56 protein-coding genes and 2 pseudogenes (1 of these 58 only partly in view) are annotated in these 54132 nt (G+C 68.8%); 39 read left to right on the top strand and 19 right to left on the bottom strand.

The annotated features are described in order from the left end of the window. The first annotated feature begins 194 nt into the window (after nt 1–194). The 4 genes from EJO66_RS25870 (at nt 195) to EJO66_RS25885 (ending at nt 2436) form a co-directional block, all read left to right on the top strand. A complete protein-coding gene (locus tag EJO66_RS25870; protein ID WP_125966535.1) occupies nt 195–1103 on the top strand; it encodes a beta-1,6-N-acetylglucosaminyltransferase in 909 nt (302 codons plus the stop codon). Nucleotides 1104–1195: 92 nt separating this feature from the next. Next, complete coding sequence (locus tag EJO66_RS25875; RefSeq protein WP_124961043.1) at nt 1196–1435, top strand: hypothetical protein; 240 nt, start codon at nt 1196–1198, stop codon at nt 1433–1435. Nucleotides 1436–1667: 232 nt separating this feature from the next. Further along, complete coding sequence (locus EJO66_RS25880; RefSeq protein WP_125966536.1) at nt 1668–2141, top strand: hypothetical protein; 474 nt, start codon at nt 1668–1670, stop codon at nt 2139–2141. Between the two features lie 34 nt (nt 2142–2175). Continuing rightward, entirely contained in the window at nt 2176–2436 is a 261-nt protein-coding gene (locus tag EJO66_RS25885) for a ribbon-helix-helix domain-containing protein (RefSeq protein ID WP_124961041.1), read from the top strand. 210 nt (nt 2437–2646) lie between these two features. Here the strand turns inward: EJO66_RS25885 and EJO66_RS25895 are convergent, their stop codons facing one another. Next, nucleotides 2647–3534, bottom strand: a complete 888-nt coding sequence (locus tag EJO66_RS25895) for a LysR family transcriptional regulator (RefSeq protein ID WP_125966537.1) — start codon at nt 3532–3534, stop codon at nt 2647–2649. A gap of 73 nt (nt 3535–3607) precedes the next feature. Here EJO66_RS25895 and EJO66_RS25900 point away from each other — a divergent pair, with 73 nt between their 5' ends. The 9 genes from EJO66_RS25900 (at nt 3608) to EJO66_RS25940 (ending at nt 12627) form a co-directional block, all read left to right on the top strand. After that, the gene (locus EJO66_RS25900) at nt 3608–3910 is read left to right on the top strand and encodes a hypothetical protein (RefSeq protein WP_124961039.1); all 303 of its coding nucleotides are present in this window, start codon (nt 3608–3610) and stop codon (nt 3908–3910) included. Nucleotides 3911–3975: 65 nt separating this feature from the next. Further along, on the top strand, nt 3976–5016 hold the full coding sequence (locus tag EJO66_RS25905; protein ID WP_125966538.1) for a MerR family transcriptional regulator: 1041 nt from the start codon (nt 3976–3978) through the stop codon (nt 5014–5016). A gap of 21 nt (nt 5017–5037) precedes the next feature. Next, nucleotides 5038–6465, top strand: a complete 1428-nt coding sequence (locus EJO66_RS25910; protein ID WP_125966539.1) for a carotenoid oxygenase family protein — start codon at nt 5038–5040, stop codon at nt 6463–6465. 98 nt (nt 6466–6563) lie between these two features. Continuing rightward, nucleotides 6564–7307, top strand: coding sequence for an NUDIX hydrolase (locus EJO66_RS25915; RefSeq protein WP_125966540.1), 744 nt, complete (start codon nt 6564–6566; stop codon nt 7305–7307). 70 nt (nt 7308–7377) lie between these two features. Further along, nucleotides 7378–8241 (top strand): cysteine hydrolase family protein, encoded by an 864-nt coding sequence (locus EJO66_RS25920; RefSeq protein ID WP_125966541.1) that lies wholly within the window; start codon nt 7378–7380, stop codon nt 8239–8241. 25 nt (nt 8242–8266) lie between these two features. Further along, nucleotides 8267–9454, top strand: coding sequence for a nicotinate phosphoribosyltransferase (gene pncB, locus EJO66_RS25925; RefSeq protein WP_125966542.1), 1188 nt, complete (start codon nt 8267–8269; stop codon nt 9452–9454). Between the two features lie 5 nt (nt 9455–9459). Beyond that, nucleotides 9460–11160, top strand: coding sequence for an NAD+ synthase (locus EJO66_RS25930; RefSeq protein WP_125966543.1), 1701 nt, complete (start codon nt 9460–9462; stop codon nt 11158–11160). A gap of 10 nt (nt 11161–11170) precedes the next feature. Beyond that, entirely contained in the window at nt 11171–12247 is a 1077-nt protein-coding gene (locus EJO66_RS25935; RefSeq protein WP_125966544.1) for an NUDIX domain-containing protein, read from the top strand. Continuing rightward, on the top strand, nt 12244–12627 hold the full coding sequence (locus EJO66_RS25940; RefSeq protein ID WP_420856703.1) for an ADP-ribosylglycohydrolase family protein: 384 nt from the start codon (nt 12244–12246) through the stop codon (nt 12625–12627). The genes EJO66_RS25935 and EJO66_RS25940 overlap by 4 nt, the downstream gene beginning before the upstream one ends. Here EJO66_RS25940 and EJO66_RS25945 read toward each other — a convergent pair. Next, nucleotides 12601–12846: a hypothetical protein gene (locus tag EJO66_RS25945; protein ID WP_240648783.1), complete on the bottom strand. Its 246-nt coding sequence runs from the start codon at nt 12844–12846 to the stop codon at nt 12601–12603. The genes EJO66_RS25940 and EJO66_RS25945 overlap by 27 nt on opposite strands. A gap of 232 nt (nt 12847–13078) precedes the next feature. Here EJO66_RS25945 and EJO66_RS25950 point away from each other — a divergent pair, with 232 nt between their 5' ends. The 4 genes from EJO66_RS25950 (at nt 13079) to EJO66_RS25965 (ending at nt 16423) form a co-directional block, all read left to right on the top strand. Beyond that, nucleotides 13079–13753: a response regulator gene (locus EJO66_RS25950; protein WP_124961021.1), complete on the top strand. Its 675-nt coding sequence runs from the start codon at nt 13079–13081 to the stop codon at nt 13751–13753. After that, nucleotides 13740–15131: a sensor histidine kinase gene (locus tag EJO66_RS25955; RefSeq protein WP_125966545.1), complete on the top strand. Its 1392-nt coding sequence runs from the start codon at nt 13740–13742 to the stop codon at nt 15129–15131. The genes EJO66_RS25950 and EJO66_RS25955 overlap by 14 nt, the downstream gene beginning before the upstream one ends. Before the next feature lie 151 nt (nt 15132–15282). Continuing rightward, a complete protein-coding gene (locus EJO66_RS25960; protein WP_125966546.1) occupies nt 15283–15978 on the top strand; it encodes a TerC family protein in 696 nt (231 codons plus the stop codon). A gap of 10 nt (nt 15979–15988) precedes the next feature. After that, on the top strand, nt 15989–16423 hold the full coding sequence (locus EJO66_RS25965; protein WP_125966547.1) for a universal stress protein: 435 nt from the start codon (nt 15989–15991) through the stop codon (nt 16421–16423). 39 nt (nt 16424–16462) lie between these two features. Here EJO66_RS25965 and EJO66_RS25970 read toward each other — a convergent pair whose 3' ends face one another. Together EJO66_RS25970 and EJO66_RS25975 are read right to left on the bottom strand one after the other, a co-directional pair. After that, on the bottom strand, nt 16463–16906 hold the full coding sequence (locus EJO66_RS25970; RefSeq protein ID WP_125966607.1) for a low affinity iron permease family protein: 444 nt from the start codon (nt 16904–16906) through the stop codon (nt 16463–16465). Between the two features lie 154 nt (nt 16907–17060). Continuing rightward, nucleotides 17061–19277, bottom strand: a complete 2217-nt coding sequence (locus EJO66_RS25975; protein WP_125966548.1) for a TonB-dependent receptor — start codon at nt 19275–19277, stop codon at nt 17061–17063. Nucleotides 19278–19409: 132 nt separating this feature from the next. Here EJO66_RS25975 and EJO66_RS25980 point away from each other — a divergent pair. From EJO66_RS25980 to EJO66_RS25990, 3 genes and pseudogenes are all read left to right on the top strand, one after another. Then, nucleotides 19410–20409, top strand: a pseudogene (locus EJO66_RS25980) (PDDEXK nuclease domain-containing protein). Nucleotides 20410–20502: 93 nt separating this feature from the next. After that, a complete protein-coding gene (locus EJO66_RS25985; protein ID WP_125966549.1) occupies nt 20503–20718 on the top strand; it encodes a YgaP family membrane protein in 216 nt (71 codons plus the stop codon). Then, a complete protein-coding gene (locus EJO66_RS25990; protein WP_125966550.1) occupies nt 20715–21296 on the top strand; it encodes an RNA polymerase sigma factor in 582 nt (193 codons plus the stop codon). Before EJO66_RS25985 ends, EJO66_RS25990 begins: the two co-directional genes overlap by 4 nt. Before the next feature lie 40 nt (nt 21297–21336). Here EJO66_RS25990 and EJO66_RS25995 read toward each other — a convergent pair whose 3' ends face one another. Further along, nucleotides 21337–21687 (bottom strand): hypothetical protein, encoded by a 351-nt coding sequence (locus EJO66_RS25995; protein WP_124961014.1) that lies wholly within the window; start codon nt 21685–21687, stop codon nt 21337–21339. A gap of 134 nt (nt 21688–21821) precedes the next feature. Between EJO66_RS25995 and EJO66_RS26000 the strand changes: the two genes are divergently transcribed. Continuing rightward, a complete protein-coding gene (locus EJO66_RS26000; protein ID WP_124961013.1) occupies nt 21822–22196 on the top strand; it encodes a YbaN family protein in 375 nt (124 codons plus the stop codon). Nucleotides 22197–22199: 3 nt separating this feature from the next. Here the strand turns inward: EJO66_RS26000 and EJO66_RS26005 are convergent, their stop codons facing one another. From EJO66_RS26005 to EJO66_RS26025, 5 genes are all read right to left on the bottom strand, one after another. Continuing rightward, entirely contained in the window at nt 22200–23222 is a 1023-nt protein-coding gene (locus EJO66_RS26005; RefSeq protein ID WP_124961012.1) for a tyrosine-type recombinase/integrase, read from the bottom strand. 114 nt (nt 23223–23336) lie between these two features. Next, the gene (locus EJO66_RS26010; protein ID WP_125966551.1) at nt 23337–26483 is read right to left on the bottom strand and encodes an efflux RND transporter permease subunit; all 3147 of its coding nucleotides are present in this window, start codon (nt 26481–26483) and stop codon (nt 23337–23339) included. After that, nucleotides 26480–27979, bottom strand: a complete 1500-nt coding sequence (locus EJO66_RS26015) for an efflux RND transporter periplasmic adaptor subunit (RefSeq protein WP_125966552.1) — start codon at nt 27977–27979, stop codon at nt 26480–26482. Before EJO66_RS26015 ends, EJO66_RS26010 begins: the two co-directional genes overlap by 4 nt. Beyond that, nucleotides 27976–29208, bottom strand: coding sequence for a TolC family protein (locus tag EJO66_RS26020; RefSeq protein WP_125966553.1), 1233 nt, complete (start codon nt 29206–29208; stop codon nt 27976–27978). The genes EJO66_RS26015 and EJO66_RS26020 overlap by 4 nt, the downstream gene beginning before the upstream one ends. 76 nt (nt 29209–29284) lie before the next feature. Further along, entirely contained in the window at nt 29285–29644 is a 360-nt protein-coding gene (locus EJO66_RS26025) for a hypothetical protein (RefSeq protein WP_164547913.1), read from the bottom strand. 56 nt (nt 29645–29700) lie between these two features. Here EJO66_RS26025 and EJO66_RS26030 point away from each other — a divergent pair, with 56 nt between their 5' ends. The 9 genes from EJO66_RS26030 (at nt 29701) to EJO66_RS26070 (ending at nt 36947) form a co-directional block, all read left to right on the top strand. Continuing rightward, nucleotides 29701–29997 (top strand): PQQ-dependent sugar dehydrogenase, encoded by a 297-nt coding sequence (locus EJO66_RS26030; protein WP_276311994.1) that lies wholly within the window; start codon nt 29701–29703, stop codon nt 29995–29997. 152 nt (nt 29998–30149) lie between these two features. After that, nucleotides 30150–30437, top strand: coding sequence for a BufA1 family periplasmic bufferin-type metallophore (locus EJO66_RS26035; protein WP_125966555.1), 288 nt, complete (start codon nt 30150–30152; stop codon nt 30435–30437). A 22-nt stretch (nt 30438–30459) separates the two neighbouring features. Continuing rightward, nucleotides 30460–31302, top strand: a complete 843-nt coding sequence (bufB, locus tag EJO66_RS26040; RefSeq protein ID WP_125966556.1) for an MNIO family bufferin maturase — start codon at nt 30460–30462, stop codon at nt 31300–31302. Beyond that, nucleotides 31299–32087, top strand: coding sequence for an HvfC/BufC N-terminal domain-containing protein (locus EJO66_RS26045; protein ID WP_125966557.1), 789 nt, complete (start codon nt 31299–31301; stop codon nt 32085–32087). Before bufB ends, EJO66_RS26045 begins: the two co-directional genes overlap by 4 nt. Next, nucleotides 32084–32569: a DoxX family protein gene (locus tag EJO66_RS26050; RefSeq protein WP_125966558.1), complete on the top strand. Its 486-nt coding sequence runs from the start codon at nt 32084–32086 to the stop codon at nt 32567–32569. Before EJO66_RS26045 ends, EJO66_RS26050 begins: the two co-directional genes overlap by 4 nt. Nucleotides 32570–32638: 69 nt before the next feature. Further along, nucleotides 32639–33445: a helix-turn-helix transcriptional regulator gene (locus EJO66_RS26055; RefSeq protein WP_125966559.1), complete on the top strand. Its 807-nt coding sequence runs from the start codon at nt 32639–32641 to the stop codon at nt 33443–33445. Between the two features lie 88 nt (nt 33446–33533). Next, the gene (locus EJO66_RS26060; RefSeq protein ID WP_125966560.1) at nt 33534–34559 is read left to right on the top strand and encodes an aromatic ring-hydroxylating dioxygenase subunit alpha; all 1026 of its coding nucleotides are present in this window, start codon (nt 33534–33536) and stop codon (nt 34557–34559) included. Nucleotides 34560–34608: 49 nt separating this feature from the next. Then, nucleotides 34609–35586, top strand: a complete 978-nt coding sequence (locus EJO66_RS26065) for a Bug family tripartite tricarboxylate transporter substrate binding protein (RefSeq protein WP_125966561.1) — start codon at nt 34609–34611, stop codon at nt 35584–35586. A 113-nt stretch (nt 35587–35699) separates the two neighbouring features. Then, nucleotides 35700–36947, top strand: a complete 1248-nt coding sequence (locus EJO66_RS26070) for an MFS transporter (RefSeq protein WP_125966562.1) — start codon at nt 35700–35702, stop codon at nt 36945–36947. 85 nt (nt 36948–37032) lie between these two features. Here EJO66_RS26070 and EJO66_RS26075 read toward each other — a convergent pair whose 3' ends face one another. The 5 genes from EJO66_RS26075 to EJO66_RS26095 form a co-directional block, all read right to left on the bottom strand. Next, nucleotides 37033–37629: a hypothetical protein gene (locus EJO66_RS26075; protein WP_125966563.1), complete on the bottom strand. Its 597-nt coding sequence runs from the start codon at nt 37627–37629 to the stop codon at nt 37033–37035. A 25-nt stretch (nt 37630–37654) separates the two neighbouring features. Beyond that, complete coding sequence (locus EJO66_RS26080) at nt 37655–38452, bottom strand: DUF899 domain-containing protein (protein ID WP_125966564.1); 798 nt, start codon at nt 38450–38452, stop codon at nt 37655–37657. A 122-nt stretch (nt 38453–38574) separates the two neighbouring features. Beyond that, nucleotides 38575–39261, bottom strand: a complete 687-nt coding sequence (locus EJO66_RS26085) for a Vgb family protein (protein WP_125966565.1) — start codon at nt 39259–39261, stop codon at nt 38575–38577. Nucleotides 39262–39311: 50 nt separating this feature from the next. After that, the gene (locus EJO66_RS26090) at nt 39312–40532 is read right to left on the bottom strand and encodes a helix-turn-helix domain-containing protein (protein ID WP_125966566.1); all 1221 of its coding nucleotides are present in this window, start codon (nt 40530–40532) and stop codon (nt 39312–39314) included. Between the two features lie 39 nt (nt 40533–40571). Further along, complete coding sequence (locus EJO66_RS26095) at nt 40572–41132, bottom strand: GSU2403 family nucleotidyltransferase fold protein (RefSeq protein WP_125966567.1); 561 nt, start codon at nt 41130–41132, stop codon at nt 40572–40574. A gap of 213 nt (nt 41133–41345) precedes the next feature. Between EJO66_RS26095 and EJO66_RS26100 the strand changes: the two genes are divergently transcribed. From EJO66_RS26100 to EJO66_RS26115, 4 genes are all read left to right on the top strand, one after another. Next, nucleotides 41346–41819, top strand: a complete 474-nt coding sequence (locus EJO66_RS26100) for a (2Fe-2S)-binding protein (protein WP_125966568.1) — start codon at nt 41346–41348, stop codon at nt 41817–41819. 13 nt (nt 41820–41832) lie between these two features. After that, nucleotides 41833–44103, top strand: a complete 2271-nt coding sequence (locus EJO66_RS26105; RefSeq protein WP_125966569.1) for a xanthine dehydrogenase family protein molybdopterin-binding subunit — start codon at nt 41833–41835, stop codon at nt 44101–44103. Beyond that, on the top strand, nt 44100–44444 hold the full coding sequence (locus EJO66_RS26110; RefSeq protein ID WP_125966570.1) for a c-type cytochrome: 345 nt from the start codon (nt 44100–44102) through the stop codon (nt 44442–44444). The genes EJO66_RS26105 and EJO66_RS26110 overlap by 4 nt, the downstream gene beginning before the upstream one ends. Before the next feature lie 62 nt (nt 44445–44506). Then, nucleotides 44507–45388 carry a LysR family transcriptional regulator gene (locus EJO66_RS26115; protein WP_125966571.1) on the top strand — a complete coding sequence of 294 codons (882 nt, stop codon included), beginning with the start codon at nt 44507–44509 and terminating at the stop codon, nt 45386–45388. 371 nt (nt 45389–45759) lie between these two features. Here the strand turns inward: EJO66_RS26115 and EJO66_RS26120 are convergent, their stop codons facing one another. The 3 genes from EJO66_RS26120 to norR form a co-directional block, all read right to left on the bottom strand. After that, nucleotides 45760–46752: a tripartite tricarboxylate transporter substrate binding protein gene (locus EJO66_RS26120; protein ID WP_125966572.1), complete on the bottom strand. Its 993-nt coding sequence runs from the start codon at nt 46750–46752 to the stop codon at nt 45760–45762. Further along, nucleotides 46749–47624 (bottom strand): amidohydrolase family protein, encoded by an 876-nt coding sequence (locus tag EJO66_RS26125; RefSeq protein ID WP_420856704.1) that lies wholly within the window; start codon nt 47622–47624, stop codon nt 46749–46751. The genes EJO66_RS26120 and EJO66_RS26125 overlap by 4 nt, the downstream gene beginning before the upstream one ends. 111 nt (nt 47625–47735) lie before the next feature. Beyond that, nucleotides 47736–49316 carry a nitric oxide reductase transcriptional regulator NorR gene (gene norR / locus EJO66_RS26130; protein WP_125966574.1) on the bottom strand — a complete coding sequence of 527 codons (1581 nt, stop codon included), beginning with the start codon at nt 49314–49316 and terminating at the stop codon, nt 47736–47738. Nucleotides 49317–49455: 139 nt separating this feature from the next. Here norR and hmpA point away from each other — a divergent pair, with 139 nt between their 5' ends. The 3 genes from hmpA to EJO66_RS26145 all read left to right on the top strand — a co-directional run bounded on the left by hmpA (nt 49456) and on the right by EJO66_RS26145 (nt 51524). Beyond that, complete coding sequence (hmpA, locus tag EJO66_RS26135) at nt 49456–50640, top strand: NO-inducible flavohemoprotein (RefSeq protein ID WP_125966575.1); 1185 nt, start codon at nt 49456–49458, stop codon at nt 50638–50640. A gap of 74 nt (nt 50641–50714) precedes the next feature. Then, nucleotides 50715–50996 (top strand): hypothetical protein, encoded by a 282-nt coding sequence (locus tag EJO66_RS26140; RefSeq protein ID WP_125966576.1) that lies wholly within the window; start codon nt 50715–50717, stop codon nt 50994–50996. 156 nt (nt 50997–51152) lie between these two features. Next, nucleotides 51153–51524, top strand: a complete 372-nt coding sequence (locus EJO66_RS26145; protein ID WP_125966577.1) for a response regulator — start codon at nt 51153–51155, stop codon at nt 51522–51524. Nucleotides 51525–51533: 9 nt separating this feature from the next. Here EJO66_RS26145 and EJO66_RS26150 read toward each other — a convergent pair whose 3' ends face one another. Continuing rightward, nucleotides 51534–52901: an NAD-dependent succinate-semialdehyde dehydrogenase gene (locus EJO66_RS26150; RefSeq protein WP_125966578.1), complete on the bottom strand. Its 1368-nt coding sequence runs from the start codon at nt 52899–52901 to the stop codon at nt 51534–51536. Nucleotides 52902–53197: 296 nt separating this feature from the next. Here EJO66_RS26150 and EJO66_RS26155 point away from each other — a divergent pair, with 296 nt between their 5' ends. Together EJO66_RS26155 and EJO66_RS26160 are read left to right on the top strand one after the other, a co-directional pair. Then, a complete protein-coding gene (locus tag EJO66_RS26155) occupies nt 53198–53617 on the top strand; it encodes a CBS domain-containing protein (RefSeq protein WP_124960988.1) in 420 nt (139 codons plus the stop codon). A 106-nt stretch (nt 53618–53723) separates the two neighbouring features. Further along, nucleotides 53724–54132, top strand: a pseudogene (locus EJO66_RS26160) (type 1 glutamine amidotransferase domain-containing protein); it runs 148 nt beyond the window's last position.

Below are 54132 nucleotides of genomic sequence, written 5' to 3' on the forward strand. Positions count from 1 at the left end.
ATCGGGCATGACGCCCGGGGTGGGCGCTGCGGGCGTGCCGCCAGGCCAAGGGCCGGCCCATCTGGGTACCCATCCGATGCGGGAAACGGGGCGCCTGTCGTACGATAGGTTTTGGCCGCTGCGGCCCTGAGAGAACTCTCCAGGGCCATCCGCCAGGTCAGGCAGCAGCCGACGAGACATACTGCCATCGTGACATGAGCCCGGTATTCCTGTTGCTTGTTCATGCGGATCCTCAGCAGGCAAAGCGCTTGCTGCGGCGGCTGGTTCCGGTCGGCCGCTGCATTGTCCATGTCGATGCCAAGGCCGAACTTTCCGCGTTCCGGATCGACGATCCACGCGCAAGTTACGTGAAGGACCGTGTCGACGTGCGCTGGGGCGCCATCTCCCAGGTCGATGCCACCCTGAGGCTCATGCGCACCGCGCTCGCGGAATGCGAGGTGTCGCAGGTGAGCCATTTCATGCTGCTTTCGGGCAACTGCTATCCCTTGCGTCCGCTGGAAGAATTCCGAACCTTCTCGCAGCTGCATGCCGGCTCGAACTTCATCAAGATGATTCCGCTGGCAAGCACGCGCAAGCTGCATGAGCGGGTTCGCCACTTCTGGTTCTACGAGGACCTCCCGGTGGACGGACGGAAATTCACCCTGGCGCGGCTGTCGCGCGGCCTCCTGCAATTCCTCGGCAAGCTCGGGCGCCGGTCGTTCCCGCTCGTTGCGCAGTGGCACTTCGGTTCCCAATGGTGGGCGCTGACCCCTGAAGCGGTGAGCTACCTCGTGTCGTATCCGCATGAAGCGTCCGTGAAGCGATTTCTTCGGTTTTCCAAGGCGCCCGACGAGATCTACTTTCATACGCTGCTCGCAAACTCCCCGCTGCAGCACACCGTGGAGCCCGTCAGCGGAAGCGGCGTCTGGGATGCGGCGAACCTGCACCTGATCGATCCCTCGCTGTCGCGCTGGTTCCACACCTCGGACTACGAGGAGATCGTCGCGTCGGGCAAGTGGTTCGTGCGCAAGGTCGGCAGCGGCATCTCCAGCGATCTGTGCGACAGGCTGGACCGCAACGGCAATCACAACCTGGTCGCGCAAGCGGGCAAAGAGACTGCGTAGGCGTGGGCGCCGCTTTGGCCCGACGATCCTCGTCGGTCCTAAAGGCAGAATACGGGCCGGGAGCGGTCGTACAGCCACAGGAGTTGCAGCGCATGAGGATCGAACCACAATCCACGTTCACCGGGAGAAAGGCCGATGCCTTCGAACTGAAGATCCGATTTGCATGCGGGGCGCTGCTGGGCCTTGTGGTCGGCCTGGGCATGTGCGTCAGGCTGTGGCCGCTGAGCATCTTCGGGGCATGCGTGCTCGTGGCGCTCGCCGTCGCCGCCTGCGGTTTCTGCGCCGCTCGGTTTGGTGACAGGTTCTGGGCCAATCTGCGATGGCTGCAGTAGCTGACCGCATCGCCGGCCACCGCTCAACCAGTGACAGGGACTGCATCTGATGTTCTTTTCTCGCAAACCGAAGCCGCCTTCCTCGAGGCTCATTCAGATTCACGAGTACATCGACCTGCTCCACGGAGGCACCGAGGATCACGCCGCAAGCGACGCGGTCAAGCAAAGCGCCGTGGCGCTTGCGCACAGCCTTCGTGGGCCCCTGCAATTGAAAGCATGGACAGCCCCGGCGTTGGCACAGGTCTTTGCCCGCCGCTCGCAGGCGCACGATGCATTGCTGGTTCATGTGCCCCTCGACATCCGCGATTGCTTCCTGATCGCCATATTCAGGAACGGTGCGCCCACCGCGCAGGAGCATCTTCTTTTCGACATTGGCGCGGAATACCAGGAGCCCATGCTGGATTGCCCCGAGTTCGGCGTGGCGGAGCCGGCGAACGAAGTCAACATCCGTCACTGGATTCCGTTGCTGCAGGGCGAGCCGACCGCGTTCGCGGTCATTGAACGGCGCGGCGGAACCTACATGCAGGTGTTTGCCGACGTCGAGGGCTTTCATCTGGAGCACCAGCTGGTCACCCCTGGGGCGCACTACCGCGGGGCCGAGCCGGTCAGCGCCGAGGAAGCCGTCGGCATCCTGGTGTCGTACGCATGCGAAAAATACGAGTGGGCCTGCAAGCCCTGGGAGCGGCTCGAACTGCCGGCCACGTGATCCGGGAGTTTGCCAAACGCAATGGACTTCTTCCATGAGAACCATGAACGTATCCCTTCCGGAAGCCATGAAGTCGTTCGTGGATGAGCAAGTGGTCGAACGCGGCTACGGCACAAGCAGTGAGTACGTGCGCGATCTCATCCGACGGGACCAGCAGCGGCTGCAGCTGCGCAGTCTGTTGCTCCAAGGAGGCCTCTCGGCGCCCGCCGCCGGGGTAGACGCAGCCTACTTCGACGGTTTGCGTGAGAAGGTGCGCAATGCGGGCAAAAAGGCAGCCAGGGCCGGCGGCAGGTGAAGGCGAAAGCGGTCATCCCGCGAAAGCAGGCCAACCAGGACGTTGAGGACGCCATCGTCTATTGCCCGAGTGAAGGTGCGGGAAGTGCCGCACTCGATTTCGTCGACGAACTAAAAAATGCCTACAGCCACGTCAGCCGCCATCCCGGCACGGGTTCCATGAGCTATGCCCATCCGCATACGCCTGAGCTTTGCAGACGGCGCTCCCGCGCTAACGCTCCAGGAAGAGATCGGCAATGACCGACCTCAGCCACTTGTTGGAAGGGTCCTGCTGATACCGCTCGTGCCAATGCTGCTTGATGGCGAATCCCGGCAGCGTGAAGGGCGGCTTGAACAACTTCACTTCGGCGATTCGCAGCAAGGTCTCGGCCACGCGCTCGGGCACCGTGATCATCAGATCCGTCTGTGCCACCAGTGCGCCGATGCCCAGGAAGTCGGGAAGGTGCAGGCTGATGTTCCGCTGCACGCCAAGCCGGTCGAGTTCGCGCTCGACCAGCTCGTTGCCGGCTCCTGCCGCCGACACCACCACATGCTTCTCTCGCCTGAACATGCCTTGCGTCAGGCGGGAATGAATCCGGGGATGGTCCTTGCGTACGACGCAGACGAAGCGCTGATCGAACAATTTCTGCTGGTAGAAGCCCGCCTCCAGTTCCGGCATGAAGCCCACGGCCAGGTCCGCATCCCCGGATTCCAGCATCTTGGGCGTCCGCGACGAGATGTGCGTGATCTCGACCCGGACCGACGGGGCGACCTCGCTCAGGCGGTTCATGAGCTGGGGCAGCAGCACGAGATGGGTGATGCCGGTCATGCACACGCGAAAGGAGCGCTGCGCCTTCGCCGGATCGAAGATCGCCTGCTGCCGCGTCACGGCGCGCAGCAACTCCAGCGCCTGCCGGACCGGCGCGACCAATGAAGTGGTGTGCGGCGTCGGCTGCATGCCGTCGGATGTGCGGACAAAGAGCGGATCGCCGAAGTGCCGCCGCAGCCGCGCCAATGCGATGCTGATGGACGACTGCGGCATGCCGAGGTTCTCGCCGGCCCGCGAGACGCTGCGCGTCTTGTAGACCTCGTCGAAGATGCTGAGCAGTTTGAGATCCATTATTCAGATTCCTGATTTGGCGTATTTGGCGTATGCCATGTTCTAAATACTGCCACAGACCTAGGATCGCCGGATGACACTGAAACCGCTGATCGTGGCTTGCGCCTTCCTTCCTCTCGCCACGCTCGCGGATGCTTCCTCGGCATCGAGGCAAGCCGATCCCCCGGCCGTGAGCGCCTTCTATCGCCATCCCGAGCACTGCGCCTATATGGCGGGACTTCCCGAGAACGACTCGCCCGAATTCATCAAGCGCTTCGAGGTCGACGTCCAGGCGGCGGTGGAGGCCTTGCGGGTCCGGAATCCATCGCTGCAACTGACGGATGCCCTGTTCCATCTCAAGGCCGGGTGCGACCGGACCTTGGCAAGGATGAAATAGCGACAAAGCGCTTGACCCTCTCGTAGCGGCAGGGTCTAGGATGCCTTCAACTGAAGAGGGAAGGCATGTTCTTGAAGATCGGTGAACTTGCCCGGCGCGCCGGGCTGACAGTGCGCGCATTGCGCCACTATGACGACATCGCACTGCTGGTGCCATCCGAAAGATCGAGTGGCGGATATCGCCTGTACGGCCGGAAAGACGTGGCACGGCTTTATCGCATCCAGGCGCTGCGGCGGCTCGACTTGTCGCTCGCAGACATTCAAGGCCTGCTCGACAACGCGGCCGGCGGGCTTTCGGAAGTCGTGGCCCGGCAGGTGGCGCAGCTCGACCGTGAAATCCTGCAGGCATCGGCGCTGCGCGCCCATCTGCTTGCACTGCAGGGCCAGCTGCAGGCCAGCCAGGAGCCCGGCATCGACGACTGGCTGCTGGCACTCGAGAGCATGGTCGCCGGTGCGAAGTACTTCAGCGACGACGAACAGCGCGCGCTCTCCACGCAACGCAGTGGTTTCGCCGATGCGACGGCGCCCGAGCGCGCAGAGCTGACGACCTGGCTGCACAGCCTGGTCGCAACCGGTGCATCGCCCGAGAGCCCGCAGGCGCAGGCCCTGGCGCAGCGTTGGATCGCACTGCTGCTCGAAGAAGCAGGGGGCGACGAAGGCCTGCTGATGAAAATCTACGCCATGCACTGGAACGAGCCGTCGCTCCATGCGATGACGGGCGTGGACCGCGCCGGCATCCGGTACATCTCGCACGCGATGGCGTTCGCGCGCCTCGAGCGCTATGCGCCCTACTGCAGCGCCGGCGAGATGGCCACGCTGCGCCAGCATTACGTTGCGCAGACGGACGCGTGGCCGCCGCTCATTGCAGAGGTTCGGCAACAGATGTCGGCGGGCGCCCCCGCCGATGGCGCGGCCATGCGCGCGCTGGCGCAGCGCTGGCAGGCGCTGTCGCTGGCCAAGGCCGGCGGCAGTGCGTCGCTGCATGCGAAGCTGCAGCGGGCGTTCCGCCACGACGCGGCTCTGCGGTCCGGCTCGGGCATCGATGAGACGCTGGCAGCCTACGTGGGGCAGGCGATGGCATGCCTGGACGGCACACAGGTCTCCTGAATGAACCCGGAAAGGCACCACATGAACGCACAAGCACAGAAGAGCCCTCATTTCTTTACCGGCAACTACGCGCCGCTGACCGAGGAGCACGACATCGCGGCGCTCGACATCGAAGGCACGCTGCCGCCCGGGCTGTCGGGCAGCCTGTACCGGGTCGGCCCCAGCCCGCAATACGCACCGCGCGACGACAGCTATCACTGGTTCTCCGGCGACGGCATGGTGCATGCCTTCCACATCGGCAAGGGCAGGGTGTCGTACCGCAACCGCTGGGCGCGCACGCCGAAGTGGCAGCTCGAACATGAAGCCGGACGCGCGCTCTTCGGCACCTTCGGCAACCCTGCCACCAGCGACCCGCTGGCGCAGGGCCGCAACGGCGGCACCGCCAACACCAGCATGCTGTGGCACGGCGGCCGCCTGTTCGCCCTCGAAGAGTCGCACCAGCCTTTCGAGCTCGACGCCCTCACGCTGGCGTCCAAGGGGCACCAGAGCTTCGGCGACCGCGTGACCTCGCGCTGCACCGCGCACCCGAAGGTCGACCCCGAGAGCGGCGAACTGCACTTCTTCGCGTACTCGCCCGACGGCCCCTGTTCGCCGACCATGCTCTACGGCGTGATGGACAGGCACTGCGAGGTCGCGCAACTCCAGTCGTTCACGGCGCCGTATGCCAGCATGGTGCACGACTTCATGGTGACGCGCGGACACGTGCTCTTTCCCGTGATGCCGCTGACGCTCAGCGTGGAACGCGCCATGCGCGGCCAGCCGCTGCTGGCATGGGATGCCGCCAGGCGCACCCATGTCGGCGTGATGCGCCGTGGCAGTGCAGTCGACACATTGCGCTGGTTCGACACCGATGCCTGCCATGTGTTCCACGTGATGAATGCCTGGGACGACGGCGACACCATCGTGGCCTACGTGATGCAGTCGGACACCGCGCCCGGACTGCCCGACGCCGAAGGCCGCGCCGGCGATCCCGCAGCCATGGCGGCGCGCCTGTGCCGATGGACCTTCGACATGGCCGGCGAGAGCCGCGGCTTCCAGCGTGAATACCTCGACGATCTGGTGGCGGAGTTTCCGCGCATCGACGAGCGCTACACGGGGCGGCGCAACCGCTGCGGCTTCTACACCTGCCATGCAACGCCGCGGGCGCGGGATGACACGCAGAGCGTGCTCTACGACAGCCTGGCCCGATTCGACTTCGACACCGGCGAGCGCAGCCTGTACACGCTACCGAACGGCGACGTCGTGTCCGAACCGGTGTTCGTGCCGCGCGATGAAGGCTCGGCCGAGGGCGACGGCTGGCTGCTTGCCGTGGTCTGGCGTGAAGATGAAAGGCGCAGCGACCTGCTGGTGCTCGATGCCACGGACCTGCCTGCGGGGCCTGTCGCGGTGGCCCGCTTGCCGCACCGTGTGCCGTTCGGCTTTCACGGGACCTGGCGACCTGGCTTGTAGCGCCTGGCCGGCAGGCGCTGGAAACTTCGCGGCCGCGATCGCTATATTCCTTTCTTCGGAGTTGTTCTGTACAACCCAAACCAAGAGGAACTCGCGCCTTGAAGCCATCCCCCCAAAAGCCGGCCGGCCTGAACTTTCCCAGGCCGCTGGTCACCGTCGACGTGGTCATCTTCACCGTGCTGGAAGATGCGCTGAAGGTCATGCTGGTACGCCGACCGAACGGCCCCGACGATCCCTTTCCGGGCCGCTGGGCGCTTCCTGGAGGATTCATCGACGTCGACAGGGATGCCAGCCTGCTCGACTGCGCGCTGCGCAAGCTGCGCGAGAAGACCGGCGTCGCCGCACCCTATCTCGAACAGCTGGGCAGCTGGGGCGGCGCGCACCGCGATCCGCGCGGCTGGTCGGCCACGCATGCCTTCTTCGCGCTGATGCCGGCCCAGGACCTGGTGCTCGAAAAAGGCGAGAACGCTGCCCAGGTCGAATGGGTGGACGCCGCGGCCGCGGGCCGCAAGCGCCTGGCGTTCGACCATGCCGAGCTCCTGGCGAACGCCATCGCGCGGCTGCGCAGCAAGGTGGAATACACCTCGCTGCCGGCATTTCTCCTGAACGAGCCCTTCACGCTGCCGCAGCTGCAGCACACCTACGAGGTCGTGCTCGGCCGCGCCGTCGACAAGAGTGCCTTCCGCAAGCGGATGCTCGATGGCGCCTTCATGGAGGAAGCCGGCACGGTGGAGGGCGCCTCCGGGCGGCCGGCCATGGGCTACCGGCTGCGCGACCGCTCGCAGGCCGCCCTGTTTCCCCGGACCTTCAGCCCGCGGGATGCCGAGGCGCCGGACGCTTGACTTTTTCTTTCGTGGTTGTACAGTACAACCAACAAGAGTTGTACAGTACAACTAAAAAGAGGACGCCGCCATGAAGCAGAACATCCATCTCCTCGTGATCGATCCGCAGAACGACTTCTGCGACCTGCCGGCCGACTGGCTCGGCACCGATGCCGCCACGCACGCGCCGCTGCAGCCGGCACTGCCGGTGGCCGGTGCCCACGCCGACATGCTGAGGCTGGCCGGCCTCATCCGCGAAGGGGCGGGCGGCATCGCCGGCATCACGGTCACGCTGGATTCGCACCACAGGTTCGACATCGCGCATCCCACGTTCTGGCAGGCGCGCGGCGGCGGCGCCGTGGCGCCCTTCACCGCGATCACGGCGGCGCAGGTTCGCGCCGGCGACTACCGGCCCCGCGACGCCGCGGCCCTGCCGCGCGCGCTGGCCTACCTCGACGAACTCGAGCGCAGGGGCCGCTACACGCTGATGGTGTGGCCGGTGCACTGCGAGATCGGCAGCTGGGGCCACAACGTGCATGCCGCCGTCAAGGCGGCCTACAACGCCTGGGAAGACGCGCAGGCCGGCCTGGTGGAAAAGGTCGCCAAGGGCAGCAATCCCTGGACCGAGCACTACAGCGCCGTCCAGGCCGAGGTGCCGGATGCGGACGATCCCGGCACCGCGCTCAACATGCGGCTGGTCGCGTCGCTCGACCGCGCCGACCTGGTCGTGATTGCCGGCGAAGCCAGCAGCCATTGCGTGAAGGCCACCACCGAGCACATCGCCGCCCACCTGCCGTCGGGCAGGCCCGAAAAGCTGGTGCTGGTCACCGACTGCATGAGCCCGGTGACCGGCTTCGAGGCCCAGCACCGGGCCTTCCTGAACGACATGGCCGCACGCGGCGTGCAGCTTCGCACCAGCGCCGATGTGCTCGCACTGCTGGCGGCCAACGCCTGACGCCAACCGGTCCAAGGAGCACACCATGCAACCGATCATCCAGAGCCTGCTGGACACCGACCTTTACAAGTTCACGATGTGGCAGGCGATGCTGCACAGCCATCCGCAGACGCAGGCCGAGTACAGCTTCGTGTGCCGCAACCAGCCGGCCTATCCGCTGGCCGAGCTGCTGGCGGACGTCAACGCGCAGCTCGACCATCTGTGCTCGCTGCGCTTCGCGCCCGGCGAACTCGCCTACCTGCGCGGCCTGCGCTACATCAAGAGCGACTTCGTCGACTTCCTGCGCATCTTCAGCTTCCAGCGCGAATTCATCACCGCCGCGGCCGACGGCGATGCGCTGCGCATCCGGGCGGTCGGCCCGCAGGTGCACACCATGGCGTTCGAGATCTTCGTGCTCGCGATCGTCAACGAGCTGTACTTCCGCCGCTTCGATGCAGAGGCCGCGCTGGCCGAGGGCCGCCGGCGCCTGCAGGCCAAGATCGAACTGCTGCGCGGTTTTGCGGAAGAGCCGGCGGCGCGGCATCCCTTCGAGTTCTTCGACTTCGGCGTGCGCCGCCGCTTCTCCCGCGACTGGCAGCGCGAAATGGTCGGCACGCTCAAGCGCGAAGTGCCGATGTATTTCAAGGGCACCTCCAACGTGCTGCTGGCCAAGGAGCTGGAGCTGGTGCCCATCGGCACGATGGCGCACGAGTACCTGCAGACCTACCAGGCGCTCGGCGTGCGGCTGCGCGACTTCCAGAACGCCGCGCTGGAGGGCTGGGTGCAGGAATACCGCGGCGACCTGGGCGTGGCACTGACCGACGTGGTCGGCATGGATGCCTTCCTGGCCGATTTCGACCTGTACTTCGCCAAGCTCTTCGACGGCCTTCGCCACGATTCGGGCGATCCGGTCGCCTGGGGCGAAAAGGCGCTGGCGCACTATGCCAGGCTGCGCATCGATGCGCACACCAAGCGGCTGGTGTTCTCCGACGGGCTCGACCTGCCAAAGGCCATCGGGCTGTACCGGACCTTCGCCGATCGCACGCAAACCGGCTTCGGCATCGGCACCCACCTGAGCAACGACGTCGGCCTCACGCCGCTGAACATCGTGATGAAGCTCACAGGCTGCAACGGCCAGCCGGTGGCCAAGCTGTCGGACAGCCCGGGCAAGACGCTGTGCGAAGACCGGACCTTCCTGGCCTACCTGCGTCAGGTCTTCCATATCGAGGGTTGAACGCCATGCTCCGCATCACCATTGCCCAGCTCAATCCCACCATCGGCGACCTGGCCGGCAACGCCGCGCGGATGATCGAGGCCGCGCGCCGGGCCTCGGCCGAGCAGGCCGACCTGGTGGTCTTCTCGGAGCTGTCGCTCAGCGCCTACTACCCGGCCGACCTGCTGGAGGAAGATGGCTTCATGGACCGCGTGGAGGATGCGTTCGGGCAGCTGCTCTCGGCCTCGCGCGAGATGCCGGCACTGCACTGGGCGGTCGGCCTGCCGGCGCGGCGCGAAGGCGCGGGCAAGAAGCTTCGCAACGTGCTGCGCGTCATTTGCGCGGGAGAGGTGCGGCTCGAATATGCCAAGCAGCTGCTGCCGACCTACAACGTCTTCGACGAGCGCCGGCACTTCGAGCCGGGCCCCGACGTGGCGCGCGTGCTGCGCATCCGCAACACGCGCGTGGGATTCCTGATCTGCGAGGACGGCTGGAACGACGAGGGCCAGGACTACCTCGTCAATCCTTTCGACCGCATGCGCGACGCCGCGCCCGACCTCGTGGTGTCGGTCAACGCGAGTCCGTCGAACATCGGCAAGCGCGAGCAGCGGCGCCGCATCTTCGGTGCGGCCAGCCGCCGCAACGGGCTGCCCATCCTCTACGTCAACCAGGTGGGCGGCCACGACCAGCTGGTGTATGACGGGGCCTCGTTCGCCGTCGAGCCGCAGGCCGGCGTGGTGTACGAGGCGCGCCGCTTCGCGGAGGACGTGGGCACCTTGCGCTTCGAGGGCGGCCGCTTTCTCACGCCGGCCGGCGAGGCACCGCCGCCCGTGCCGCCGCAAGGCCTGCCGACGCTGGAGTTCTACCGCCAGCAGATCGTGCTGGGCCTGCGCGACTATGCGCGGCGCTGCGGCTTCCGGCAGGCGGTGGTCGGCTCGTCCGGCGGCATCGATTCGGCGCTGACGCTCGCGCTGGCGGTCGAGGCGCTGGGTGCGCAGAACGTCGTCGCCATCACCATGCCGTCGCGCTTCTCCTCGGCGGGATCGGTGGGCGATTCCGAAACCCTGTGCCGCAAGCTCGGCGTGCCGCTCAAGGCGCATGCCATCGCGGGCATCGTCTCGCAGTTCGAGCAAGGCTTCGAGACGGCCTTCGGCCAAGGCCTCGAGGGCGTGGCACTCGAGAACCTGCAGGCGCGCGTGCGCGGCACGATCCTCATGGGCTACTCCAACAGCTTCGGGCACCTGCTGCTGACCACGGGCAACAAGTCCGAGATCTCGGTCGGCTACTGCACGCTGTATGGCGACACCAACGGCGGCCTGGGCCTGATCGGCGACCTCTACAAGACCGAGGTGTTCGCGCTGTCGCGGCACTTGAACGCACAGGCCGGACGCGAGCTCATCCCGCAGGCCATCCTCGACAAGGAACCCTCCGCCGAGCTTGCGCCGGGGCAGAAGGACGCCGACAGCCTGCCGCCCTATGAAGTGCTCGACGAAGTCCTCAAGCTGCTGATCGAAGGCGAGCGGCTGGGGGCGGAGGAGTACGCGCAGGCGCGCAGCTTCGTCGACCGGCTGCGCGCGACGCCCGAGGGCGAGGCGCTGGTCGAGCGCATCCGCGGCATGGTCGCGCGCAACGAGTACAAGCGGCGCCAGTCGCCGCCCATCGTCCGGGTCAGGCCGCGGGCATTCGGCTCCGGCCGCCAGATGCCGATCGCTGCCCGCTGGAACTGAGGACAACGACATGACAAGCACGAACAAGGCGCCCGATGTCGCCGTCTACATCGGACGCTTCCAGATCTTCCACAATGCCCAGCTGGCGCTGCTGCGCCGCGCGCTGGCGGCCGCGCCCGAGTGCGTGGTGGTGCTCGGATCGGCCTTCCAGGCGCGCACGCCGCGCAATCCCTTCACCTGGCAGGAGCGCGCCGAGATGATCCGCGTCGCGCTGCCGGAAGCGGACCGCCAGCGGCTGGAGTTCCTGCCGGTGCGCGACCATTACAACTCTGCGCAGTGGGTCGCGGCGGTGAAGCAGGGCCTGGCCCGGCTGCACCCCGGCCAGCCGTCGGTGGTGCTGGTGGGGCACCTGAAGGATGCGACCAGCAGCTACCTGCGCGACTTTCCCGGCTGGGCGCTCGACGACGCCGGGCGCCGCGGCGACATCCATGCGAGCGCGCTGCGCGACGCCTATTTCGGGGCGGCCCGTGACGGCTCGCTGGAGCCGGTCCTGGCCGCCCTCGTCGGCCAGGCGCCGGAGAGCACGCTGCAGTTCCTGCGCGCCTGGGCCAGCCTGCCGCCCTATGCGGTGCTGGCACAGGAATGGGAGAGCCTGCGCCGCGAGAAGGCGCTGTGGTCCGGCTCGCCGTACCCGCCGGTCTTCGTCACGGTCGATGCGGTCGTCCAATGCGGGCGCCAGGTGCTGCTGATCCGGCGCGGCCGCTCGCCCGGCAAGGGCCTGTTCGCAGTGCCGGGCGGCTTTCTCGAGCCGCGCGAGACCGTGTGGCAATCGGCCCTGCGCGAACTGGAAGAGGAAACCGGCCTGCGCCTCCTGGACAGCGACATCGAAGCCGCCTTCAAGGCGGTGCAGGTGTTCGACCATCCCGACCGCAGCCAGCGCGGCCGCGTCATCACCCACGCGCACTGGTTCGACCTGGGCCCGCGCCGCCCGCCCGAGCTGACCGCCGGCGACGATGCCTCGGAAGCCCGGTGGGTGTCCATCGATCAACTGGCCGGCATGGAGGACCAGTTCCATGACGACCACTTCCACATCCTCGATTTCTTCTTCGGGTTGACGGCGGATGGCGCGCAAGGCGGCGCCGCATGAACGACCGGGAGCGATACCGCGGCTGCCTGCTCGGGCTCGCCTGCGGCGATGCGGTGGGCACGACCGTCGAGTTCATGCCGCGCGGAACCTTCGAGCCCGTCACGGGCATGGCTGGCGGCGGCCCTTTCAGGCTGCAGCCGGGCGAGTGGACCGACGACACCTCCATGGCGCTGTGCCTGGCGACCAGTCTCGTCTGGCGGCGCGGCTTCGATGCCGTCGACCAGATGAACCGCTACTGCAACTGGCGCAGCGTCGGCCACCTGAGCAGCAACGGCGAATGCTTCGACATCGGCATCACGGTGGCCACGGCGCTGGACCGCTACATTCGGACTCATAATCCGTTGGTCGATGGTTCAAGCCCATCGCGGCCTACCCAATAGATGGCGAAGCCGATCAGCGTAGGGGCCATACTTGTGCGATACGAAGCGCAAATCCAGCGGCTTCTGGCCCGCGCGCTCGATGCTGCGCTCAAGAAACCACGCCAGCTTCTGAATCTCCAGCAGGCTGCACTCCATGCCGAGCACCCAGTAGCGGCGCACCAGTTCGGCGATGAGGGCACGAGCCGGGGTCAGCTTCTCGACGCCGGTACGCTTGGCCACGTTCTGGTACTTCTGGGTCGGCGAACAAAGCCGACAAGAAAGAAAAAGAGTTTGCTACGACATGCGGCGTAAGCCAGGTCGCCAAGCACCGAGTCAGGGGCGACAGTGAGGCGTCCGCAGCCCACTCCGCGCGCAGGTCCTCATGTTGACCGTTCATCCTGAGTGGCACCATCCGTCTCGCCCGGGCATTGCGGTTAGCATATTCGGCTGCATACGGCCGGGGCGAGAATCAATGCGGATACTGCTGGTGGAAGACGACAAGGTGCTGGCCGACGCGCTCTCGCGCGCGCTGGTGCAGTCCGCCCACGCGGTGGACATCGTCTCCACCGGCGAAGAGGCCGACCATGCGCTCGCGCTCGGCATCTACGACCTGGCGATCCTGGACATCGGGCTGCCCAAGCTGAGCGGGCTGGACGTGCTGCGGCGGCTGCGCGCGCGCAAGTCCACCATGCCGGTGCTGATGCTGACCGCCTTCGACACCCTGCAGGACCGCGTGCGCGGACTCGACCTGGGCGCCGACGACTACCTGGCCAAGCCCTTCGACCTGCCGGAGCTCGAAGCACGCGTGCGCGCGCTGCTGCGCCGCAGTACCAACTCCACGCCGTACCTCGAGCACGGCCTGCTGTGCTTCGACACGGTGGGACGGCGCGTGTTCTACGACAAGAAGCCGCTCGACCTGTCGCCGCGCGAGCTCGCCGTGCTGGAGCTGCTGATGATGCGAGAGGGGCGCGTGGTGGGCAAGGAGCAGATGGTCAACCATCTCTACGGATGGGGCGACGAGGTCGGCGACAACGCGATCGAGGTCAACGTCTACCGGCTGCGCAAGAAGCTCGAACCGCTCGGGTGCGAGATCCGCACCGTGCGCGGCATGGGCTACCTGATGGACCGCGGCGATGCGCAAACCTGAGCCCAGGCTGCAGCGCAAGCTGCTGGCCTGGCTGCTCGGTCCGCTCGCGGTGCTGCTGGTGCTGGACACCGGCGCGGCCTACTGGAACTCGCTGCGTTTCTCCAACCTCGCCTACGACCGCGCGCTGTACGAGATCGGGCGCGAGATCGTGCTGCACGTGAAGCTCGAGGGCCTGCAGCCGCGGCTCGACCTGTCCGAGGCCGCGCGCAACATCCTGCTGCTCGACCAGGACGACCTGCTCTTCTACCGCGTGGCCAGCGAGGACGGCAAGGCACTGGGCGGCGATGCGGAAATGCCGCCGCCGCGCGCGGGCGACCCCGCCAGGCCGCGCTTCTACCGCGACACGCTGCGCGGCGAGCCGGTGCGGATGCTGGTGGCCTCGATGCCCATCGGCGGCAACCCCGAGGCGCCGATGGTGCTGGTGCAGGTCGCCGAAACCTTGCACAAGCGCACGCGCCTGGCCTGGGAGATGCTGGCCAACGTGGTGGTGCCGCAGCTGCTGCTGATCGTGATGGCCACGGCGGTGGTCTGGTTCGGCATCTCGCGCGGGCTCGAGCCGCTGCAGCGGCTGCGGCGCGCGGTGTCGGACCGCTCGCACCTGGACCTGAGCCCGATCGACATCCACGACGTGCCCGGCGAGGTGCGGCCGCTGGTGGACGAGGTCAACGAGCTGATGGCGCGGCTCGGGCGCACCTTCGATTTCCAGAACCGCTTCGTGGCCGACGCCGCGCACCAGCTGAAGACACCGGTGAGCGGCCTGAAGGCGCAGATCGAACTGGCACTGCGGGAGAACGATGCCGAGCGCGTGCGCCATTCGCTCGCGCAGCTCTACATCAGCGCCGACCGGCTCTCGCGGCTGGTGCGCCAGCTGCTTTCGCTCGCGCGCAACGAGCCCGGCGCGCTCGACGCCATGCAGCTGCAGCCGCTCGACCTGAATGCCTATGCGCTGGAGGTCAGCATGGACTGGGTGCCGCAGGCCCTCAAGCGCGACATCGACCTGGGCTTCGAAGGCGCCGAGCATCCGCTGGTGATCAACGCCGACCGCGACCGGCTGCGCGAGCTCATCAACAACCTGATCGACAACGCGGTGCGCTACAGCCAGCCGGGCGGCCGCGTGACCGTGCAGGTGGGCCAGAGCGACAACGACCAGTGCCGCCTGGCCATCAGCGACGACGGCCCGAGCGTGCCGGTGGAGGAGCGTGCGCGCATCTTCGAGCGCTTCCACCGCCTGCTCGGCACGCAGGAGGACGGCAGCGGCCTGGGCCTGGCGATCGTCAGCGAGATCGCCACGCTGCACGGCGCGCGCATCACGCTGGAGGAAGACATCGACGGCGTGGGCAACACCTTCAGCGTCTTCTTTCCGCTGCGCAAGGCCTGAGCAGCGCCGCTCGGGCGCCTCTGTAAGCTGGCTGACAGCTGGCGGATATCTGGCTGACAGCCAGCCGGCAGAAAGGTGACAGCGCAGGTCCGTAGCCTCGAACACGCCGGAACCGCCGTGGTTCCGCGTCCACTTCGAGGAGACAACCCCCATGTCGTTTTTGACCAGTCCGGATTTCTGGATTGCCCTGTCGCAGATCATCCTGATCAACATCGTCCTGAGCGGCGACAACGCCGTCGTCATCGCGATGGCCTCGCGCTCGCTGCCGCCCGCGCAGCAGAAGAAGGCGATCCTGTTCGGCAGCATGGGCGCCATCGTGCTGCGCGTGGTGCTGACCTTCTTTGCGGTCTACCTGCTGACGCTGCCGTACCTCAAGCTGGTGGGAGCCGCGCTGCTGTTCTGGATCGGCGTCGGCCTGCTCAAGGGCGACGACGGCGAGGAGAACCTGGAGGGCCATTCGAGCCTGGCCGCGGCCATCAAGACCATCGTGGTCGCCGACCTGGTCATGAGCCTGGACAACGTCGTCGGCGTCGCAGCCGCGGCCAAGGGCAACGTGCCGCTGCTGGTGTTCGGCCTCGTGATCAGCATTCCGCTGATCATCTTCGGCAGCACCCTGATCCTCAAGCTGATGGACCGCTTCCCGATCATCATCACGCTCGGCGCCGGCCTGCTCGGCTGGGTGGCCGGCGAAATGGCGATGTCGGATCCGTCCATTGCCGGATGGGCCGGCAACCATCACACCGTGCACAACGTGGTTCCCGCAATCGGCGCCGTCTCCGTCGTGTTGATCGGCAAGTGGCTGACCAGCCGCCAACAACAGCCGGAACCCGCCAACCAGTCGGCCTGAGGGTGTCGGCGTGAGACGGCGCATTCTGGTCCCCATCGACCCGACCGAGCCGGCCCGCATGCGCTCGGCCATCGAGCAGGTCGTGCGCATCTGCCGGCAGGAGCCGGTGGCTGTGCGGCTCTTGCGGGTGCAACCCGCGGTTTCCGGCCACGTCGCGATGTTCTTCGACCCGCACGAGCTGCGCGAGCTCCAGCACAGCGCGGGCGCCGAGGAGCTGCAGCTTGCGCGGAACCTGCTCGCGCTGGCCGGCGTGTCCTGCACCAGCACCGTGGTGATCGGGCGCAGTGCCGAGAGCATCGTTTCGGCGGCCCGCGATTTCGGCTGCGACCGCATCGTCCTCGGCCGCAGCGAGCCCGGCCTCGCGGGGCGGATCTTCGGCTCGCTCGCGCAGCAGGTGCGCCAGCTGCTCGGCGCGAGCGGCGACCTGCAGGTCATCGGCTCCTGAGGCGCGGCGGCACAGGCGCGGGGCGCCGCCGTCACGACTTCATGCGTTGCTTTCCGTTTGCGCAGCTTCCGGGGTTGCACCCTGGTGGCCGCGGCGCGCGCGCTCGTTGCGCGTCCGGTCGAGCGCCGCATGGCTCCTCCTGGCGGCCGCTTCGCATTTCTCGTGCAGCTCGGCCAGTTCCTTGTCCGTGAGCTTCTCGATGCCCATGAACTCGTCGCCGGCGTTCGATGACCGGATCAGCTCGTCGAGCTTGGTCTGAAGCGCCGCGCCATCGCGGTTTTGCGTGTTCTGGATCAGGAACACCATCAGGAAGGTGACGATGGTGGTGCCGGTGTTGATGGCCAGCTGCCAGTTCTCCGAGAACTGGAAGAAGGGCCCCGACACCGCCCAGGCGATGACCAGCGCGACGCAGATCAGAAATGCAATTGGACTTCCGGCAGCGTGCGCCGTGGCATTGGCGAAGGATGCGAAGAACTTGTCCATGTCGCGCAGGGTGCTGCGTCGGGAATTGCAGGGCGTCATCCATCGTCGATAGAAGGGGTTTGAATTTTTCCCTTGCGCTTGTGAGACGGCGGCGGGTGGTGTGCCCGCCGCGCCCTTCGGCAAGTAGGGCAGGCGCGCAGGCGCCGGCCGGGTCTCAGAAGTCGATGCTGGCCGAGAGGCTCACCGTGCGCGGCGAGCCGACGAACAGGTAGCCGGCCGTCGACGTGCCCCAGTAGTCCTTGTCGAACAGGTTCTCCACGTTCATGCGGAAGGTGACGGGCTTGCCGCCGAGCCGCGTCGCGTAGCGCGCGCCGGCATCGAAGCGGTTCCAGCCCGGGATGTGCAGGGTGTTGGCAGGATCGACGGCGGTCTTGCCGGTGTGGATCATGCGGCCCGTCAGCGTCAGTCCGGGAAGGAACGGCATGTCCCATTCCGCGCCCAGGTTCAGTTGCCAGTCCGGCACGCCGATCGCCTTCTTGCCTTCCAAGGCGCTCGTGGCCGCCTTGGTGATGACGCCGTCCATGTAGGTGACGCCGCCCAGAACGCGCACGCCACGCACCAGCTCGCCGGCCAGGGTGGCTTCGACGCCCCGGTTGCGCTGCTCGCCGAAGACGCCGAAGGTCGAACCCGAGAGGCCGGCGCTGGGCTTGGTCAGCTCGAACAGGCTGACGGCCGCCACCATGCCGCCGTCGAGGTCGAACTTGACGCCGATCTCCTTCTGCTTGGACTTGTACGGCGGCATGACCGCGCCCGGGTTGCTGATCGCAGCGCTGATCGGTGCGACCTCCCCGCGCGACAGGCCCTCGATGTAGCTCGCATAGAGCGAGACGTTGGGCTGGAGCTTGTAGACCACACCGGCCACCGGCGTGGTGGCGCTCTCGTCGTAGTAGGCGCCGCTCGCCTGGCCGGTGGAAAAGTCGTAGTCCTGCCCGGCCACCTGCTGGCGGCGCAGGCCCAGGGTCACGCGCAACCGGTCGTCCATGAACGACAGCGTGTCCGCCAGCGCCAGGCTGGTCAGCTTGGTGTCGAGGTACGGGCGCAGCGGGTTGCCGATGCCGGCCGTGGACGGCGTCGGCAACAGCAATCCGGCATACAGGTTGGAACTGCCGCCCGGGTAGCCCGTGTAGAAGCCCAGCGTCTGTTCCTGCTCGAGGCGCGAGAAGTTCAACGCGACCTCATGCTTCACGGGACCGGTCGAGAACCTGCCGCGCAGGCCCGCGTCCAGCGACTTGCTCTCGACGGACATGCGTTGCCAGCCGCCGAAGAATGAGTAGTTGCCGGCGGTGTCCATGATGACCGGATTGGATGCGACCGCGCCCCAGTTCAGCTTGCGCTGGCCGTAGCTGGCGTAGGCCGTGAGGCTGTCGCTCAGGTCGTACTCGGCCTTGAGCACCGCCGAGCCGTTGCGCCCGTCGGACCAGCCCAGGCCCGGATAGGGATAGCGGTTGTCTGGCGCGCGCGGCACGGCGGCGAGCGTCGGGCCCGCCTGGAATTGGCGCACGACGTTGTCGATGCGCTCCTTCTGCGCCAGCAGGTCCAGCGAAGCGCGCAATGCGCGGCCTCGGTAGTCCAGCGCAACGGCGCCCAGGCTTTCGCGCGTGGACTGTCCCTTGATGGCCGTGTCGCCTTCGCGCTGCATCGCGTTGATGCGCACACCGAACGATCCGTCCGGCCCGAAGCGCCGGCCGATGTCGACATGGCCGCCGAACACCGAGTCGGACGAGGCACTGCCGGTGAAGCGCGTGATCGGCTCGCTTTCCGCGCGCTTGGGCACGAGGTTGACGACGCCGCCCACGCTGCCGCCGGGCGTCATCCCGAACAGGGACGCGGACGGGCCCTTGATGATCTCGACCCGCTCCACCGCCTCCAGCGGCGCGCGCCAGTAGGGCGTCACGCCGAACACGCCGTTCAGCGCAAAGTCGCTGCTCGGGACGCTGAACCCGCGGATCGTGATGTCTTCGTTGAGGTTGGATCGCGCGCTGCCCATGCGCACGGACGGGTCCGCCGACAGGACGTCGGCCACCGAGCGCGCCTGGTCGTTCTCGATCGTCTGGGCGGTATAGCTGGTCACGCTGAAGGGCGTTTCCATGACGGAGGCGTTGCCGAGGATGCCCATGCGTGCGCCGCGGCCCACCTGGCCTCCGCGGATCGCGGGTGGCGGCGCATCGATCGAATCGCTCTGCTCGGTGGCCGTGACCAGCGGCAGCGTCGCTGTTGCGGCCGCAGCAGGCTCGTTCGCCGGCCTTGCATCCGCCGTCTGCGCCAGCGCGGCGCCTGCGCACCACGCCGCGCCGGCCGCGAACGCCGCCTGCGCGGCGACTGCCAACTTCGATTTCACGCCGCGCTGGCGTCCGTACAAATGATCGACCATAAGCATTTTGTCCATTGATGATAATGAGAAGTATTTATATTCGTATCATCAAAGTCAAGATGCTCCCTGAGGATCGAGGGGGAAGGGTTGCGAATGCCTGCAGTTAGGATATGCAGCGCACCACATCAAGCCATGAGCAAAGCCATTCCTCCGCCCGGCAAGGCAAGGGCCGCCGGCCCGTTCGGCGGGTACGCCGATTTCCGGGGGGCATCGTCGAGCTGCGCGATGCCGCGCGGCGGGCCGCCGCGCGCAGCGTCAATGCGTGGATGACGGCGAGCTACCGGGAGATCGGGCGCCGGATCGTCGAGGCCGAGCAAAAGGGCCGGCGGCGCGCGGGCTACGGCGAGCAGCTGATCGAGCGCCTCTCGCTCGACCTGACGAGCCGGTTCGCCAGACAGTGTCTGGCGAATCTCCTGCACTGCCGCCGCCCGATGCGCCATGGCTCGCCGGCGCCGATCCTGCCGACGCTGCCGGAGCATGGCCGTTGGAAGACCTGGCGCGGATGTTCACGCTGCCCTGGTCCGCCTACGTTCGCCTGCTGTCGGTCAAGGACGGCAACGCACGCCGGTTCTATGAAGCCGGGGCGCTGCGCGGCGGATGGAGCGTGCGCCAGCTCGACCGCCAGATCGGCAGCCAGATCTACGAGCGCACCGCGCTCTCGAGGAGCAAGGCCGTGATCCATCGGCTGGAAGACTTCCTGCTCGAACTCGGCGGCGACTTCAGCTTCGTCGGGCGGCAGCGAAGACTGCGCATCGACCAGACCTGGTACCGCGTGGACCTGCTGTTCTTTCACCGGCGCCTGCGCTGCCTCGTCATCATCGACCTGAAGCTTGGCGGGCTGACGCACGCGGACGTGGGGCAGATGCACATGTACTGCAACTACGCCAGGGAGCACTGGACCCTGCCCGACGGGAACCCGCAGGTCGGCCCGATCCTTTGCGCCGACAAGGGCCAGGCGCTGGCGCGCCATGCGCTCGAGGGGCTGCCCAGCAAGATCATGGCCGCGAACTACCGCACCGTGCTGCCGGACGCCGAGCTGCTGCAGAGCGAACTGGAGAAGACGCGGCGCATGCTGGAGACGCGCGGCACCTTCCGCGGCAAGGACCTGGCGGGGGGCACGGCAGGGCCATAGAAAAAAGTCCTGCGGAATTCTTTTTCGGCGCCGAATCCTTTTGGCCCTGAAGCGGCCTCCATGCAGGGGTCAACATTCACCGGAGCCCGCAACATGTTTCATCTCAAACGCAACGTCCCGTCCTGGGAGCGCGCAGTTCGGCTGTGCCTCGGCGTCTTCGCCGCCCTCGGCGCTTTCTACCTTTTGCCGGCCGGGACGCTTCGCATGCTGGGCCTCGCCGTGGCGGGAATGCTCGCGGCCACGGCCATCGTCGGGTTCTGTCCCGCCTGCGCGATGCTCGGCCGGAAGGCCGCGGGCCAGGCCCGATGATCGGCGCGTCCGCTGCGCTGATCGAAGCCGCCTGCGCCGGGGACGAGCGGGCGCTGTCGCAATTGCTGCGCGCCTGCCAGCCCGACCTCAGGCGATTCGCGCGCCGCACCTGTTCGAACAGCGAGGACGCCGAGGATGCGGTGCAGGTGGCGCTGTGGCAGCTGCACCGCAAGATCGGCACGCTCGGCACCGTGGCGGCCTTTGCCACCTGGCTGTTCCGCATCGTCGAGCGCGAGTGCTACCGGATCTTCAGGCGCAGTGCCGCCAAGGCGCCCCTTTCGGCGCCATTGGCAGAGGAGCTGGCTGCGCCGCATATTCCCGCGGACTTGCGCCTCGATCTCACGCGGGCGATTGCCGCGCTGCCGGAGGCCTATCGCGTCGCGCTGATCCTGCGCGATGTCGAGGAACTGACCGCCCCCGAGGTCGCCGCAAGCCTGGGCCTGAGCGTGCAGGCCGTGAAGAGCCGGCTGCATCGCGCCCGCGCGATGGTGCGCGAGAGCCTGATGAGCGGCGGCTACTGGGATCGGGATGGCGAATCCGGATCGGATCCGCGCGAGGTGAGGACCATCGGGCGCTGAGGCCGGCACTGCTGCAAGGCGTTCGGCGCGGGCTTCTTCTTCACTTGTCCGCCACGCCGTCCTTGCGCGTCCGCGCCAGCAGGCTGCGCACCGAGGACTCGAGCTCGCGCAGCTGGAACGCAATGTCGTGCAGCTGCTCGGCAAGGGTGGTGAATCCGGCCGGCTGCGCCATCGTGGCGGCGGCCAGGCGTGCCGGCCTGTGCGAAGCCTCCGGACTCACGGCATGCCTCAATGCGGCGACGCTGGCGGCGGCAGTACCGGCTGCGCAGCGAAGCGCGGCGACGGCTTCGTCGACCTGCACATCGCGCCTTGCCATGGCATCCGCCACGCTGCCGCGCCAATCTTCCAGCGCGCCGGGCTCCTTGCCGAACAGGTTGTCGATCTCCTTCATGCCCCCGATTTTGTCGGAGAACGGGGTTCAGATCACGCATGACCGTCGACGGCTCTCGAACAGGCCTTGGCTTAGGATGCGCTGATGCCTCTTTCGCAACTTCCGGCGGATCGCCCCGAAGGGCGCCTTGCTTCATGAGGCCCGCCGGCCCCGTCGCGAGACTGCTCTGGCGCGTGCTGGCGCTGGTGTGCGTCGCCCTCGGCCTGATCGGCGCCTTTCTTCCTGTCCTGCCGACGGTGCCGTTCCTGCTCGCGGCCGCCTGGGCGGCCGGGCGCGGCTGGCCCGCGCTCGAACACTGGCTGCTCGAGCATCCCCGCTATGGCGAGTACATCCGACAGTGGCGCCAACGCGGAGCGGTGCCCCGCCGCGCGAAGTGGGCCGCAACGGCCATGATGGCGCTGAGCTCGGCCGTGCTGCTGGCCACCGCCGCACCCGTCGCCGTGAAGATCGGCGCGCCGGTGCTCATGGCGGCCGTCGCGATCTGGCTGTGGAGCCGGCCCGAAAGCTGATCGTCAGACGACCTCGGCCGGACCGGTGAGCACGCGCTGGTACTTGCCCATCGCCTCGGGCTCCACGCCGAGCCAGCGCGCCACCTGATCGAGCGTGGCGCCCCTGCGCAACTGGCGCAGCGCAAAGGTGTGGCGCAGCAGGAAGGAGCCGCCGCCGGCGGCCTCGATGCCCGCATCCTGGAGCACCTGCTTGGCGGCAACGTACTGGGCTTCCTTGCTCCAGGGCTTGCCGGTGCGCGTGGCCGGGAACAGGAACTCGCCCGCGATCAGCGTCTCGGCGCGTATCTTGAGCCAGTGCTGCAGCAGCTCGCCGGCCCAGGGAGCGACCGGTGCCTCGCGCGCCGGCGAATTGCCGTTGCCCGGCACCGCGACCTTCCAGGGCCGCTCGCGCCGGCCGGCCATCTGCGATGTCGGCGCATCGAGCCGCAGCAGGCGGACGTCTCCTGGCGTGAGCCCAGCGCCCAGCTGCAGGGCAACGGCCGTGCGGTTGCGCAGCGCCTGCCAGCTCAGCGCGGCCTGGGCATGCCTGTCGCCCGTCGTGCCGGGGCGCGGCCGGGCACTCGAGAGAAAGACGATGAGGTGCCGGGCCTCGGAGACCGAGAGGAATTCCGGCAGCGGATCGGCCCGCGCCGAATCCGCGTAACGAATCTCCGGCTGGGTCGCGATCCAGTCCGCGGCGGCGGTGTTGACCGGGGTGTCGTGGGTCTTTGCGTGGTGGCGCAGCACCCGGTCGATCAGCCGGAGCAGGCGCAGCGCATAGCGCGGCGACAGCGACAGGTCGTCGCTTTTCATGCCGAAGCGCGCCTGCTGGAACGCCGACAGGTCGCCCTTGTCCAGCGAGGCCAGCGTCACCGCGGGCGACTGGCCCAGGCACCAGGCCGTGAAACTGCCCCACATGTCCCGATAGACCGCGATGGAAGAGGGTTGCCGCAAGGCGCCGTTTTCCTGCTGCGCGGCCAGCCAGCTGGCAAACGCCGCCTGATGCGATTCGCCGGAGGGTTCGGAGAAGAGGGGAAGGGATGGCATAGAAAATACACTAACGGCCGGCGGTTGATTTGCGACCGGGCAAGTTGGGTTGCGTAGTGCGGCGGAGGCGGGAGGCGGGAGGCGGGTGGCGTTGGTCCATCGAATCGGTTGCCGTTAGTGTATTTGCTTGTCGGGCTCCGCACCACCCCTTCGCCGGCGCAGCAAATACCACGCAGCCGGAACCACCAGCATGCTCAAGAGTGGCGCCGTGACCATGCCGCCCACCATGGGCGCGGCGATGCGCGTCATCACCTCCGAACCGGTGCCGCTGCCAAGGAGGATGGGCAGCAGGCCCGCCATCACGACGGCCACGGTCATGGCCTTGGGCCGCACGCGCAGCACGGCGCCTTCGCGGATCGCGGCGCGCAGGGTCTGGTCGTTCATCGGTTCTCCGGCCTCGAGGCGCCGCGCCAGCGCGTTCTTCAGGTAGACCAGCATCACCACGCCGAACTCGGCCGCCACGCCGGCCAGCGCAATGAAGCCCACTGCCGTGGCGACGGAGATCGAGTGACCCATGGCCCAGACGAGCCAGAAGCCGCCGACCAGCGAGAACGGCACGGCCGCCATCACCAGCGCCGCATCGCCGAACGACCTGAACAGCAGGTAGAGCAGCACGAAGATGACCGCCAGCGTCGCCGGGACGACCAGCTTCAGCCGCTCGGTTGCGCGCTCCAGGTATTCGAACTGGCCGGACCATGACACGGCGTAGCCGGCCGGCATCTTGACGGCGCGGCCGACGGCCGCCTGCATGTCGGTGACGACGGAGCGCAGGTCGCGGCCGCGCACGTCCACATACACCCAGCCCGACAGCCGCGCGTTCTCGCTGCGCAGCATCGGCGGGCCGTCTTCGATGCGGATCGTTGCGACATCGCCCAGCAGCAGTTGCGCGCCCCTGGCCGTGACGAAGGGCAGCTGCCGCAGGCGCTCGAGCGAGTCGCGGACCTCGCGCGGATAGCGCACGTTGATCGGATAGCGCTCGCGTCCCTGAACGACTTCGCCCACGTTGTCGCCGCCGATGGCCGTGGACACCACGGCCTGCACGTCCGCCACCGAGAGCCCATGGCGCGCCGCCGCGAGCCGGTCGACGTCGACATCGATGTAGCGCCCGCCGGCGAGCCGCTCGGCCAGCGCGGACGACACGCCGGGAACGCCCCTGACCGCCGCCTCGATCTGCGAGGCCAGCGCGTCGATGGTGGCCAGGTCCGTGCCCGCCACCTTGATGCCGACGGGACTCTTGATGCCCGTGGCCAGCATGTCGATGCGGTTGCGGATCGGCGGCACCCAGACGTTGGTGAGGCCCGGCACCTTGACGGCGCGATCCAGTTCCTCGACCAGCCTTCCGGTCGTCATGCCCGCGCGCCATTGCGCCCGGGGCTTGAACTGGATGGTGGTCTCGAACATCTCGAGCGGTGCCGGATCGGTGGCCGTGTCCGCACGGCCGGCCTTGCCGAACACGCGCTCGACCTCGGGCACGGTCTTGATCAGCCGGTCGGTCAGCTGCAGCAGCTGCGACGCCTTCGACACCGAAAGCCCGGGCAGCGCGGACGGCATGTAGAGCAGGTCGCCTTCGTCCAGCGGCGGCATGAACTCGCCGCCGAGCCGCATCATCGGCACCGCGGTGAGGGCCAGCAGCGCAGCAGCCATCGCCAGCGTTCCCTTGGGGAAGCGCAGCACCAGCTCCAGCGCGGGACGGTAGGCCGCCATGAGAAAGCGGTTCACCGGGTTGGCGGCTTCATGCGGAATGCGCCCGCGGATCAGGTAGCCCATGAGCACCGGAATCAGCGTGACCGACAGGCCCGCCGCGGCCGCCATGGCGTAGGTCTTGGTGAAGGCCAGCGGCGAGAACAGCCGGCCCTCCTGCGCCTCGAGCGAGAACACCGGCACGAAGGACAGCGTGATCACCAGCAGCGAGAAGAACAGCGCCGGCCCCACCTCCACGGAGGCATCGACCACCAGCTGCCAGCGCTCGGCCACCGCGGGCTGCCGTCCCTGCGCGGCCTCGAAGGCCTCGATGTGCTTGTGCACGTTCTCCACCATGACGATCGCCCCGTCCACCATCGCACCGATGGCGATCGCGATACCGCCCAGCGACATGATGTTGGCGTTGACCCCCTGCCAGTGCATGACGATGAACGCGGCCAGCACGCCGATGGGCAGCGCCACCACCGCCACCAGCGCCGAGCGCAGGTGGAACAGGAACACCGCACAGACCAGCGCCACCACGACGAACTCCTCGATGAGCTTGGAGCGCAGGTTCGCCACCGCGCGGTCGATCAGCAGCGACCGGTCGTAGGTGGGCACGATCTCCACGCCCGGCGGCAGGCCCGGCTTGAGCGCCTCGAGCTTCGCCTTGACGGCCTCGATGGTCGAACGCGCGTTCTTGCCCGAGCGCATGACGACCACGCCGCCGGCCACTTCGCCTTCGCCGTCCAGTTCGGCGATGCCGCGGCGCATCTCGGGGCCGATCTGCACGGTCGCCACGTCGCGCAGCAGCACCGGCGTGGCGCCCGCCACCGCGAGTGGGATGGTCCGGAAATCGTCCAGCGAGCGCAGGTAGCCGCGCGAGCGCACCATGTACTCCGCCTCGGCGAATTCCACCACCGAGCCGCCGGAGGCCTGGTTGGCCTTCTGCAGGGCCTCCACCACCGCCGGCTGCGTGATGCCCAGCGCGCGCATGCGGTCGGGGTCGAGCACCACCTGGTACTGCCGCACCATGCCGCCGATGCTGGCCACCTCGGCCACGTCGGGCACGGTCTTGAGCTCGAACTTGAGGAACCAGTCGTTGAGCGCGCGCAGCTGCCCGATGTCGCGCATGCCCGTGCGGTCGACCAGCGCGTACTCGTAGATCCAGCCCACGCCCGTCGCGTCGGGGCCGAGCGAGGCACTCGCGCCCTCGGGAAGCCTGGCCTGCACCTGGTTGAGGTACTCCACCACGCGCGAGCGCGCCCAGTACGGATCGGTCTTGTCGTCGAACAGCACATAGACGAACGAGTCGCCGAAGAACGAATAGCCGCGCACGGTCCTGGCGCCGGGCACGCTGAGCATGGTGGTGGTCAGCGGGTAGGTGACCAGGTCCTCGACCACCTGGGGCGCCTTGCCGGGGTAGGGCGTACGGATGATGACCTGCGTGTCCGAGAGATCGGGCAGGGCGTCGAGCGGCATGCGCGCCACCGACCATCCTCCCGCGGCCACCAGGAACAGGGTCGCGATCAGCACCAGGAAGCGGTTGCCGACCGACCAGCGGATCAGGGCGGCGATCATTTCCTGGCGCCCGGTTGCAGCCGCTGGATGGAGACCAGCTCATAGCCCATCGGGCCGCCCTCCCTGAACTCGAAACGCACCGGGTCGCCCGGCTTGATTTCGGGGAATGCGCTGGGCGTGGCCTTGGCAAAGCCCATCGTCATGGCGGGCCACTGGAGCGTCGCGACCGGCCCGTGCGAAATGGTGATGCCGTCGGGCGCCACGCTCTCGACCTTGCCTTCGGCCTGGTGAGTCACCACGGCCGTTGCCGAGGCGCTTGCGGCCGGTGTGGCCGCAGGTGCCGCCATGTTGCCGAGCACCGAGCGCAGCCGCGCTTCCGAGTCGATCAGGAACTGGCCGCTGGCCACCACCTGCTCGCCCTCGGCCAGGCCCGAGACGACCTCGGTGTCGTCGCCCAGGTCCGCGCCCGTCGATACGTCGCGCGGCTCGAAGGCGCCGTCGGCCTTGCGCACGATGACGACGGCGCGCCGGCCGGTGCGGATCACGGCCTCCGAAGTCACCACCAGCCGGCTGCCCGCGGGCCCGGCCACCTGCAGCCGCAGCAGCATGCCGGGCGTGAGCTTCCCCTTCGTGTTGTCGACCTCGAAGCGGACCTTCAGGGTGCGGGTGGCGGTGCTGATCTCGGGCAGGATTTCGTCGAGTGCACCGTCGAACGACTGCGATGCATCGGCCTGCAGAACGGCCTTGGTCTTCTGCCCACGCGCGAGGCGAACCGCCTGCGCCTCCGGAATCTCGGCCACCGCCCAGACCTTCTGCAGGCCAGCGATGCGGAACAGCGTCATGCCGGGCGTCACTGCGACGCCTTCGCGCACGCCCAGCTCGGCCACCACGCCATCGACCGGCGCGGCGAGCACGTAGCGCGCCTGCGCCGTGCCGGTCTCCTCGCTGCGCCGGATGAGTTCAGCGGGAATCGACAGGGCCCGCATGCGGTCGCGCGCCGCCTCGACGAGATCGGACGAAGCGCCCGCGCGCCTGAGCGCGAGCCATTCGTTCTGCGGCCCGAGCCAGTCGGGCGCGAAGATGGTGGCCAGGGCCTGGCCCTTGCGCACGCGCTCCATCGGTGCGCGAACCGACAGGCGCTCGACGTAGCCGGCCACGCGGGTCTGCACCGCGGCGTTGCGCCGTTCGTCGAACTGCACGGACCCGATGGCTTCGAACGACGTCGATGCGTCGGTGCGCCGCACCTTCGCATACCGGATGCCGAGGTTCTGCTGCGCCGCGGGGCTGATCTTCACGCCCGCCTCGCTGGCGGTGGCGCTGTCGGCATACACGGGCACCAGTTGCATGTCCATGAACGGCGACTTGCCGGGCTTGTCGAAGCGCGGGCCGGGCACCATCGGGTCATGCCAGTAGAGGACCTTGCGGCCATCGGGCGTGGCAGCCGCGGCCATCGATGTATCTACAGTCTGGCCCGTCTTGCGGCCCAGGTAGAAGGCGCCGGCGGCGAGCAGCAGGGCGGCCAGCAGCGATACGCCCACGGTGAGTTTTCGGTTCATGGCGCCACCTCGGCAGTGAGCGGCCGGAAGGCCAGTTGGATTCGGGTCCGGGCGAGATCGCGCTGCAGCGCCAGCAGCTTGCGCTGCGCCTCGAGCTCCGCGTGCCGCGCCTCGAACAGCGCGGCGAGGCTCGCCTGGTTGGAGCGGTAGGCCGCCGTCGCCGCGGCCGTCCTCTGGCCGGCAGGAACGACGACGCTGGCGCGATAGCGCTCGATGCGCTGCTGCAGGCGCTCGGCATCGCTCGCGAGTGTGCGGTATTCGGCGCCGGCTGCGCGGGTGGCCTCGGCCAGATCGGCTTCGGCTTTCTCGACCAGCGCCAGCCTGGCGGCGGCGTCGCGGTCCTGCCGTTCGCCAGGCGCCACGGGCAGCGGAATGCTCACGCCCACCGACACCATGTCGGAATAGCCGCTGCGCTGGCCATAGGCGAGCTCCCAGGTCCAGTTGGGCTTGCGGTTGGAGGCGGTGACTGCCGCCGCCTGCCGGGCCACGTCGACGTCGCGCTGCAGCGCGGCCACCGTGGCGTGTCCGGCCACATAGGCCTCTTCAGCGGGCAAGGGAAGCTCGCCGACGGGCATCAGCCCGTCGGGCGGCACACCCACCCAGCGTTCGAGTGCCACGCGCGCGGCGTTCTGCTGCTGACGGATGTCCGCCGCACCGTCCTGCGCGGCGCCTCTTGCACCCGCCATCGCCAGCATCTCCTGGCTGCTGCCGGCGGCCGACGACAGGCGCGCGCGCGAGGCTTCCAGCTCTTCGCGGGCGTGGTGTTCCGCGAGTGCGGCGAGCTTCAGGGTTTCGCCGGCGTAGAAGGCGTCCAGGTACGCGAGCGCGGTCTGCAGGCGGACCTGGGCCGCGGCCACTTGCGCCTGCACCCTTTCGCGGCCGACCGCCGCATCGGCAGCGGCCTGGCGTGCCGCACGCTTGTCGGCGGACAGCCATTCCTGGCTGATGCCGATGCGCTTCATCGTCATCGATTCGCGCGCGGTGTGGAAGCGGTCCGGCCCGGTCGCGGGCAGGTTGTCGATGCCGACGCGCAGCACGGGATCGGGAAGCTGGGCCGCGGCCTGCGCCGCTTGCGTGGCGCTCAGCACGCCGGCGCGGGCAGCGCGTGCAGTCTCGGAGCGCCGTGCAGCCAACTCGAGCGCAGTGTCGAGGGACAGGGGGGCGGCCGTCGCAAGGCACGGCAGCAGCACAACAGCCAAGGCGGTTGCGCGGGAAAAGAAAATGGACATGACAACTCCGCGGACGAACGAGGCAATCGCTGGCGAGCGGACGCGCCGCACCAGCACCGGTCAGTCGACGGAGGGGTCAGACGCGAAGTCTGAGGGTCGCAAGAAAAACGGGATCGGGCGGCGGATGCTGCCGCTCGGGCAGCGCCTGGCGCGGAAGCGGCTCGGCAAGCGCTGCCGGCACCAGCGGCACGGCCAGCACCTGCACGATGGCAGGCAGCGAAGGCGTGGCGGCCTTCACCGGTTCGAACGACAGCGACATGTCGGCGGCATGCTGGTGGCACAGCACGGGCTGGGCGCTGTCCATGCCCTCGCAGGGCTCGCCCGGCGCCATCGCGATCCCGGCCGTCGACGCCGCGTCCGCTGCCCCGGGACAGACGTAGCCTGCCAGCGCCAGCTGCGAGAACAGCAGCGACAGGACCACGAGAAACGCGGTCATGCAACGTCGGGGGAAACGATAGCCGCTCATAGGGCGCCAGTGTATCGCCAGCGACATTGCCGGCAACCCAAAGTGAGTACCGGTTCGACTGGCAATCGAAGCGAGGCATGGAAGCTCCGCTGGCCTTCCGGAAAGCGCCGAAGATCGCACCGAGCAATCTCATTCTCTACACCGGCGATCAGTTTCCCGCATGGAAGGGAAACGTCTTCGTCGGCGCATTGGCCGGCAAGGCCGTATGGCGCTTCGAACTGGCGGGCGAGGACAACACTCCGCGCGTGGTTCGGCACGAAGCCCTGTTCGCCGAACTGGGAGCGCGCATCGTGCGCGTGGCGCGGGCGGACTCGATGCTGTAGTTGGCGGCGTTCTCGATCCTCGTTCGCTCGGCAAAAGAATCTGCCGAATCGGGCAGGGCCCTGTAACCCCCGCCACGCACGCCGCGAACTAGCAATTGACTGCGCATTGGGGCGCGGTTGCAATTTCTCAATCAATCTTTTGGAGTTCATCCATGATCAACCGTTCTTTCGCGATCACCGCTCTTGCACTGGGCGCCCTTGCCGCGGGCTCTGCCATGGCGCAGGACAAACCGATGGCCGACAAGATGGCCGCCATGGAAAAGTGCTACGGCGTCTCGATGGCCGGCAAGAACGACTGCGCCGCCGGCCCCGGCACCACCTGCGCGGGCACCTCCAAGGTCGACTACCAGGGCAACGCCTGGAAGAACGTTCCGGCCGGCACCTGCGCCACCATCAAGACGCCCAAGGGCATGGGTTCGCTGACGCCGATCAAGTCCTGATCGCGGCACTGCGCACGCTGCCATGTCCGACATCCTCGCGGCCGGCCTCGGCCTCAAGCCGGAGCACTACGAGGCCGCGTTCGGCGCGCGTGCCGAGGGCCTGTGGTTCGAGGTGCACCCCGAGAACTACATGGTGGCGGGCGGCCCGCGCATCGGATGGCTCGAAGCAATCCGCGCGCGCCATCCGGTGTCGCTGCATGGCGTCTCGCTTTCGCTCGCAGGGGAGGCGCAGCCCGATGCGGCGCATCTTCAGCGGCTGGCGGCGCTCGTCCGGCGCATCCAGCCCGCGCTGATCTCCGAGCACCTGGCCTGGTCCACATGGAACGGCCAGTACTTTCCGGACCTGCTTCCCTTTCCGCGCAGCACCGGCGCGCTGCAGCGCATCGCCGACAACATCGCGCGCACGCAGGACGCGCTGGGCACGGCGATTGCCATCGAGAACCCGTCCCACTACCTGCACATCGACGGGCATGAATGGGACGAGATCGATTTTCTTGCCGAACTGTCGCGCCGCACCGGCTGCAGGCTGCTGCTCGACATCAACAACGTGTACGTGTCCGCATGCAACCTGGGTTTCTCGGCCGCGCAATGGATCGACCGGTTTCCGCAGGCGCTGGTCGGCGAGATCCATCTCGCGGGCCACAGCGCCGACCCTGCGCTCGGCGGTGCCCTGCTGATCGATTCGCATGATGCGCCCATCGCGCCGGAGGTGTGGCAGCTGTACCGGCGCTTCGTCGATCGCGCCGGTGCCCGGCCCACGCTGATCGAGCGCGACGGCAACGTGCCGGCCTTCGGGGAACTCATGGCCGAGCAGGAACAGGCCGCGGCCGCGCTGCAGCGCGCGGCGCAGGAGGCCGTGGCATGAACGCACCGCCCGATCAGTTCCAGCAGGCCTTTGCGCAGGCGCTGTTCGCTGCGCCGGAGGCTGCGCACCCCGCGGTGCGGGCGCTCGCCATGCAGCCCGCCTTCGCGGTGTACCGCAACACCGTGATGAAGGCCTGCATCGATGCGCTGCAGGCCAACTTCCCGACCGTTGCGCAGCTGGTGGGCGAGGAGTGGTTTCGCGCCGCCGCCGCACTCTATGTGGCGGCCGATCCGCCGAGCGACGGGCGCCTGCTGCACTACGGCGGCGGCTTCCCCGATTTCCTGCGCGGCTTCGAGCCGGCTGCCGAGCTCGTCTACCTGCCCGCCGTGGCGCAGCTCGACACGCTCTGGCGCGAAGCCCATGCCGCGCAGGACGCACCGGCCGCCGACGCCGCATGGATCGCCCGCCGCACGCCGGAACAGATGGCGGCCCTGGCCCTCGCGCCGCACCCGGCGGCCCGCTGGACCTGGTTCGACGAGCAACCGGTCTACAGCATCTGGGAGCGCCATCGCCGGCCGGGCGCGGCTGGCGACGAACTGGCCTGGCGAGGCGAGGGCGCCTTGCTGACGCGGCCCGGCGACACGGTGAACTGGCACGAGATCACCCAGGCCGGCTGCGCCTTCCTCGACGCCTGCGCCAGCGGCGCAAGCCTTGCCGAGGCCGCGGAGTGCGCGCTGGCGGCCGACCCGGCGGCAGACATCTCGGCCATGTTCGCCGCCTTGCTGCGCGCCGGTGCATTCGCCGGCACTTCGGCTTTGCCGGCATCCAACGAAAGAGCACCATGAGCACCACCCCCCAGGCTTCCGCATCGATCGAAGTCGGCAACCGCCGCGGCCTTCGTGCGCACTGGAACGCCGTGGCCGAGCGCCTCACGCGCCTGGTGGCCCACGACGCACTGGCACTGGCCACGCGCGTGGCCGTGGCGGCCATCTTCTTCTATTCGGGCCGCACCAAGGTCGAGGGCTTTCTCACCCTGACCGACAGCGCGTACGAGCTGTTCCGCACCGAATACAGATTGCCGTTCGTGCCGCCCGAGATCGCCGCGCACCTGGCGGCCTACTCGGAGCACCTGTTCCCGCTGCTGCTGGTGCTGGGCCTGTTCACGCGCCTGTCGGCGCTGGCCCTGCTGGGCATGACGCTGGTGATCCAGGTGTTCGTCTACCCCGACGCATGGCCGACGCACCTCTCGTGGGCCGCGCTGCTGCTGTACCTGGCGGGACGCGGCGCGGGCCGCCTGTCGCTCGACCACGCGCTGGGCATTCGCTGACAGGCCAGCTCCCGGCCCGCGGGCTTCCACCCTGTTAAATCGGGCGCGGCTTGCCTATATTGGGCCGCGATGCCTTCCACCTGGTTTCTCGACACGCCGCCTGCGGGCCAGCTGCTGGACGCCGGCGCCGTCGCGCACCTGCTCGATGCAGGCAATGAGCAGGCGCCCGCGCTCCACATGCTCGACTTCATCAACCACGTGGTGCCGGTCGAATACATCTCGCTCGTGGAATACATCGACGGTGTTCCGTCGCAGGTGGAAGGGCATTCGGCCGGCCGGCGCGACAACATCACGGCGGAGTGCTTTTCCCTCTACAAGAAGCGGTTCCGACAGGCCGACGACATGACCCGCCTGGCCGCGCGCATGGGCGGGGAGGCGCTGGGCCAGGCACCCGTCACCGCCTTGCTGTACGACGCGGCGGACATCCCCGACCCGGCATGGCGCGAGCAGATCTTCGTCGGCCGGCAATTGACGGGGCGGCTGAGCTTTCTCTACTCGCCCGTGCCGCGCACGATCTTTGCGATCAACCTGTACCGCAACCGGCAGAACGGCCAGTTTGCGCAGGCGGATGTCGCGCAACTGCTCGGCCTGGCGCCCCTGCTGAAGCGCGCGCACCGCAATGCGCTCTTTGCGCAGCTCGCATCGCCCGATACGCCGTTGCGCGTGGCGGGCATCGAGCGCACGCTGCAGCGCACGGCGCCGCAACTGTCGCCGCGCGAGCGCGAGGTCTGCGCGCGCATCGCCTGCGGGATCGGCGCCGACGGCATCGCCGCGGACCTGGGCATCGCCGCGTCGAGCGTGACGACGCTGCGCAAGCGCGCCTACCTGAAGCTCGCGATCCACGGGCGGCAGCAGCTCGCGCGCTTTATCCACTAGGGGTTCACCCCGAGGGTTTTGTACCCTCCTGCAGGGACAGACGAACGCCGCGCGAATTCCTACATTGCCTGGACTCTTGGAGACAGGCATGTGGGTTCGAAACTGCTGGTACGTCATTGCGTGGGATCACGAAATTTCCGACCACGCGCTGTTCACGCGCACGGTGCTCGACGAGCCGATCCTGGTCTATAGAACCGAAGGCGGCGAGCTGGTTGCGATGCAGGACCGCTGCTGCCACCGGCATGCGCCGCTGTCGCGCGGGCGCAGGGAAGGCGACTGCGTGCGCTGCGGCTACCACGGACTCAAGTTCGCGGCCGATGGCATCTGCGTGGAGGCACCCGGGCTGGCCAGCATTCCCGTGAAGGCGCGCGTGCGGACCTATCCGGTGGTCGCGCACAACAAGTGGATCTTCGTCTGGATGGGCGATCCGTCGCGCGCGGACCGCGCGCTGCTGCCGGACAACTTCTCGTGCGACCACCCCGACTGGCGCTACAAGCCCGGCTATGTCCACTACGACACGCCCTATCTGCTGGTCTGCGACAACCTGCTGGACTTCTCGCACCTGAGCTATGTGCACGAGGGCACGCTGGGCGGGTCGACGGCGATCGCCCAGGCCGTGCCCCGGATCGAGAAGGTGCCGCGCGGCATCCGCGTGACGCGGCACGTGCCCGACGTGCCTCCGTCGGCGTTCTGGAAGTCGTTCCAGAGTTTCGACCGCAACGTCGACCGCTACTTCATCTACGACTTCCTCCTGCCCGGCACCTTGCTGATGAAGTCGGGCGGCGCGCCGGTGGGGCAGGCCGGGGGCGAGCAGCGCGCCAGCGTGCAGCTGCACAGCTGCCAGGCGCTCACGCCCGAGACGGCAACGACCACGCACTACTTCTTCCAGCAATCGCACCGAAGCAGCGTTGCGGACCCCGCGGTCACCGAAACCATCTACCGCGGCCTGGTCACCGCGTTCGAGGAAGACCGCGAAATGATCACCGCGCAGTACCTGAACATCGATCCCGAAGCGCGCATGCTGCCGCTCGCGATGGACGCCGCGCTGGTCCAGTACCGGCGGCTGCTGCAGGAAGAGGTCGAGCGCGAACAGCGCGCCTCGCAGGCCGCCTGACGCCGTGCGCCAAGCGCCCCCCCGTCCAGAACAACTCCAGGAGACCCCGATGCGCCGCCACTTTCTCACCCTCGGCTTCGCCATGCTCGCCGCACTGCCGCTCGCGGGGCTCGCGCAAGGCAACTTCCCGGGCAAGCCGATCCGCATCGTCGTCACGGCCCAGGCCGGCGGCGCCAACGACTTCGTCGCGCGCCTGATCGGCGAGCACGTCGCGAAGGCGCTGGGCCAGCCCTTCGTGGTCGACAACCGTGCCGGCGCGAACGGCGCGGTGGGCCTGGGCGAAGTGGCACGCGCCGCGCCCGACGGCTACACGATCGCCGTCACGCTCGGCGATTCGCTCATCAACAACGTCGCGCTCTACAAGACGCTGCCCTACGACCCGCAGCGCGACTTCGTCTTCCTGACGCAGGTCGTGCGCAGCCCGGCCATCCTGTCGGCCAACCTCGAACTCGGCGTGAAGGACATGGAGAGCTTCCGCAAGCTCGCGGCCCGGCCGGGCCAGCAGCTCAGCTACGGCACCTGGGGACCGGGCGGCCTCGGCCACCTGGCGGGCGAGGCGCTCAACCGCAAGCTCGATGCGCACATGGTGCACGTGCCGCAGCGCGGCGAAGCGCCCGTGATGGCCGACCTGCTGAGCCACACCGTGAGCGTCGGCCTCACGTCGGCGGGCCTGGCGCGCCAGCATGTGCAGGCGGGCAAGGTCGTTCCGCTCGCGATCATGGGGCGCGAGCGCTCGGCCGTGCTGCCGCAGGTGCCCACGATGCGCGAACTGGGCTTCGACGATCCGCTGTTCGAGGCGGCGGTATGGATCGCGTTCGTCGCGCCCGCCAGGACGCCGCCCGCGGTGGTCGAGCGGCTGACGGTGGCGCTGCGCAACGCCGCCGCCATGCCCGAGGTCCAGGCGCGGATGGCGGAGCGCGGGCTGGAGATGCTCAACACCACGCCCGAGCAGTTCAGCGCGAACTACCGGCGCGACTTCGACGTGATCACCCGGCGCATGCGGGAGTTCGGCATCGAGGCGCAGTAGCCGCCGCAGTGCCGGCCGGTTCCGAAGCATGGCTGACCCCTGTGCAAAAAGAGAAATGTCGTTATAGTCAACCAATTGGTTCACTATTTTCAACCTTCTCCGGGAACAAGACGATGAACATCCCTGCCTCCGCGCGTCCGGCCGACGCGCTCGACTCCAACTGGTCCCTCGTGGCCGCCGGCGCGCTGATGACCTGCGTGGCCATCGGCGTGCTGTTTTCGCTGGCCGTTTTCCTGGAGCCCATGAGCGCGGCCAGCGGCTGGTCGCGCGCGGGCATTTCCAGCGCCATGACGCTGGCCTTCCTGAGCATGGGCGTGGCCGGCTTCGGCTGGGGCGCCTTGAGCGACCGCTACGGCCCGCGCGTGGTGGTGCTCGCGGGCACGGTGCTGCTCGGGCTCTCGACGGTGCTGGCCAGCCGCGCATCGACCTTGCTCGAGTTCCAGCTCTTCTACGGCGTGATGATGGGCATTGCCGCCGGCAGCTTCTTCGCGCCGGTGATCGCCACCACCGCGTCATGGTTCGACAGGCACCGCAGCCTGGCCGTGTCGCTGGTGTCGGCGGGCATGGGCGTGGCGCCCATGACCATCTCGCCGCTGGCCGCATGGCTGGTGACGAATCACGACTGGCGCACGGCCCAGCTGATCATCGGCATCGGCGCGTGGATCGTGCTGCTGCCGGCGGTCTGGCTCATTCGCGCGGCCCCGGGCGCCGCTCACGCGGCCGCTGCGGCAGGAGGCGCGGCCCCGGCACCGGACATGAAGGTCGGCCAGGCGCTGCGCTCGCGGGCCTTCCTCGTGCTCGGGATCACGTTCTTCGCCTGCTGCGCGGCGCATTCGGGGCCGATCTTCCACACGGTCAGCTATGCCATCGGCTGCGGCCTGCCGACTTTTGCGGCCGTCACCATCTACAGCATGGAAGGGGCGGCGGGCCTCGGCGGGCGCCTGCTCTTCGGCGTGCTGGCGGACCGGCTGGGCGCCAAGCGGGTGCTCGTGGCCGGCCTGCTGATCCAGGCCTTTGCCGCCGCGAGCTACCTGCTGGTGAACCAGCTCGGCGGCTTCTATGCCGTGGCCATCGTCTTCGGCCTGGCCTATGGCGGCGTGATGCCGCTCTATGCGGTGCTGGCGCGGGACTACTTCGGCCCCCGCATCCTCGGCACGGTGCTGGGCGCGGCGTCGATGCTGTCGAGCCTGGGCATGGCGCTCGGCCCGGTGCTCGGCGGCTGGCTGTTCGACCGCCACGGCAGCTATGCCTGGATGTACATCGGCTCGATGGCCGTGGGGCTCGGCGCCGTGGCCATCGCGCTCACGTTCCCGCGGACCGACGCCGCCGGCAGAGCGCCGCGGCTGCAGCCGGCGGGCTGACTCCGTTTCCAACGGCTGGATCGTCTTGGCTCAACCGCGCGCTCATTTGCTGCGCAATGGCTCGAGTGGCGCGACGGCCGCTGCGTCACGGTCGATGCGCAGCCGCAGGTGACTGCTTCCGCCTGAGGCTTCGGAGCCAACGGGCCCCGGCGTCGAAGCCGCGGCAGGCGCCCACGGCGATCGCACCGGTGACCGCGAGCATGGCCGCGGTGTGAACGCCGACGGCTCCAAGCGCCAGCAGCAGCGAGCCCGAGGCGCTGAACGCCGTCTCCGCCCCATCGCCCATGCACAGCGGGATCAGCGCGGGCACCAGCATCAGGCCGGCGCCGTGCGCGGTGGACACCATGAACGACCAGAGCGCCATCCCCGCATGCCCGGCCGGTGCGCGCGCCGCGCTCGGTGTGCGGCCCCACAGGTGAAGCCCCGCGAAGACCACCACCAGCAGGCCCGCCAGCACCTGCAGCAGCGCGCGGTCGAGCGACAGGCCGAAGGCCACCGCACCGGCCACCAGCGCCACCGAGGCGGCGTGCCCGATCGCGATCGGCAGCAGCGCCCGCAGTGCCTGCCTCCGGTCGCGCGAACGCAGGCCCCAGGCGGCCGCCCACATCCAGCCGCTGGCGGGGTTCAGCCCGTGCAGGGCGCCGACGCCCGCGACCGCGAGCCACGGCCAGAGGCTTGCCATGGTGTGCCTGCCGATCCAGCGCCGTTCAGTCGGACACACGGCAACACGAACCCGCCGCGGCCGCCGGCTGCGCGGCCGGTGCCGGTTCGTAGCGGTCGTGGTGGCGCACCCAGTCCATCGCATGGACGGGGTTGGGCTCGTCGCGGCCCTTGGGCGTGAGGTCCAGCAGGCTGTAGGTGCCCATCATCGCTTCCACGCCGCGCTCGTAGGTCGAGTAGGTGTGGAACACCTCGCCCGCGTCGTTTCTGTAGAACACGCTGATGCCGGGGGCCTCCTGCGCCGGGAAGGACCGCACGCTGTAGTTGTAGTAGACCCCGCCCTGGCCCTCGGCCCACTGCTGCGGCGTGAAGCTCACGTTGAAGTCGTAGTTGAAGTCGCTGCCGTGCGCCGAGACCCACCTGAACTGCCAGCCCATGCGCCGGCGGAAGCGCTCGATCTGGTCCAGCGGCGCGCGCGAGACGACCAGGAGCGTGACGTCGCGGTTCTCCAGGTGCACTTTCATCCCGCCGAGGTGGTCGGACATGTAGGAGCAGCTCGGGCAGCCCTGTTCCCAGTCGGGGCCGAGCATGAAGTGCTGCACCAGCAGCTGCCGGCGGCCTTCGAACAGATCGGCCAGCGCGCGCGGCCCCTCGGGCGTGTCGAAGACGTAGCTTTTCTCGACGCGGGTCCACGGCAGCGCGCGGCGCTCGCGGGCGATCTGGTCGCGCAGGTGCGTGAGTTCCTTTTCGCGCGCCAGCAGCGCCTTGCGCCGGGCCAGCCACCGGTCCTTCGAGACGACAGGGTGGTTCGTCACGGTGTTCTTTTCGGCAATGGCGGTGTTCATGCGTTTCTCCTTGGGCTCGGTGAGCCGATGTGGGTTTCGTCCATGCGCGGCTCCACCCGCCCGGTGGCCGGCGCGCTCGTCGTCGGCCGCAAAGCCGAAAGGGGGTTGTCGCGGTGGGCCGTTCAGGCCCGGGTGGCTCTCGGGCGCCGCACGGCGCGGACCTTGCCGCTGCCGCCGCCACCGCAATAGAAGAGGTCGGCGCCGTCGGACTCGAGCCCGCTCACGTTGGCACCGCGCGGCATCTCCAGCCGCTCGAGCACGGCGCCGCTGTCGGGGTCGACGCGGCGCAGCTCGCTCTCGTCGCCTTCCCAGGTGGCGTGCCACAGCTCGCCGTCGACCCAGGTCACGCCGGTGACGAAGCGGTTGGACTCGATGGTGCGCAGCACCGCACCGCTCACCGGGTCGATCTGAAGGATCTTGCGGTCGCGGTACTGCCCGACCCAGAGGCTGCCCTCGGCCCAGGTCAGGCCCGAGTCGCTGCCGTGGCCGGGCGTGGGAATCGACGCCAGCACCTTGCCGCTGGCCGGATCGATCTTGTCGATGCGCGCCTCGGCAATTTGATAGAAGTAGGTGCCGTCGAAGGCGGTGCCGGCATCGCAGGCGCAGTCGAGGGTGCGCGTGGTCTCGCCGCTCGCGGGATCGAAGGCCACCAGCTGCGCGCCGGTGGCCGCCCAGACGCGCGCGCCGTCGTGGGTCACGCCGGCCACGCTGGTGGCGCCGGCGAAGGGGCCGTACTCGCGCACGATCTCGGCCGGGCGCGGCGCGGCCTCAGGCTTGTACTTCTTGCTGGCTGCAGTGCTGCTGTTCATCGCTGGCTCCTGGTGTGGCGGGCTCCGGGATCGGCGCCTTGGAGACAACTCTATTCAATCGGCAGCGCGGCGGGGAGTAACAAGATCGTCGTGAATCCCGCCAGCGGCGGCGCCAGCCAGCGCTGCGCCCGCGCCCGGCCGATGGCGCGCACCCGCCCCTCGGCCTCGAGTTCGGCCAGCGCGCGCTGCACCGTGCGCTGGCTCGCGTCCAGCGCCAGTGCCAGCGCCGAGGTCGACCACGCCGCCCCGTCGGACAGCAGCGCCACCAGCGAGGCCTGCTCGCCGTCGATGGGCGGCGCGAGCAAGACCACCTCGCGTGCATCGCGCGGCCTGAGCGCAAAGCCGCGTGCCGTGGCCTCGATGCCGGCCTCGGCCGCGACCAGCGCGCGCAGCCGGCCGATCTCGACCCGCAGGCGCGCGCGCAGCGTCTCGTCGGGATGGCGGGTGTTGAACGCATAGGCGATCAGCGCCTCGCGGTCGACGTCGCCGGGCCAGGCCCCGGCGAGCGCACGCGCCAGCGCGAACAGCACCGGCCGGCGCGCCAGCGGCCGCCAGGCGCCGCCGGCGCCCACGCCGCGGCGGCAGGCGTCGACCACCAGCGCGTCCGAGGTCCGCAGCGCCGCGACTTCGTCGAGCCGCAGCGCCTCTTCGCCGCCCGGGAAGAGACGCCGTGCCGCGGGACGGTCGAGCGCCGCCCGCGCCTGCGCCACCTCGGCCGAGAGCGCCGGCACGCGTGCGCGGTCGGCCGCCGCCTGCGCACGGGCGAGCGCCGCGCGCGCCGGGCCGACGTGCAGCGAGCGCAGCGCCAGTTCCATGGCAGTCAGCTCGGCCACCGCCGCAAGCGCCGGCGGCAGGTCGCGCGCATCCAGCGGCGCCAGCGCGGCCCGCGCCGCCTCGAGCCGGCCGAGCAGCAGCAGCTGGCGCGCCGCGATGAGCCGCGCCTGCAGTGCATTGGCACGGTCGGCGTGCGCGTCGAGCGTGGCCGCCGCCGCGGCCAGTGCGCGCGGCGAGCCGCCGAGCTCGCGCATGGCCATGGCCACCTCGGCCTCGGCCACGACGCAGCGCGCGCGCGCCAGTTCCTCGTGGGCGCCAAAGCCGCGCGCGGCACGCCGCAGCAGTTCGCGGGCGCGCGGATGCTCGCCGAGCTGGGCCATCGCGATGCCGCGCAGCGCCAGCGCCGGCGGGTCGTCGCGCAGCGCGACCCGCTTGAGCGCGCCGAGCGCGTCGCCGGCGGCCAGGGCGCGTGCGGAGGCGGCAATCAGGGAATCCATGGCGCGAGGCTACACCGGCCCGCCCATGCGCTGCCCGAATCAAGGGGCAGGTCCAAAAGGCATCGACTGTTGCTGGTGGGGGAGATCGGCCTCTCCCGGTTCCTCATCTACTTTCTCCCACGGTCCGATTCGCGCGTACTGCGGCATGCAGTCCCGGACCAGCGTTGCGACAAGCTCAGCCTGCAACACGTCTTTCGAACGCTTGAGGGGATCGCGGTTCGGATATTTCGCCAGCGCCCGCTTGACGTCCACGAAGTCCAGGGGATGCATCGTGTTCATGAGCGCCATCTCACCGGTCGTGGAGACCACCATCTGGCTGAATCGCGGGGAATTCAGGATCCTCTCGCCCGTGGAGGCCTGCACCGCCCAGATGTCGTCTTCGTCATCGCTCATGCGCAGTGGATGCGGATCACCATCCTTGGCAACACGGCGAATGACATCGACCTCGAATCCGGTCGCGTTGCGCACGGTCTCCTTTTGATCCTCGAGGCGCTCGAAAGACTTGTCGGCCTTGCGAAGAAGACCAAGCAGCGACAGCTCCGATTCCTTCATGCGCGAAAAAAAAGCCAGATGCCTGCGCGTATCAAACAGCAGGTCGATGTCACGAGGACATCTGACATTTCATCATCTTGCGGAGACTTTCACTTTTATGGCGAAAAACCTGGAAGCGAGCCCGTTGCTGCTTGTGTTTATGAAGCCCGGCTTCACAAGGCATGCAATATTCGCCACTGTTTCTTTCTGATGCTTCTTCCTACAGTCGCCTCCAGCGCCGTCCGGCGCCACCCACCCCACGAAGAAGAACGGACCCCCACCATGAGCGCGCTCAACGTCAACGGCCGCGACCACACGGTCGACGCCGATCCCGGCACCCCCATCCTCTGGGCCCTGCGTGACACGCTGGGCATGACCGGCACCAAGTTCGGCTGCGGCGCGGCGCTGTGCGGCGCCTGCACCGTGCACCTGGACGGCCAGCCCATCCGCTCGTGCATCACGCCCATCTCGGCCGCCGAGGGCAAGAAGATCGTCACCATCGAAGCCGCCACCGACGGCAGCGACCCGGTCGGTGCCGCGGTGCACACCGCGTGGGTCAAGCATGACGTGGCGCAGTGCGGCTACTGCCAGAGCGGCCAGATCATGAGCGCCACGGCGTTCCTCAAGTCGCAGCCCCGGGGCAAGCAGCCCACGGCGGCCGAAATCGATGCCGCGATGGCCGGCAACATCTGCCGCTGCGGCACCTACGCCCGCATCCGCGCCGCGGTGGCCGATGCCGCCAAGTCCCTGGCCTGAAGGAGCATCCGCCATGTTGCCCACCCCTATCGATTCCACCGAACTGCCGCGCATCCTGCAGCGCCTGATGGCCGAGGGCCAACAACAACCCGAAGACACCGCCGCGCTGCCGCGCCGCAGCTTCCTGAAGCTGGCCGGCGTGGGCGGCCTCGCGCTCGGCGCCTTTCCCCACATGGCCATGGCGCAGGCCACTGGCAAGCAAGCGGCGGCCAGCGCCCTCACGCCGACGCAGCAGCCCTCGGCCTTCGTGCAGATCGCGCCCAACGGCGAAGTCACCGTGACGCACAACCGCCTCGAATTCGGCCAGGGGGTGCAGACCGGCCTGCCGATGATCCTGGCCGAGGAGCTCGATGCCGACTGGAGCCTGGTGCGCAGCAAGAGCGGCACCAACGACCCCGCCTACCACGACCCGGCCTTCGGCATGCACCTGACCGGCGGCTCCAACTCGATCAAGAACAGCTTCACGCAGTACCGCGAGCTCGGCGCGCGCGCCCGCGCCATGCTGCTGTCGGCCGCCGCGGCGCGCTGGAACGTCGATGTGTCCACGCTGCGCACGCAGTCCGGCACCGTGCTGGGCCCGAACGGCCGCAAACTGGGTTATGGCGAACTGGCCGAAGCCGCCATGGCGCTGCCGGTGCCCGAGAAGGTCACGCTGAAGGACCCCAAGGACTTCAAGCTCATCGGCCGTCCGACCACGCGCCTGGATGCGCGCGCCAAGAGCAGCGGACGGCAGGACTTCGGCATCGACGTCAAGCACGCCGGCCAGCTCACGGCCGTGGTGGCGCATCCGCCGGTGTTCGGCGCGCGCCTGGCTTCGGTGGACGACAGCGCCGCGCGCGCCGTCAAGGGCGTGAAGGCCGTGCTGCGCGTGCCGCTGGACCGCGGCGCCGAGGGCGTGGCCGTGGTGGCCGACGGCTACTGGCCGGCCAAGCTGGGCCGCGACGCGCTCAAGCTGCAGTGGGACACGGCCGCTGCCGAGAAGGTCGACAGCGACAGGCAGCTGGCCCAGTACCGCGAACTGGCCAAACAGCCCGGCGCGCGCAAGTTCGATGCCGACATGGCGCCGCTGGCCAAGGCGCCGCGGCAGCTGGACGCCGAGTTCGTGTTTCCCTACCTCGCCCATGCGCCGATGGAGCCGCTGAACTGCACCGTCAAGCTGTCGGGCGACCGCGCCGAGCTGTGGGTCGGTACCCAGTCCGCGGGGCTCGATGGCGCCGCGGCGGCACGCACGCTCGGCCTCAAGCCCGAGCAGGTGCGCGTGAACGTGCAGATGGCCGGCGGCGGCTTCGGCCGGCGCTTCGTGAGCACCAGCGACGTGATCGTGGAAGCCTGCGAGATCGCCAAGGCCGCGCGCGCCGCCGGGCTGGATGCGCCGGTGCGCCTGCTGTGGAGCCGCGAGGACGACATCAAGGGCGGCTACTACCGCCCCATGCACCTGCACCGCGCGCGCATCGGCTTCGACGAGCGCGGCAAGGTGCTGGCCTGGGACCACGTCATCGTGGGCCAGTCCATCACCGCCGGCTCCGTGTTCGAACCCTTCCAGGTGAAGAACGGCATCGACGCCACGGCCACCGAGGGCATGCGCGATCCGTACCCGCTGCCGATGCGACTGACCGTGCACCATCCCAAGGTCAACGTGCCGGTGCTGTGGTGGCGCAGCGTGGGTTCCACCCACACCGCGTTCGTGATGGAGACGCTGCTCGACGAGATCGCGCGCAGCACGAAGCAGGACCCGGTGGCCTATCGCATGCAGCTCTTCGGCGACAAGCACCCGCGCCACCGCGCCGCGCTGCAGCTCGCCGTCGACCGGAGCGGCTACGGCAAGAAGCAGCTGCCCGCCGGCCGCGCCTGGGGCGTGGCCGTGCACGAATCCTTCGAGTCCGTGGTGGCCTACGTGGTGGAGGCTTCGGTGAAGGACGGCCAGCCGGTGCTGCACCGCGCCACCGCCGGCGTGCACTGCAACCTGGCCGTCAATCCGCGCAGCGTGGAAGCCCAGGTGCAGGGCGCCGCGGTCATGGGCCTGTCGATGTGCCTGCCGGGCGGCGCCATCACGCTGAAGGACGGCGAAGTGCAGCAGGGCAACTTCGGCGACTTCACCGTACCGCGCATCACCGACATGCCCGAATTCGCCGTGCACATCGTGCCGAGCGCGGAGCCGCCCAAGGGCATCGGCGAGCCGGGCCTGCCGCCGCTGGCCCCGGCCTTCGCGAACGCCATCGCGCAACTGATCGGCAAGCCGCTGCGGCAGCTGCCTTTCAACCTCGCGGACGCAAAACCGGCATGACCCGCAACGATCGCAAGCAAGGCCTCGCAGCCTCTCTTGCCCTGGCCTTGGGGCTTTGCACAAGCATGGCCTGGCCGGGCCGCGCGGCGGCCAGCCAGGCACTGGCGCAGAAGCACGCCTGCGTCGCGTGCCACCAGCCCGCGGCCAAGGTGGTGGGCCCGTCGTGGAAGGAGATCGGCGCCCGCTACGGCGACGGAAAGACCAGCGCGGCGCAGCTGGCTGCGAGCATCAAGGCCGGCAGTTCGGGCAAGTGGGGCGCCATGCCCATGCCGCCGCAAGGCCGGGTCCCCGACGCCGACCTGCAGTCGCTCGCGCAGTGGCTGCTCGACGGCGCGCCGTGATCGGCATTCCCTGAGACGCGGCCGCCCGCAAGGCGGCGCAGGACCGCTCCCTAGAATGCCGCATGGAAACCCGGCAGATGCGTTGTATCGTGGCCATCGCCGAGGCCGGCAGCCTCACGCGTGCGGCGGAGAACCTCGGCCTCGCGCAGCCGGCGCTGACGCAGACGCTGAACCGGCTGGAAAGCGAGCTCGGCACCCGGCTCTTCACACGCACGCGCCGCGGAGCCACGCTCACCGAGGCCGGGCTCGCCGTCGTCGATGACCTGCGGGCCAGCCTCGCCTACGGCGACGCGGCCACCGAGCGCATCCGCGCCATGGGCGCCGGACGGGCGGGCCGGCTCACCATCGGCTTTGTCACGCACGCCGTCTACCAGGTGCTGCCACGTGCGCTGCAACGCCTGCGCGCGGCGTATCCGCAGCTCGACATCTCCCTGCGCGAGATGAGCAATGCCGAGCAGGTCGAGGCGCTCGAAGGCGGCCGCATCGATGTCGCGCTGCTGCATCCTCCCGTGGCCGTCAACGCGCGCGTGCACGAGAAGCGGCTCGGCGAGGAACGGCTGGTGGCGGCCATCCCCGCCGCCCATGAGCCCGGGGCCGACGGCTGCGTCTCGCTGGCGGAGATTGCCGCGCACGGGCTGGTGTGGTTTCCGAGCCTGCAGATGTCGGCGCTGCGCACCCAGGTGCTCGCGGCGTTTCGCGCCGCCGGACACGAACTGCGGATCGTGCAGGATGCCAACCGCACGCTCACGGTGCTGTCGTGCGTGGCGGCGGGCCTGGGCTGGTCGCTGCTGCCGAGCTCGGTTCGCGCGCTGCGCCACGAGGGCGTGCGCTATGCCGAGGTGCGCGACGGCGCAGCGCTGCCGCCTTTCGAGCTCTCCGCGATGTGGCTTGCGAAGTCGCGCCCCACCTTCGCCGATGCCTTTGCGGCCATGCTCGATGCGTAAGCCGTGCCGCTAAGGCCGCCGATGCGACGCTTCCTCGGCCAGCCGCGTGACGATTGCCTGTTCGACCACCCTGCGGGGGGCGAGCTGCAAGCGGCCGCACTGAGCGCAGCGATAGAGCCGCCGCGAAGGGAACAGACGCATCCACAGGCGCCTCTGGAGGCGCTTCAGGTGGCCGAAGCCGCACGGGCAACTTGAAAACAGGTTTTCCAAGACAAGCTCCAAATGGGTTCGCAGTACCGAGCTTGTCTGTCGCTAGAACTTCTCGGCTCCGGCAGCTTCGTTGCGTAAAGTAATTATTTTCGAAATTTCGTCTGATTGTGTGGGGATTGGTAACGGTCAACACTCCCACAAAGTAGGGAGTGGGCTGAAGCTCAGTCGAGCGCGATCCTGTTGGTCTTCGCGACCTGGGTCCACTTGGCGATCTCGGCGCGGCGGAAGGCGTCCAGTTCGGCCGGGGTGGAGCCGATGACCTCGGCGCCCATGCCTTCGAGCCGCGTGCGCACATCGGGCTCGCGCAGCACGGCAGCCAGTTCCCTGGACAGGCGGTCGACCACGGGCGCAGGCGTTCCAGCCGGAACGAACACGCCGTTCCATTCGTAGACCTCGTAGCCCGCGAGCCCCGCTTCGGCCACCGTCGGCACCTGCGGCAGCACCGGCGAGCGCGCCTTGCCGGTCACTGCCAGCGCGCGCAGCTTGCCGCCCTGGATGTACGGCAGGCTGGAGGCCAGGCTCGCGAAGAACACCGGCACTTGGCCCGCCATCACGTCGGTGAGCGCGGGGCCGCCGCCCTTGTAGGCCACGTGGGTCATGCGCACGCCGGCCATCGCGCCGAAGAGTTCCGCGGCCAGGTGCTGCGCCGAGCCGTTGCCCGAGGAGGCGTAGTTGATCTGCTCGGGCCTGGCCTTCGCCTGCGCGACGAGGTCCTTCACGCTCGCGATGGGCGCGGCAGGATTTGCCACCAGCACGTTGGGCACCCGCACCAGCAGCGAAACAGGCGCGAGGTCGCGCAGCGTGTCGAACGGCATCTTGCTGCGCAGCGCCGGGTTCTGCGAATGGTTGGAGGCGTCGAGCATGACCGTGTAGCCATCGGCCGCGCTCTTGGCGACCAGGTCGCCGCCGATCGCGCCGCCCGCGCCCGCGCGGTTGTCGATCACCACCGGTTGACCGAGCCGGGCCGAGAGCTTCGGCGCGATCACGCGCGCCACCGCGTCGACCGTGCCGCCCGGCGGATAGGTCACGACCATCTTCACGGGCTTGGCGGGCCATGCCTGTGCGGCGGCGCCCGGGGCCGAAAGGCACAGTGCGGCGCCGATGCAGGCGGCGGGAAGCCAGGCGCGCAGCTTGCTGGTTGTTGTTGCATTCATGATGTCGTCGTCTCCTTGGAAAAACCGAAAAGCGCGGCCGGCGTGTCGACCAGGATGCAGCGCCGTGCGTCGGCGTCCGGGATCCAGTGGTTCAGCGCGGTGCGCGTGTGTGCGTAGCCCGTGTGTTCACGGTGCTGGGTGTGGGGCCAGTCGCTGCCCCACAGCAGGCGCTGCGGGCCGCCGGCGTCGAGCAGCGACGCCGCGGCGCGGCACGCCTCGGCGCCGAGCGGATCGCGCCAGGTGCGGTAGCCAGCCGACAGCTTGACCCAGGTGCGGCCACCGGCGGCGGCGCGCACGAGCCAGCCGAAGCCGCTGTCGGCCGCGGTGTTCCCGCCCGGGCGTCCGAAGTGGTCGACGACCAGCTTGCAGCCGGCATCGAGCACGGGCTGGCCCGCTGCCGCCAGGTCCTGCGATGGCCGGTGCAGCTCGACGTGCCAGTCCAGGGCCCGCACATGCTGCAGCAGGGTTTGCCACACGGGCCGGGAAAGATCCGGCATCGGCAGCCCGACGAGGTTGAGCCGCAGGCCGCGGATGCCGGCATCGGCGAGTACTCGCAGTTCATCGAACGGCGTGGCGGGCTCGACCACCGCCACGCCGCGCAAGCGCCCCGGGTGGGCGCGCAGCACGCCGAGCATGTAGCTGTTGTCGGTGCCGAGGAAGCTGGGCTGCACCAGCACGCCGTGCGACACATCGTGCGCATCGAGCAGGCCGAGGTACTCGCCGGGCGTGGCGTCGTAGTCCGGGGCATGCCGGCGCTCGGGAGCGAGCGGCAGGCTGCCGAGGAAGACATGCGCATGGCTGTCGACCGCGCGCAGGGCTTGCGGACCGCTGCGGGGCGTCGATCGCTGCGGCAGAGGATGGGAAGAAAGCAGATCGCGCCTCCTGGATGAAGTAAGGCGGAAGTATCGGCAGGGAGGCGCCGCTGCGGAATCCGCGCGCGCGTTCGTTATTCATAAGCGCCGCTTATGCCGCGGCCGGCCCATTCAGGGCGTGCCGCCAGGCCGCGGCACGCCGAGCTTGCGCAAGGTCCGGTGGAAATTGCTGCGGTCGATGCCGGCCTCGCGCGCCGCATTGGCCACGTGCCCGCGATGCCGCGCCAGCGCATCGGCGAGCCAGGCCCGCTGGAACGCCTCGGTGGCTGCGCGCAGCGTGCCGCCAGTGGGGCCGGCAAGGCCCGCATGCTGGCCTGCTGGCACCGGTGCGGGTGGCGCAGGTGGCGTTGCAGGACCGCCGGCCGCCGCAGCCTCCAGCGCCAGGTGATGCGGCTCGATCGCCGTCCAGCGCGCGCCGCGGCGCTGCTCCCTGAAGGCGCGCAGCGACGCGCGGCTGATCACATGCTCGAGCTCGCGCACATTGCCCGGCCAGCCGTGCGCGAGCAGGGCGGCCTTGGCGGCCGGCGACAACCGCAGGTTGCGCGCGCCCAGGCGATGCTGGTTCTCTTCGAGGAAACCACCCGCGAGCGCCACCACGTCGCGCCCGCGCTCGCGCAGCGGCGGCACGACCAGCGGATAGACCGAGAGCCGGTGATAGAGGTCGGCGCGGAAGCGCCCCTGCGCGATCGCCGCCGGCAGGTCGCGGTTGGTGGCCGCGATCACGCGCACGTCGACCTTCAACGTGCGGTCGCTGCCGGGGCGCTGCAGCTCGCCGCTCTGCAGCACGCGCAGCAGCTTGGCCTGCACCGTCAGCGGCAGCTCGCCGACCTCGTCGAGAAAGAGCGTGCCGCCATCGGCGATCTCGAACTTGCCGCTGCGGTCCTGCACCGCGCCGGTGAACGCGCCGCGCTTGTGGCCGAAGAGCTCGCTGTCGGCCAGCGTCTCGGGCAGCGCCGCGCAGTTCACCTGCACCAGCGGCTCGTCGCTGCGGCGCGAGCGCGCATGCAGGCGCTGCGCCACCAGGTCCTTGCCCACGCCAGTCTCGCCGAGCAGCAGCACCGTGAGGTCGGACACCGCGACCGTGTCGATCTCGCTGCACAGCTGCTTCATCGCGGGGCTGCTGCCGAGCAGCTCGCGCGTGGCGCCGCGGCCTGACCGCAGGGCCTGCGCGACGGCCTGTTCGCGCATGGCGCGCGCTTCCATTTCCTGGATCGTGTGGGCGGCTTCGATGCCGGTTTCGACCAGCGCCACCAGCGCGTCGAGCTGCGCCGGGCCCACGGCCTCGAAGGCGCCGGCCTCGAGCGCGTCCAGCGTCAGGAGGCCCCAGGTGGCGCCGCGCAGGCGCAGCGGCGCGCCCATGCAGTCGTGCACGGGCAGGATGCCCGGCTGGCCCGCGACGAGGCCGTCGTATGGATCGGGCAGCCCGCAGTCCTGCGCGAAGCGCAGGCCCCGCTCGCTCTCGAGCAGGCGGGCGAAGCGCGGGTGCGAGGCCACGGGGAACTGCCGCCCCAGGGTTTCGTCGTTCAGGCCGTCCACGGCCAGCGGCCGCAGCACGTCGCCGTCCAGCCGCAGCAGTGCGGCGGCATCGCATCGAACGAGGCCGCGCGCGGCGGCAAGAAGTGCGCGGTAGCGCTGCGCCTCGGTCGCCGCAATCTCTTCGTTGGTGGTCGAATTGACACTGATGGTGGTCATAAATACAACATGAATCCTGTTGCGAATTTGACCACGCATCGAAAATCCCCAGTGCTGGCAGGCACTTGCGCGAGGCCGGGGGCTGGCACGGATCGTGAGAAGGAAAGGCATCTTCCATTGCCGAACCCGAAAGCCACAGATGACCCCGCAAACCATCGCCATCGTCAAAGCCACCGTTCCCGCGCTCCAGGCGCACGGAGAGGCCATCACCAGCCACTTCTACCGGATCATGTTCGAGAGCCATCCGGAGGTGAAGGCCTTCTTCAACGAGGCGCACCAGGCCGCCGGCAGCCAGGCGCGCGCACTCGCGGGCGCGGTGCTGGCCTATGCCACGCACATCGACCGGCTCGACGAGATCGCCGGCGCGCTGCCGCGCATCATCCAGAAGCACGCCGCGCTGGGCGTGCTGCCCGAGCACTACCCGGTCGTCGGCGGTTGCCTGCTGCAGGCCATCAAGGACGTGCTCGGCGAGGCCGCGACGGACGAGATCATCGCGGCCTGGGGCGAAGCCTACCAATCGCTGGCGGCGCTGCTGATCGCCGCGGAGGAAGAGGTCTACCGCGCCAACGCCGCGCAGACCGGCGGCTGGCGCGGCGAGCGCGAGTTCCGCGTGGCGCGGCGCGAGCAGGAGAGCGACGTCATCACCTCCTTCTACCTGGAGCCGACCGACGGCGGCCCGCTGCTCGCGTTCTCGCCCGGCCAGTACCTCACGCTGGTGCTGAAGATCGACGGCGAGCCGCTGCGGCGCAACTACTCGCTGTCCGACGCGCCGGGCAAGCCCTTCTACCGCATCAGCGTCAAGCAGGAAGAGGGCGGCCGCGCATCGAACTGGCTGCACGAGAAGGCCGGGGTCGGCACCGTGCTGCAGGTGCAGGCACCTTGCGGCGATTTCGTGCTGCAGCCCGCGGGCGAGCCTGTGCGCCCGCTGGTGCTGGTGACGGGCGGCGTGGGCATCACGCCGGCCATGAGCATGCTCGAGTCGGTGGCGCACACCGGCCGGCCGGTGCACTTCATCCATGCGGCGCGGCATGGCGGTGCCCATGCGTTCCGTTCGCGCGTCGATGCGCTGGCGGCGCGGCATGCCAACGTGAAGCCGCTCTATGTCTACGACGCGCCGCGCGAGTCCGACCGGCCGCATGCGACCGGCTTCGTCACGCGCGAGCTGCTCGAGCAGCAGCTGCCGGCCGATCGCGACGTCGACCTCTACTTTCTCGGTCCGAAGCCTTTCATGAAGGCGGTGTATGCGAGCGGCCTTGCGCTGGGCGTGCCCAAGCAGCAGCTGCGCTACGAGTTCTTCGGTCCGCTGGAGGCACTGGAGGCGTAGGGCGGGCTACCCATTCCCGTCGACGCTTCGGCGGCGCCGGTATACGATAAAAGCGCACTCGCAAGGAGATCCCGATGTCCGACCTCAAGGCACCTGGAAGCGCCCGCACTCGCGCGGTCGAACGCGCGCTGGACGAAAGCAAGCAGGCAAAGAAAACGGTGGAGGAAGCTGCGGATGAGCTCGCTGTCGTTCACGTGGTACTGGACAAGGGGATCTCCGAGGATGTGCGCACCGACGACCTCGACCGCGCGATCGAGCAGACCGACCAGATCGAGAAGAAGCTCTCGAAATCGGTCGACCTGCTCGAGAAGGTGGCCGAAGCGCTGGAGACCGAAAGCAACCGGAAGGCGTCGTGAGAAAGCCCCGGCGCGCGCTCTGCCGGCGCGCTTCCTGGGCACCGTCCCCAAGTCGAGAAGCTTGCCTACAAGGATGAGCAGGACCGAGCCGTAGAAAGGCCGCATTGGTGGTTGCATTCCGATGTCCAAGAGCCTCCAGACGCCGAAAGCGTATGCATGCCGCTCACTACGATCCTTGTCGAGGACAGCCGGACGATCCGGGACAACCTGATTCCCGCGCTGGAAGAACTGGCCGGCGTTCACGTCGTGGCGAGCGTCGAGACCGCTGAAGGGGCCATCGATGCACTCGCACTGCATGGATCCTGGCAACTGGCCATCGTCGACCTCTTCCTGAAGGAGGGCTCGGGCCTGACGGTCATCCGCGCCTGCCAGGGCCGCTCCAGACACCAGCACCTGATCGTTCTGACGAACTACCCGACCCCTGAGATGCGCCGCCGATGCTTGGCGCTCGGCGCCGATGCGGTCTTCGACAAGTCCACGGAGCTCGATGCGTTTTTCGAGCAGTGCCAGGGTTATCAGACCGGGTGAGCTTCCAGGCTATGCCACCCACACCGTCTTGATGTTGACGAACTCCTTGATGCCGTAGCCCGACAGCTCGCGGCCATAGCCGCTGTCCTTCACGCCGCCGAAGGGCAGCCGCGGATCGGAGCGGACGGCGTCGTTGACGAACACGCAACCTGCCTCGAGCGACTCGGCCGCGATGCGCTCGCCGCGGGCCAGGTCGCGCGTGAGGACGGCGGCACCCAGGCCGAACGAGGAGTCGTTGGCGGCGGCGATGGCCTGCGCCTCGTCCCGCACCGGAATGACCGCGGCCACGGGGCCGAACAACTCTTCGTCGTACGCGGGCATGCCTTTGGCGACGTCGGTCAGCACGGTCGGCGGGTAGTAGGCGCCGGGGCCTTCGGGAATCTGGCCGCCGAGCAGGCAGCGCGCGCCGCGCTGCACACTCTGCTCGACCTGCCGGTGCAGGGCGTCGCGCAGGTCGTGCCTGGCGAGCGGGCCGATTTCCGTCGCCATGTCCAGCGGATCGCCTTGCCGCACCGCCTGCATCTTCTGCACGAAGCGCTGCTCGAATTCGCGCCGCACCGGCTCGACGACGATGAAGCGCTTGGCGGCGATGCAGCTCTGGCCGCCGTTGACCAGCCGGCCCTTGGTGCACACGCTGGCGGCCAGGTCGAGGTCGGCGTCTTCCAGCACCAGGTAGGGATCGCTGCCGCCGAGTTCGAGCACGGTCTTCTTCAGCATCTCGCCGGCCTTGCGCGCCACCGCGCTGCCGGCCGGGCCGCTGCCGGTCAGCGTGACCGCGCGCACCAGCGGATGCCCGATGGCCGCGTCGACCTGCGCATTGCCGATCAAGAGCGTTCGAAACAGATGCTCGGGCATGCCGGCCTCGCGCAGGATCTGCTCGATCGCGAGTGCGCAGCCCGGCACGTTCGACGCATGCTTGAGCACCGCCGCATTGCCGGCCATCAGCGCAGGCGCTGCGAACCGGAACACCTGCCAGAACGGGAAGTTCCAGGGCATCACGGCCAGCACCACGCCCAGCGGATTGAAGGTGACGAAACTCGTGCGCGCTTCGGTATCGACCGGCTCGCGCGCCAGCAGCCGCGCCGCGTTGTCGGCGAAGAATTCGCAGCACGCCGCGCACTTCTTCGCCTCGGCAATGCCGTCGCGCAGCGGCTTGCCCATTTCGCGCGCCATCAGCCCACCCCAGGTGTCGGACTTCGCGCGCAGGATCTTCGCCGCCTCGCGCAGGTGCTGCGCGCGCTGCTCGAACGAGGTGCCGCGCCAGGCCAGGAATGCCTCGTGCGCCTTGCCGATGGTGTCGTCGACCGCGGCGGCGGACATCTGCGCATGAGTCTCGAGCTTCTCACCGGTCGCGGGGTTGACGGATTCAATGGCCATGTCGCTGGGCTCCTTTCTGCTGAATGCTGAATGCAAGCTGCCTGCCGTCACTTGCCGGCCTTGTGCGCAACTCTCCCGCAGCTGAAATTTCACTCTAGGCCGGCGGCGCGCAGCGGGTGTAGGGCGCCGCGACCTCGTCGATGTAGGCCTTCGACGATGCCGGCGATCACGCGCGCGGGGCGCCGAGTCCTACAGATGGGAGGCGGCAATTCTTCGCAAAGTGTTCACGAGGCCCGGGCGCCGGCCGCCTCGGCTGGGTCTGCCGCGTGGCCTTTCAACCGAAGAGGAGATTTCTCATGCACACGATCAAGGATCTGATGAGCCGGGACGTGCAAGTCATCAGTCCCGATGCGACCATTGCCGAGGCCGCGCGGCAGATGCGCGACGGCGACTTCGGCATGATGCCGGTCGGTGCCAACGACCGGATGATCGGTTCCATCTCGGACCGCGACATTGCCGTGCGCGCGGTGGCCGAAGGCCGCGGCGCCGACACCAAGGTGCGCGACGTGATGTCCGACGGCCTCCGCTGGGCCTACGAGGACGAACCGGTCGAACGCGCTGTCGCGATCATGGGCGAGTACCAGATCCGTCGGCTGCCGATCGTCAGCCGCGACAAGCGCCTGGTGGGCATCGTAGCGCTGGGCGACCTTGCAGTCAGGGAAGCCGGGCCCGAATCCGCGGCCGAAGCGCTGTGCGAGATTTCGGAGCCCGCCTGAGCGCCCTCGCTGGCGCCATCATTGGCGATTTCCTACAGCGCCGCGGCATCCCGCTGACAGAAGGCCGCGATGCGGCGGCGCAGTCTGGGCATCGAAAGGATCCCACATGAACAAGACCCAACTCGATGGCGCCAAGGTCGCCATTCTCGTGGCCGACGGCTTCGAGCAAGCCGAGATGACGGAGCCGCGCAAGGCGCTCGATGCGGCCGGCGCCGCCACCAAGATCGTCTCGCCGAAGGACAACACCGTGCGCGGCTGGAAACACCACAAGCCGGCCGATGCGTTCGACGTCGACATACCGCTGCCGCAGGCGGCCGCGCACGAGTTCGATGCGCTCGTGCTGCCCGGCGGCGTCATGAACCCCGATGCGCTGCGCATCAACGAGGAGGCCATCGCCTTCGTACGCGATTTCTTCAAGGCCGGCAAGCCGGTGGCAGCGATCTGCCACGGACCGTGACGCTGATCGAGGCCGACGCGGTGCGCGGCCGCACGATGACATCGTGGCCCTCGCTGCG

The sequence above is a fragment of the Variovorax beijingensis genome (assembly GCF_003951285.1).
Taxonomy (GTDB): Bacteria; Pseudomonadota; Gammaproteobacteria; order Burkholderiales; family Burkholderiaceae_C; genus Variovorax; species Variovorax beijingensis.

Coding starts and splice junctions, on each gene's coding strand:
- hmpA (WP_125966575.1), top strand. CDS start 49,456: ATGACCCCGCAAACCATCGCCATCGTCAAAGCCACCGTTCCCGCGCTC.
- EJO66_RS26060 (WP_125966560.1), top strand. CDS start 33,534: ATGTGGGTTCGAAACTGCTGGTACGTCATTGCGTGGGATCACGAAATT.
- EJO66_RS26045 (WP_125966557.1), top strand. CDS start 31,299: ATGAACGCACCGCCCGATCAGTTCCAGCAGGCCTTTGCGCAGGCGCTG.
- EJO66_RS26140 (WP_125966576.1), top strand. CDS start 50,715: ATGTCCGACCTCAAGGCACCTGGAAGCGCCCGCACTCGCGCGGTCGAA.
- EJO66_RS26105 (WP_125966569.1), top strand. CDS start 41,833: ATGTTGCCCACCCCTATCGATTCCACCGAACTGCCGCGCATCCTGCAG.
- EJO66_RS26080 (WP_125966564.1), bottom strand. CDS start 38,452: ATGAACACCGCCATTGCCGAAAAGAACACCGTGACGAACCACCCTGTC.
- EJO66_RS25960 (WP_125966546.1), top strand. CDS start 15,283: ATGTCGTTTTTGACCAGTCCGGATTTCTGGATTGCCCTGTCGCAGATC.
- EJO66_RS25955 (WP_125966545.1), top strand. CDS start 13,740: ATGCGCAAACCTGAGCCCAGGCTGCAGCGCAAGCTGCTGGCCTGGCTG.
- EJO66_RS25895 (WP_125966537.1), bottom strand. CDS start 3,534: ATGGATCTCAAACTGCTCAGCATCTTCGACGAGGTCTACAAGACGCGC.
- EJO66_RS25870 (WP_125966535.1), top strand. CDS start 195: ATGAGCCCGGTATTCCTGTTGCTTGTTCATGCGGATCCTCAGCAGGCA.
- EJO66_RS26145 (WP_125966577.1), top strand. CDS start 51,153: ATGCCGCTCACTACGATCCTTGTCGAGGACAGCCGGACGATCCGGGAC.
- EJO66_RS26110 (WP_125966570.1), top strand. CDS start 44,100: ATGACCCGCAACGATCGCAAGCAAGGCCTCGCAGCCTCTCTTGCCCTG.
- EJO66_RS25970 (WP_125966607.1), bottom strand. CDS start 16,906: ATGGACAAGTTCTTCGCATCCTTCGCCAATGCCACGGCGCACGCTGCC.
- EJO66_RS25995 (WP_124961014.1), bottom strand. CDS start 21,687: ATGAAGGAGATCGACAACCTGTTCGGCAAGGAGCCCGGCGCGCTGGAA.
- EJO66_RS25935 (WP_125966544.1), top strand. CDS start 11,171: ATGACAAGCACGAACAAGGCGCCCGATGTCGCCGTCTACATCGGACGC.
- EJO66_RS26150 (WP_125966578.1), bottom strand. CDS start 52,901: ATGGCCATTGAATCCGTCAACCCCGCGACCGGTGAGAAGCTCGAGACT.
- EJO66_RS26155 (WP_124960988.1), top strand. CDS start 53,198: ATGCACACGATCAAGGATCTGATGAGCCGGGACGTGCAAGTCATCAGT.
- EJO66_RS26050 (WP_125966558.1), top strand. CDS start 32,084: ATGAGCACCACCCCCCAGGCTTCCGCATCGATCGAAGTCGGCAACCGC.
- EJO66_RS26120 (WP_125966572.1), bottom strand. CDS start 46,752: ATGAATGCAACAACAACCAGCAAGCTGCGCGCCTGGCTTCCCGCCGCC.
- pncB (WP_125966542.1), top strand. CDS start 8,267: ATGCAACCGATCATCCAGAGCCTGCTGGACACCGACCTTTACAAGTTC.
- EJO66_RS25875 (WP_124961043.1), top strand. CDS start 1,196: ATGAGGATCGAACCACAATCCACGTTCACCGGGAGAAAGGCCGATGCC.
- EJO66_RS25910 (WP_125966539.1), top strand. CDS start 5,038: ATGAACGCACAAGCACAGAAGAGCCCTCATTTCTTTACCGGCAACTAC.
- bufB (WP_125966556.1), top strand. CDS start 30,460: ATGTCCGACATCCTCGCGGCCGGCCTCGGCCTCAAGCCGGAGCACTAC.
- EJO66_RS26075 (WP_125966563.1), bottom strand. CDS start 37,629: ATGGCAAGCCTCTGGCCGTGGCTCGCGGTCGCGGGCGTCGGCGCCCTG.
- EJO66_RS26115 (WP_125966571.1), top strand. CDS start 44,507: ATGGAAACCCGGCAGATGCGTTGTATCGTGGCCATCGCCGAGGCCGGC.
- EJO66_RS25900 (WP_124961039.1), top strand. CDS start 3,608: ATGACACTGAAACCGCTGATCGTGGCTTGCGCCTTCCTTCCTCTCGCC.
- EJO66_RS26055 (WP_125966559.1), top strand. CDS start 32,639: ATGCCTTCCACCTGGTTTCTCGACACGCCGCCTGCGGGCCAGCTGCTG.
- EJO66_RS26000 (WP_124961013.1), top strand. CDS start 21,822: ATGAGGCCCGCCGGCCCCGTCGCGAGACTGCTCTGGCGCGTGCTGGCG.
- EJO66_RS26100 (WP_125966568.1), top strand. CDS start 41,346: ATGAGCGCGCTCAACGTCAACGGCCGCGACCACACGGTCGACGCCGAT.
- EJO66_RS26005 (WP_124961012.1), bottom strand. CDS start 23,222: ATGCCATCCCTTCCCCTCTTCTCCGAACCCTCCGGCGAATCGCATCAG.
- EJO66_RS25990 (WP_125966550.1), top strand. CDS start 20,715: ATGATCGGCGCGTCCGCTGCGCTGATCGAAGCCGCCTGCGCCGGGGAC.
- norR (WP_125966574.1), bottom strand. CDS start 49,316: ATGACCACCATCAGTGTCAATTCGACCACCAACGAAGAGATTGCGGCG.
- EJO66_RS25885 (WP_124961041.1), top strand. CDS start 2,176: ATGAGAACCATGAACGTATCCCTTCCGGAAGCCATGAAGTCGTTCGTG.
- EJO66_RS25975 (WP_125966548.1), bottom strand. CDS start 19,277: ATGGTCGATCATTTGTACGGACGCCAGCGCGGCGTGAAATCGAAGTTG.
- EJO66_RS26070 (WP_125966562.1), top strand. CDS start 35,700: ATGAACATCCCTGCCTCCGCGCGTCCGGCCGACGCGCTCGACTCCAAC.
- EJO66_RS26010 (WP_125966551.1), bottom strand. CDS start 26,483: ATGATCGCCGCCCTGATCCGCTGGTCGGTCGGCAACCGCTTCCTGGTG.
- EJO66_RS26065 (WP_125966561.1), top strand. CDS start 34,609: ATGCGCCGCCACTTTCTCACCCTCGGCTTCGCCATGCTCGCCGCACTG.
- EJO66_RS26035 (WP_125966555.1), top strand. CDS start 30,150: ATGATCAACCGTTCTTTCGCGATCACCGCTCTTGCACTGGGCGCCCTT.
- EJO66_RS26085 (WP_125966565.1), bottom strand. CDS start 39,261: ATGAACAGCAGCACTGCAGCCAGCAAGAAGTACAAGCCTGAGGCCGCG.
- EJO66_RS26090 (WP_125966566.1), bottom strand. CDS start 40,532: ATGGATTCCCTGATTGCCGCCTCCGCACGCGCCCTGGCCGCCGGCGAC.
- EJO66_RS26025 (WP_164547913.1), bottom strand. CDS start 29,644: ATGACCGCGTTTCTCGTGGTCCTGTCGCTGCTGTTCTCGCAGCTGGCG.
- EJO66_RS26015 (WP_125966552.1), bottom strand. CDS start 27,979: ATGAACCGAAAACTCACCGTGGGCGTATCGCTGCTGGCCGCCCTGCTG.
- EJO66_RS25905 (WP_125966538.1), top strand. CDS start 3,976: ATGTTCTTGAAGATCGGTGAACTTGCCCGGCGCGCCGGGCTGACAGTG.
- EJO66_RS25985 (WP_125966549.1), top strand. CDS start 20,503: ATGTTTCATCTCAAACGCAACGTCCCGTCCTGGGAGCGCGCAGTTCGG.
- EJO66_RS25940 (WP_420856703.1), top strand. CDS start 12,244: ATGAACGACCGGGAGCGATACCGCGGCTGCCTGCTCGGGCTCGCCTGC.
- EJO66_RS25930 (WP_125966543.1), top strand. CDS start 9,460: ATGCTCCGCATCACCATTGCCCAGCTCAATCCCACCATCGGCGACCTG.
- EJO66_RS26020 (WP_125966553.1), bottom strand. CDS start 29,208: ATGTCCATTTTCTTTTCCCGCGCAACCGCCTTGGCTGTTGTGCTGCTG.
- EJO66_RS25920 (WP_125966541.1), top strand. CDS start 7,378: ATGAAGCAGAACATCCATCTCCTCGTGATCGATCCGCAGAACGACTTC.
- EJO66_RS25950 (WP_124961021.1), top strand. CDS start 13,079: ATGCGGATACTGCTGGTGGAAGACGACAAGGTGCTGGCCGACGCGCTC.